This is a genomic window from Janthinobacterium sp. UMAB-56 (assembly GCF_900095265.1).
Lineage (GTDB): Bacteria > Pseudomonadota > Gammaproteobacteria > Burkholderiales > Burkholderiaceae_D > Janthinobacterium.
This window is the reverse complement of sequence record NZ_LT607654.1, coordinates 104,026-156,796: the sequence shown is the minus strand read 5'-3', so window position 1 is coordinate 156,796 and position 52,771 is coordinate 104,026. Positions and strand designations below refer to the sequence as shown.

Genomic DNA, 52,771 nt, shown 5'->3' with positions numbered 1-52,771 from the left:
TCATGTGCCTGTTGATTCCCGTGGGCCAGCAGGGCGGCGCGCCGGACATCGCGCGCGATCTGCAAGGCTTTGCGGAACGTTACGCCATCTACACGCAAGGCGGCGCGTGGGCCGTGGCCAAGCTGCGGGCCAACGATTTCCTCGTCTCCTTGCTGTACGCGGCTGTCATGCTGCCGCATATCATCGTGTTGTTCCTGCTGGGCATCTTGTCCGTGCGTTGTGGCTGGTTGACGCAGCCGCAGCGCCACCAGCACCTGTGGCGCCGCGTGCGTGCCGTGGGACTGGGCGTGGGCTTGCCATTCAACCTGCTGGCGGCGGGCGCCATCGCGTGGCAGGTGGCTGATCCGTATCAAAGCGTGTTCGATACGGCCTTGTTCGAAGTGGCGCTGTTCGCCGGCGGCCCGGTGCTGGCGGCCGGCTATGTGGCCGCGCTGATGCTGGCCTCTCCCTTCATGCTGCGCTGGCTCGGGTCATGGCTGGCGCCCGTGGGACGCATGGCGCTGAGCAACTATTTGCTGCAATCGCTGATCGGCACCTGGCTGCTGCAGGGACCGGGCCTGGGTTGGGGCGCGCGTTTGCGTCCCGCCGAGATGCTGGGGCTGGCCCTATTGTGCATGGCGGGCCAGGTGTTGCTGAGTCGCTACTGGCTGCGCTATTTCCGCCAGGGACCGATGGAGGCCTTATGGCGCCGGCTGGCACGGTTGCCGGCCTGAATCAGTCGCTGCCCCAGTCGAATGTGGCTTGCGCCGGTGCCGCTGCCGGCGGCGCCTTGGCCCTGGCGGAGGGCACGAGGGGATTATCCACGGCATGCCATTCGAAAAGTTCCACGTCGAGCAGGCAGCTGCGCGCCAGGTGCAGCGCATGCTCGGCACTGAGCGTGGGGTCCAGCCAGCGTTGTGCGTCTTCCCGGCTGACGGCCACGGGGCGGCGGTCGTGGATATCGACCATGCCGCCCAGGCTGTCGGCTGTCACCAGCACGAAGCCTGCTTCCTCGCGGCTGTGCTTGTACGGCCCGAACTGGGCCAGCGCCAGCAGGAACAGGGGCGCGCGGTCACGGCGGTGGATGTGCCACGGCCGCTTGCTGCCTGTTTCCCCCGTCCATTCATACCAGCCGGAGACGCAGACGATGCCGCGCCCCGCGCGCAGCAAGGGCTTCCAGTAGGCGCCGGCAAGTTTTTCCAGACGCGCATTGATGGCGATGGGAATTTTTTTCTTGCCGGGCACGGCCACGGCTTGCGCGGCCCAGGCGGGGCGGTAGCCCCAGTAGACATCGTCGACCCTGCGCTGGCCATCCTGAATATGCAGTACGGGCCGGTAAGTACCGGGCGAGACGTTCAGGTGCGGCTCGGCCTCGCTGTCGAACACGGCGTCGGTCCAGCCGAAAGACGACGCCAGCACGCGCGCCGTGTCATTTTGATCGAATCGTCCACACATGGCAAAATCATACCCGATTACCAGGCACGGCGAGGGCCGGCGCGTGTGTATTTCCTGTGTGTGGTCAAACGTACAGACTGCGAGCGGCAGGTGGCGCACAGTGGAACCCAGTCAGTTGGCTGACGTTTCTTGCATTGGAGGAAATATGTCTTTTGAAAACCCCACCATCCACAAAGGTTTTACCATCAGCGCGACGGCCAGCCAGCGCCGCGATGGTCGCTGGGTCGGTTCCTACGTCAGCCAGAACCAGGCATGCGGCGCGTATGCGGACACCTGCGATTACGACGATTGCAGCAATGAACGCGAGGCGCAGCAACTGGCGTTATCCGTGGGCTGGAGCCTTGCCGATGGGCTTCCGTCACGCTGAAACGGTTTTAACGCTTGCTGCGCAGGGCCAGCAGCAGGCCTGCGCACGGGAAGAGCAGGACGGTGCCCAGCCGTACGGACGTCAGCGAGGCGGTCTCCACGCCCAGCACGTGGGGCAAGGCCAGCAGCAGCAAAGGAGCGGGCACGGCCATCGCGAAGAAAAACAAATACCACGAGTAGCCATTTTTCTTGGCCAGCAAGGCGATCAGCGCGCAGCCGACCAGGAAGACCAGCGGCAAATTCACATATTCCATGATTCTGAGTTTTTATCCGGGAAAGCGCGTGATTATACGCGCCACCCGGGTTGGCCGGCTGGGCTTGCGGGCTTCAGTTGTCGACGAAATCCGGTGGCTGCGACGCCGGTTTGCCGGCCAGCGGCCCCTCGACCGGCAGCAGGGCCTTGATGGCGCCGTTATAGATGAGTTCCTGGGCATACGCCGATGCCTCGATCAAGGCCGCATGCACGGACTTGAAACTGCTGGGCGTTTCAATCAGCACGGGTGTGGCATACACCTGCTGCGTATCGCCGCGCTTGCTGACCAAAATCATGCCCCGGTAGCGCCCATCCTTCTCCAGCGCCACCGTGACATGAAATGCATAGCCCCTGATCTGGTGTTTTTGTTGCAGATCCATGTTTCCCGCCTCCAATGCCATTGTCGCGGCTTTAGGCCATCAATTCGATTGGAACAGCAGAGCGTTTGATCTGGATCAATACCTCAATTCCCGACCAGGATTTACCAGCCGTCATCATCCAGCGCGAATGGCGCGGATTTGCTGGGCGGTTTCTTCGATCTCGCGATATGCTTCCTGCACATAGCCATTGATCGGGTGCCCATCCATCCACTCGAAATAGGCGCGCTCATCGTGTTTGATGGCGAAAGGGACGTGATGGTCGCGTATCGATACGGCCGTATCGCGCACCAGCGAGGCGAAGAGCAGCTCCAGAGTTTCCATGATGGTCACCTTGCGAGACAGAAATGCAGAGGTTTGACTGTAGCACAGCACAGCGCCGCCGGCCATGCCAGCGCCTGTACCGTGCGCGCCCGTGCCTCAGGCCGGATGGCCGATATGCTCGTACAGGATCACGCAGCCGATGACGATCAGCACCAGGCCGCCCACCAGTTCAGCGCGGCGGCCCGCCACCGTGCCCAGCACGCGGCCCAGCATCACGCCCAGGGTCACCATGACGAAGGTGGAAAAGCCGATGGCGGCGGCTGTCACGACGATATTGGCACCCAGCAAGGCCAGGCCCGCGCCGACCACCATGGCGTCGATGCTTGTAGCCAGGCCCGTGACGGCCAGCACCCAGAACGAGTGCGACTGGGCCGGCGCTTCGTCCTCGTCGTCAGCGGCAAGGGCGTTGCGTATCATCAGCAGACCGATGATGCCCAGCAGGCTGAAGGCGATCCAGTGGTCCCACGCTTCCACATAGGGCGCCGCCACGCTGCCCAGGGCCCAGCCGATGATGGGCGTGATGGCTTCGATTACGCCGAAAATCAGTCCCGTGCGCAGCGCCTCGCGCCATTGTGGCTTGTGCAGGGCGGCACCCTTGCCCACTGCCGCCGCGAAGGCATCGGTGGACATGGCAAGCGAGAGGGCGGCGGTGGCGGCGAAATTCATCGTTGGCTTTCAATGGAGCTGGCTGGGATGTCTAAGGAGAAACCCGGCGATTTTACCCCAGATACAGCACCACCAAGGAGGCCAGCAGGCAATACGCGCCAAAGAAGTGCCAGCGCCCCTGTTCCAGCCAGCGCGACAGCCAGCGCAGGGCCAGCAAGCCGGCCAGGAACGACAGCAGCATGCCCAGCAGGCTCGGTCCCAGCAGGTGCAGCAGGCTGTTGCCGTGTTCCAGATGGTCCAGGCTGCCATTTGCGATGGCCTGGTAGAAGCGCCAGCCTTCCTTGACCAGCACGGCGGGCGTCAGTACCACGGCCAGGGCGAAGCTGAACTCTTCGGCACGGCGCTGCGGCACGCCCATGGCGATGCCGGCGGAAATGGTGGCGCCCGAGCGGGAAAAACCCCGGAAGGGCAGGCACAGGCCTTGCACGGCGCCGATCAGCATGGCTTTGCCCATGGACAAGTTGCCATGCTGGCGCGTTTGCAGGCGCGAGGAAACGATGATCAGCACGCCTGCGGCGGCCAGCGCGGCGGCCATCAGTTTCGCGTTGCCAAACAGGTGCTCGATTTCAAAGCCGGGCGCATCTTTGCTCATGATGTGCGTAATGCCCTTCAGCAAGCCGAAACCGACGATGCCCGTCAGGGCCGTGGCGACCGCCAGTAACAGGACATTGCTGCGAAAGGCGGTGGCCGAACTGAAATACGTGGCGCGCCAGGATTTCCAGAAATACACGATGACGGCGAACATGGTGCCCGTATGTAACATCACCAGCAGCATGGTCAGTTCCGGTGACGTGGGGTCCAGGCCCATCATTTTTTCCGCCATGATGACGTGGGCGGAGCTGGACACGGGCAGCAGCTCGGCGAAGCCCTGGACGATGGAAAGAATAAATAATTGTAAAAAGCTCATGGAAATCTGGACTCGGGCGGGGGAAGAAGGGCCGCCGATTTTACCCGCCAGTGACGGCGGGCACGTCCCGTAGCAGATTACAGTTTGTCCATGTTTTTCAGGTAGCAGGCACCGGCGGCTTGAACATGGCACGGAACGCCTTCAGGGCGGCCGGGTGATAGATCGTGCCATGGCTCTCTTCCGGCATTTTTTCCACGTGCCATTGCAAGCCGGGCGGCGCCTGTCTATGCAGCACGTCGGACAGGCGTTGCACTTCGACGGCGATGCCCGCTTCGCTGCTGGAGGCCAGGTACAGGCTGTGCTTGCCAGGCTTGCCCTTGGCCAGCAAGGCTGCCGCCTGGCGCGGCAGGGCGCCATGATTCCACCACAGGCTGGGGTCGAACGCCAGGTAATGGTCGAACAACTGCGGTTCCAGCAGATACGTTTCCACCACGAACAGGCCCGCCAGCGATTCGCCGACGATGGCCGTCTCGCCCGTCGTGCGGTAACGGCGCGCAATTTCAGGCTTCAATTCATCGCGGATGAAGGCCCGATAGGCGGATGCGCCGCCCACTACGGGGGTGATCTTGCGGTCTTCGACGCTGTCCGTCGGACCCGTCAGAAAGCGTCGGCGCTGGGTGTTTTGCATGCCGACCAGCATGAAGGGGCGCATCGTGCCATTCGCCACCGACACTTGCAGCAAGCCTGCCACGTGCAGGAAATCTTCCGCCACACCACCGTCCGGCATGTACAGCACAGGCAGCGCTGCGTCGGGCGGCGTATCCCAGGCGCGCGCCATATACACATTGATGTGGCGCTTTTCCTTCAGCGCCTGCGAATCGATGACAAAGCTTTCGCCGATGACCAGCGGCGTGGCCGCACTGGCAGTAGTGGCGGGCGCGGCAGTGGCGAGGTGGAAGGGGCTGGACAGTAGCAGGGCGGCGGCGAGATGTAGTGCAAGGCAAGAGTGGCGCATGTTTTCCCGTGATAATTGCGTTGGATCGATGGCATGTACTCGTATAGACATGCCATCGGGCAATTTTAACTTATCTTTGGCGCATGATTACTTGATCGTCAAGAGTTTCCGTTCGAGCACGACGCCCGCCTCGTCCACCGTATAGGCGACCAGCAGGGCGCCATCCTCGGCGCAGGCATGGCAGCGCTTCAGCGGCGTGGAAAACAGCAGGCGCTGGTCGCCATCGCTGGTGGCCGTGCTGCCGACAAAATCGGCCGGGGCAAACGGCATGGCGTCCGGATGCGCGGCGGCAAACGCGCGCCAGGCGGGTGTGGCGCGGTCTTCCTCGCGCACGGAACCCTCGTCGACGTCGATGGCCGCGCCATCGCTGCCGATCAGCAAGCTGCCTTCATTCGTGTTGGCACGGAAAGGATAAGTGACGCTGGCCAGGGCCGCCTTGCCCAGCGGGCGCCAGGCGGAGATGAAGCCGGCCTTGTTTGCTTTCACCAGCATCCTGGCTGCGGCGATGGCTTGCGGGCGGGCGCCGTAGCGCTGCATGGTGCGCAGCAGGCAGACGTCGGGCGCCGTCGGCGATTGCCCGCTGCGGCAGGCCGACAGCGAGCGTTCCGTCCACACGGCGCGCGCGTCGATGGGGGCGGTCTCCCGGGCATGGGCCGCTTGCGTGGTAGCCAGGGTCGAGAGGGCAAGGACGGCGCAGCCGAACAAGTGGCGCGAGATGGACGTGGGCATGCAGAAACCTTTCAGTACGGGAGACAATGTATCGTGACCGATTATAGAAGGACCGGCGCGCCCGCCTGCGCACCGCAGGCGCCGGTCAGCGCTTCTTCGCCGCCGCCTGGCGCAGTGCCTTGGCTTCCTGCTTGTTGGGGATGTGCGGGCGCGTGGCCAGTTCCGCCTTGACGGCGGCGATGGCGGCGCCGAACTGCTGTTCCGTCTGCTCGACGCTGGCACCCGCATAGTGCTGCTGGTTGGACTGGGCGGCGCGCAGCCGGCGCAACAGCGCCAGCAATTGCTTGCCGTGCAGGCTGGCGAGATCCTGCGCAAGCGCCTGCCTGGCCACCGCGCCTTGCACATGGTCGGGGTCGAGCAGGCGCAGCAGGGCCAGGCCCGCAGGCTGTGCAATCAGGGTATCCATCGGGCTATGCTAAACGACGCCAGGATTACAGGTATTCCCATATTTCATCGAAGGTTTCGCGCGCGAAATCGTTGCGCCATGCTTCCGAGTTCTTTTCTCGGCTGACGGCAAACACGGCGCGCCAGGTTTGCTTCGGTGCACTGGTGTAAGTGGCGGCGATCTTTTGCAGGCCGGCCGTGCATTGCTCGACCTTGCAGCCGCTCTTTGCCAGTTGCTGGGCGGCAGCTGCCCATGCCACGGGCACCTTGACGACCTGACATTCGAAGCTGACGGCGGCTGTCTGCATGCCGTTTTCCACCGTCACCGGGTCCGCCTTGCTGGCCTGGCACGCGGCGCCATTCTTGGCGGCGATGACATTCGCGGCCAGCAGCTCGGCGGCCGGCGTCACGGCCGCGCGCATGTCGGCCGGGAACAGGTCGGCGATCAGCTTGCCGGTTTGCCTTGGAAACTTGGCGTCGGCTTCCTTCAAAGCGCTATACGAGGCGTATTCGGCGCTCTGGTGGCCGGCCAGCCGGGTGGGACGCAGGTAGGCGTTGAGCCTGGCGACGCTGGCTTCATCCTGGTTGATGATGGTCTTGATGTACAGATTGGCCACGTCGATGGGCGCCAGTTCCATGGCGGGTGCCTCGGCGGCGATGGCGGGCTGCATCAGTGCAGCGGCGAAGGTGGCGGCCAGCAGTCTGGCGGCAGGGAATTGCTTGTGCATATATTTTCTCCACGATTCAATGTCAGGCGCCGAAAGATGCTAAGCAGCAACTCTGGCGCGCGCATTATAGATGGTGAAAGTCATAACGTTGCACACCTCAGGCATCTGCCTTGCTCGCCGCTGCCAGCAAGGCCAGCAGCAGCTCCTTGCGTCGGCCTTGCGCCTTGCGCGCCAGGGCCGCCAGTTTTTCCAGCTTGCCCCAGATCGGATACAGCATGTGCTCCACCAGATAGCCATCGAGCCCCTGCAGTTGCTGGCAGAACAACTCCAGCGTCTCCACCTCTTCCAGTTGCGCCTGAATCCTGACTTTTGCGTTATCCGTGCATGCGCGCAGACACGCCACCAGCGCGGGAATGGTGTCCTGCGTCACGCCATGTTTTTCGGCAAAAGCGGCCGTGAATTGATCCTGCACGGATTGATGCTCTTCATCGACTTGCGCCATGTAGTGCTGCACCAGGGGGAAATAGCGCGCGTCGAGTAATCCCAGGCCAAACGTGGCATAGCTGCCGGGCATGCAATTCTTTTCGCCTTCCGTGTCCGCATAGAACTCGAATGTTTCAACGGCCGCGCGCGCATACGCTTGCAGTTGCGGCTGCAGGGATGCATAGCCAAGGGCGTTGGCGAAGAAGCGGTGCGTATCGGATCTGGCCAGTCCTTTCAAGGGCAGATATTGCTTGACCTTCGATTTGAGCTTGATCTGGTAGCTCTTCGGGAAACCGTTTTGCAGCAAATGCGTGATGAAGGCCAGCGCCTGCGCATACGCGTCTTCCTCTTCGCTGGCTATCGTGATGCTGATGGTGGCAAACACATCGTTGGCGCGGCATTCCAGCAGCGCATTTTTCAGGTGGATGGCGTCATCGGGGAAGCTGCCACTGCCTTCCTTGAGCATGCGCACGGCCCGTTCGCTGCCCAGTTCGCGCGCGATTTCCAGGAATTTGAGGCCCTTTGATTTGGCGTAGCTCGGTTCGTGGCGCAAGATCATCACGGCGCCATACAGCAGCAGATCGATCGGCTGCAGGGCCTGCGCATCGGGCGCCGCGCCCGCTTTCAGCGTGTATGCGGTGGCACGGTAGGCAGACAGCGCACGGTCATAAAATTGCGGCAGGAAAACGTTCTCCGCCCATTGCGTGATGGCGTGGATGATGTCGGCGCGGTGCTTGGCCAAGGCGTCCGGCTGGGTCTTGTTCAAGGCCTGGATGCGTTCGTATTGGGCGATGCTCCAGGCCACGTCGAGCTGCGGGAACAGCTGCGGGTCGAGCAGGTGGCGGGCCAGGAAGAACGTTTCCAGCGGTTTCGTCGGATGCTTGCCCTGCGTGAGCGTTTGCCCTATGTAGGTGTGTATGCGTTCCAGCAAGGCCTGGCGTTTGCCGTCGTTGACGTATTCGAGCAACGTCAGGTGCAGCTTGCCCTGCGCCGTCTGGAACTTGCCGCGGAAGGTGAAGCGGTAGTCGATCATCGGCGTGTCCACCAGCGGCGCCAGGCGGGCTTGCACCAGCGCCGTCAGTTGCGGCGCGATCAGCTCGCGCACTTGCGCATCGTCCAGGCGCGCCGGCGCCCTGGGGCGCGCGTCGTCGTCCTCGAAACCCAGGTCGAGATCGTCGGCGGTGGTGCGGCCCGGCTTGTAGTCGAGCAAGAAATCATTGAAGATACCCATCTGCAAGGTGGTCCGGTTGACGGCGTCTTCCAGGTCGGTGCGCCGCAAACGGTCATCGAACCAGGCGTGAATGGCCGCCGTCATTTCCTGTGTTGCCAGTTCTATAAGTGTACTCATGTATGTCGTCGTCTTTTCCTGCATTGCGCGTGGCAACGCCACCGGCTGCCGTCACGGTCATGTTTAATATAAAGCACTATTTTAGGTGTTCAGGCCTGGGCGTAACAAGGGCCGCACGGGGCGTCAGGAAGGGGGCGTGAGGAAGCGCACGTCGATCTCATCGGACAGTGGTCCCACGGTGACCGTGGTGTGCCAGGCGGAAGGCTTGTCGTTGCCATCAAACAAGGCGATGCGCGTGTGGATAAACAGCACCGAGTACACGCCCGATTTCATGTCGCGGTTCAAGTCCCAGTGCATGAGTTCAATCGCCTCGCCCATGCGCGGCAGATGGGCGCCCGGTGGCAGCAGGATGTTCTGATTGATGAATTCCCTGCTTGGGCCCGGTTCCTTTTGGCGCGGATCGATGTAGCGGAACGAGACGCTGGTAACAATGTTTTGCATGCTTGGCACCTGCTTGGTTGGGTATCTGCTGACAATACCACAGGGGGTGAGTCCAGGCGTGCGCCGCACGGCGCCAGCCAGACATGCGCATCGCTATGTTCGGTAACAGACGGTTGTTTGCGTACGCTACCTGTAGTCTCAATGGCTTACCACTCAAATAGATTGCCGAAAACGTCATGATGCACATATTCCTAGCGGAAAATCGCGCCGAGCTTGAGCGCCGTTGCCGTGACAAAGTCGCCAAGCGGCCCATGCGTTTTTCGACTGAAATGCAGTTAAGAGAAGGTATTCCCATCTTCCTGGACCAGCTGATACGCACCCTGAAGGCGGAAGAGGCGGGCAAGGTGGCGCAAAGCCTGGCCATTTCCGGTTCCTCCGACGGCATTGCGCCCGGGACATCGGAATTGGCCTGCAGTGCCACCACGCATGGCGGGCAGTTGCTGACGCTCGGTTATTCCGTCAGCCAGGTCGTGCATGATTATGGCGACCTGTGCCAGGCAGTCAGCGATCTTGCCGTGGCGTTGGACGAGCAGTTTGCCGTTGAGGAATTCAGGACGCTGAATCGCTGCCTCGACAACGGCATTGCCGAAGCTGTTTCCGAATTTACCCAGCGGCGCGACATGCTCATCGCTGACGAACAGGCATTGGCCTTGAGCCAGCGCATCGGCTACTTTGCCCACGAACTGCGCAATCACCTCAGCACCGCCGGCCTGGCCGTCGCCGCCCTCAAGCAGAGCGGCATGGGCGTGGCGGGCGCCACAGGCGCCGTGCTCGACCGCAGCCTGGTGGGCTTGCGCACCCTGATCGACCGCTCGCTGGCGGAAGTGCGCGTGGAGGCAGGCCTGAATTTGCAGCGCTCGGTTTTCTTCCTGAACAACTTCATCGCTGAATTGCACTATTCGGCCAGCCTGGAAGCGGACTTGCTGCGCTGCACGCTGATCGTCGAAGAAGTCGACCCCTTGCTGCAGCTCGATGTGGACCAGGATTTGCTGCTTTCTGCCGTCGGCAACCTGTTGCAGAATGCCTTCAAGTTCAGCGCGCCGAATGGGACGGTGGTACTGCGCGCCTATGCCAGAGGCGGACGGATCAGGATCGAAGTGGAGGATAATGGCGCCGGCCTGACGCCGGAGGCAGCCGATGGCATGTTTCTGCCTTTCACGCAAGGTGGCGCTAACAAGACTGGCCTGGGCCTGGGTCTGTCGATTGCCCGCCGCAGCGTGGAATCGAATGCCGGCACCTTGAGCGTGGAAAGCGTGCCTGGCCATGGCTGCGTCTTCATCATCGACCTGCCGCGGTATGCCGCTGCCGGCTTCGCCAGCTAAACGGGCGCCCCGACCATGCCCTATGAAATCTTGCGCGACAGCGTCGCTATCGACCAGTCGGGCGACGCCTTATGCTTCCAGTTGACCGTTTTGGGCGTGGAAAAGACCTGTCGCATCAGCGTGACGGCCTTGCACAGCCTGGATCAGGGGCAGGGAGGCGAGTTGCTGGCCGTCTTCGAGATGCACCGCCTGCGCATTGGCCAGCGCGCTTTCGCTTGCCTGAGCCGCGATCTGCGGGTCAGTGGCGTGGTCTTGCGCGCACTTGATTTTTAGTCACTTTTTCTTGCGCTGGCCGCAGTGTCCTTGCCAGATATGGTATTTCCGCACAGATCGTCAAGTAAATGCAGGTATGGCTGGACGGAAATGTTACATCTCGGTATTCTGCGCATCTGATACTTATTTCTATACAGAAAAAGGTAAGAGGGCGGTGAGCGCCGGCGGCAAGGCGGCGCGCGGTCAAGCAAGGTCAGGCATGCAAAGGTGAAGTCGTCCGCTTGCCGAGCGAAACGGTCGCGTTTTGGCTCGCGACGGGCAGGGAACAGTGCTGTCATCTTTAAAATAGTAGGAGAGGTTGCTCATGGATGCAGAAAAGGATGTTGTGTACGGTACAGAAGATTTGTTGATGAGTTTGTGCAACTCGGTGGTTCGGGTGCTCAACGTTGCAACGCAAAGTAAAGTCAATTATTCAGGCATGGTGCAGCGCATCACCAAGACGGGCCTGAAGCCGGACATTGGCTGTTTCGTGATGTTCGATGGCGGTTTCACGGGCCTGGTGGTGCTCAATTTTGCCGCCGATACGGCGATGGAAATCTATGAGCGCTACATGTTGCACATGGGTATGCCGAAGTCGGAGCTGGCCAGCTTTTATACGTCAGACGAAGTGTCGAACATCATGGGCGAGCTGATGAACCAGATCGTGGGCGACTTCACGGGCAAGGTGCGGCGCGAACTGCAAACGAATATCACCCAGAGCCAGCCGAAGATGCTGGTGCTGAACAAGCAGGTGATGCTCAGCGTCGACACGCCGCTGGATCGCCCTGAAATGCGCCGCGTCACCTTCTACACGGAAAAGAACAATATTTTCTACCTGGAACTGGCGATCGACCGTACCGAGTTCATCAAGTTGCACGATTTCGATTCGCGCGAAGTCGATGCCGACTCGCTGATGGATAGCGAATACGCGAACCGCGAACGCGACGCCGCCCCGGCGCCTGCAGCGGCGCCGGAAGACGACGACAACGCCGACTTGCTCAAGTCGCTGGGCATGTAAGCCGTGCCTGCCACTAGCGGCGGCATGCTTGCCGCCGCTAGTCGATGATGACACGCCCGCCGTTCCCAGCGCTACGCTAGTGATGGCAACGGCATTGCTTGCCGTCCGGACGATCTTGTTGCAATTCATTGCTGATCTCCTTCCCGGCCATGCCCACGCATCTCTGGCACCGCCGTGAGGGCGGGCGCAGGCAACGACGATACTTTCTCCAGCCGCCGCTCTCCGACGATGCCATGTTGCTGGCCATCATCGAGCGACCAGTACTCGAGCGCATACACATAACTGCCGTCGACGATGGTCAGCGATTCCTTCTGGCGTCCGTTGGGAGCCTTGTAATACAGGCGCCGCGCTGGTTTGCCATCCACGGTCTGCTTGAATGACCGCGGCGAAATCGTCACGCGCTTGCCTGTCTTGCCCGCCATCGACACCACCGTGATCGACACGTAGGCCTGCTGCGGGCAGCGCGCCAGCAGGTGCGCGCCGCTCAGCACGGCAGGATGCGCCCGATCCAGCGGCAATCCATACGGTTGCACGCCGACGATATCCATGCATTCCATCTGCTGCGCCAGGGCCGTCAGCGCGGCCGGGTCAAGCGCGCTGCGGAAGTGCTTTTTTGCGGCCTGCGCCTGCGCCAGCGCCAGGCGGCGCTCCAGTTCGGCCAGCGAAATGTCGCTGGGTACGGGCAGCAGCGCGGGAGCGTCGGGATCGGCGGCGCTGGACATTTCCGCCTGCATGCGCGAGGCCACAGAGTGGCTGCGCTCGGCTTCAGCAATCCCATCGGTCGTATGGCCGGCGTGCGCGGCGCTGGCAAGGGCCAGCGCCAGCGATAAGGCCGTGTGTTTCAGCATGAACTCTCCAGCAATCTGATACGAAATGACCGGCATTGTGTCCCAGAATGCTTGCGCATGCGCGTTCCTTGCTAAGGTGCGGCCATCGCCGTGGCAATCTCGATCGAACTCAGTTTCCAGCTCCACACGCCATGGCGCAGCAGGACCAGCGCGCCTTCCTGCGCATGGCCATCCTTGGCGCGCACGACGAAGGTGTTGACGCCGGTATAGCCTGCGGCATAGTTGGCCTTCGCTTGCGCGCCATCGGCGGGCGCATCCGGATTCGCATCTGCTGGCGGGCTGACTGCGCTCTTGTTGACCAGCGCCACCACGCCGGCTGGCGAGACCATGGTATCGACCATCTTTCCCAGCATGGCGCCGGCAACCCTCTGCCCCAGGGCGGCCAGCGGGTTGTCGCTGCCGGCGGTCGCTTCGATGCTGCGGGCCATGCCAGCCTCCAGTTGCGCCTTGACGCTGCTGCGCAGGGCAGGGAAGTCCACCTGTGCGGCCAGGGCTTCGGCGTTGCGCTCGGCCAGGGCAGTCTTGATCTGATGCAAGGCATAGTAGGGCGACGCATAGGCTGTGGCGGCGATGGCAATGGCGGCCATGGCGGCGGCGATGGAGGTTTTTTTCAAGTGATGCCTGTCAGGTAAGGGTAGATAAGGGTGGAAAACGGACACCGCAGCAGCCTATCCGCTAAATGGCAAAGTGGCAATGCTATTTTCTTGCCACTATTCGCATCCGGGTTTTGCCGGTTGCCACTCCCCCCCTGCCGCTATAGAGGGATGGGGGTGGGTGCTGTATAATGGGAGAAAAGTACCTAACTACCTGTTTTCACTGGATAAAGACCTCACTAATGCTTTCTACAGCTAACATTACGATGCAGTTTGGCGCCAAGCCATTGTTTGAGAATATCTCCGTCAAGTTCGGCGACGGCAACCGCTATGGCTTGATCGGCGCCAATGGCTGCGGCAAGTCGACGTTCATGAAGATCCTGGGCGGCGACCTGGACCCGTCGGGCGGCAACGTCATGCTCGATACCAACGAGCGCCTGGGCAAGCTGCGCCAGGATCAATTTGCCTTTGAAGACATGCGCGTGCTCGACGTCGTCATGATGGGCCACACGGAAATGTGGGCCGCCATCCAGCAGCGCGACGCGATCTACGCGAACCCGGAAGCGACGGACGACGACTACATGCAGGCGGCCGAACTGGAAGGCAAAGTGTCCGAATACGACGGCTACACGGCCGAATCGCGCGCGGGCGAACTGTTGCTGGGCGCCGGCGTCGCCATCGAGCTGCATCAAGGCCCGATGAGCAATGTCTCGCCAGGCTGGAAGCTGCGCGTGTTGCTGGCGCAGGCGCTGTTCTCGAACCCGGACATTCTGCTGCTCGACGAGCCGACGAATAACCTGGATATCAACACCATACGCTGGCTGGAAGACGTGCTCAACGAGCGCAATTCCACCATGATCATCATTTCCCATGATCGCCATTTCCTGAACCAGGTGTGCACCCACGTGGCCGACATGGATTACGGCACCCTGAAGATTTACCCGGGTAACTACGACGAATACATGTTCGCCTCGACCCAGGCGCGCAACCAGCAGCTGGCCAACAACGCGAAAGCGAAAGACAAGGTTGCCGAGCTGCAGGAATTCGTCCGCCGCTTCGCCGCGAACAAATCCAAGGCCCGCCAGGCCACGTCGCGTGCCAAGCAGATCGAAAAGATCAAGGTCGACGACATCAAACCATCGTCGCGCGCCTATCCTTTCGTGCGTTTCGATGGCGAGAAGAAATTGCACCGCCTGGCCGTGGAAGTCGAGAACATCTCGAAAGGCTTTGACCGTCAGTTGTTCAAGAATTTCAGCATCATGGTCGAGGCTGGCGAGCGCATCGCCATCATCGGCGCCAACGGCGCCGGCAAGACCACCATGCTGCGTTGCATCGCGGGCGACATCGCCGGCCTGCAGCCGGACCAGGGCCGCGTGAAGTGGGCGGAAAACGCGAATGTGGGCTACATGCCGCAAGACCCGACGGAAGATTTCGCCAAGGACACGAACCTGACTGACTGGATCGGCCAGTGGACGAAAGAGGGCGACGACGACCAGGCCGTGCGCTCCATCCTGGGTCGTTTGCTGTTCGGCGGCGACGACGTGAAGAAGGCCGTCAAGGTCTTGTCCGGTGGAGAAAAGGGCCGCATGATGTACGGCAAGCTGATGCTGGGCCGCCACAACGTGCTGATGCTCGATGAACCGACCAACCACATGGACATGGAATCGATCGAGTCCCTGAACATCGCGCTGGAAAAATACGCGGGCACGCTGATCTTCGTGTCGCATGACCGTGAATTCGTATCCTCGCTGGCCAACCGCATCATCGAGATCAAGGAAGATGAAGTGGTCGATTACCGTGGCAACTACGAAGACTATCTGAAGAGCCAGGGTATCGATTAATATCTGAGGCAATAGGCCGGATGCGGCGCCAGTCGCCCATCCGGCAGCACCACACCGACGCGCTGCGGTCCTTTCGTTCCGGCGCACCTGCTTCAGTGCAATCGTGCCGGTCTATCCCGTTTATGTTTGACACAGCCATGCAAACTTTAGCCATCAAATCCGTCGAGTATGAACACCCGCAAGACGGAGCCAGCTGCACTGCCCATGCCTGGGCACGCACGCCAGCGACGCCGTCCCCGGCTGAAAAAGCCGAACTGATCACGCGCATCAAGCGCCTGTTGATCGAGCGCGAAGCCGTGCTCGTTGCCCACTACTACGTTGATGCCGACCTGCAAGACCTGGCCGAAGCCACGGGCGGCTGCGTCTCCGATTCCCTGGAAATGGCCCGCTTCGGGCGCGACCATCCGGCCAAGACCCTGGTCGTGGCCGGCGTGCGTTTCATGGGCGAAACGGCCAAGATCCTCAGTCCCGAAAAAACGGTATTAATGCCGGACCTCGACGCAACCTGTTCGCTCGATCTCGGTTGCCCGGTGGACGAATTCACGGCCTTCTGCGATGCCCACCCGGACCGTACTGTCGTCGTCTACGCCAACACCAGCGCGGCCGTCAAGGCGCGCGCCGACTGGATGGTGACCTCATCCATCGGTCTCGACATCGTTGCCCACCTGCATGCGCAGGGCAAGAAAATCCTCTGGGCGCCGGATAAACACCTGGGTTCGTACATCCAGAAGCAGACGGGCGCCGACATGCTGCTGTGGCAGGGTTCTTGCCTCGTGCACGACGAATTCAAGGGCATCGAACTCGATTTGCTCAAGGAAGAGTATCCGCAGGCGAAGGTGCTCGTGCATCCGGAGTCGCCCGCCAACGTGGTGGCGCTGGCCGACATGGTCGGTTCCACGTCGCAAATGATTGCGGCGGCACAAAGCATGGATACGGACACCTTCATCGTCGCCACCGACAACGGCATCCTGCACAAGATGCGCGCGGCCGCGCCGGGCAAGCGCTTCATCGAAGCGCCCACGGCCGGCAACAGCGCTACTTGCAAGAGCTGCGCGCACTGCCCGTGGATGGCCATGAACGGCTTGCTGAACCTGGCGCAAACGCTGGAAAACATGCACAACGAAATCCATGTCGATCCCGCCGTCGGCCAGCTGGCCGTGCGTTCGATCAATCGCATGCTCGACTTTGCCGCCGCCAAGAAGGCGGGCCTCAAGCCGGGCGCGGACCTGGCAAAAGAAACCACATTGTTCCAAGGAATCGGTCCAGCATGACTACCCTCGTTAATTCTTTCGCCCCTTTTGATGCGGCCCTGGCGCGTGCGTTCGAAGGCAATTTGCTGGCTGCCTTGCTGGAAGACGTGGGCCAGTGCGACTTGACGGGCGAGCTGGTGCCGCCCGACCACATCGTCACGGCGCGTGTCATCGTGCGCGAAGCGGCCGTGCTGTGCGGCGCGCCATGGTTTGAAGGCATCATGAAAAGCCTGGACCGCAGCATCGATATTGCCTGGCATTACGCCGAAGGCGACATGATGACGGCCGACAGCGTCGTGTGCACGATACAGGCACCGGCGCGCGCCTTGCTCACGGCCGAGCGCAGCGCCCTCAATTTCCTGCAATTACTGTCGGCGGTCGCCACGGCCACGCGCCAGTATGTCGATGTGATCGCCGGCACCCGGGCGTCCATCCTCGACACGCGCAAGACCTTGCCGGGCTTGCGCCTGGCCCAGAAATATGCAGTACGGGTCGGTGGCGGCAAGAACCAGCGCCTGGCCCTGTACGACGGCATCCTGATCAAGGAAAACCATATCGCGGCGGCTGGCGGCGTCAGCCAGGCCCTGGAAAACGCGCGCAACCTCGACGCGGGTGTGCCCGTGCAGATCGAGGTGGAAACCCTGGCGCAATTGCAGGAAGCGCTGGACGCGGGCGCCGTGTCCGTGCTGCTCGATAACTTCAGCAACGACATGATGCGCGATGCCGTGGCCTTGACGAATGGCCGCGCCTTGCTGGAAGCGTCGGGCGGCATCAATGTCGATACCGTGCGCGCCATTGCCGAAACGGGCGTGGACCGCATCTCGATCGGCAGCCTGACCAAGGATGTGCGGGCCACCGATTACTCCTTGCGCATCGTCGGCTGATGAGAAAGGCAGGGCGGCGCCTGCTGGCCGCAGCCTTGTTGTGGCCCGCATTTGCCATACCGTTACCGGCGCAGGCGCGCGAACTGCTGGCCGTGGGGGCGCAGTTCGAGCGCGTGTTCGAATATCAGGAGAGCGGCGAATATGGCGGACTGGGCGCGGAATTGCTGCGCCTGATGGCCGCGCGCACGGGTAATACCGTGCGCTTTCGCATGGTGCCGTGGGCCCGCGCGCAAGCCATGCTGGTGCAGGGCCAGGCCGATATCTTGATCGGCCCCTACAAAACGCCCGAGCGCATCGCCAGCATGGGTTTTTCCGAAAAGCCGTTTTACCAGGACCAGATGGTGTTTTATACGCGCCAGGACGCCAGCTTCGGCTGGGATGGCGACTATGCGGTGCTGAAGAACCGCAGGGTGGTGCTGCTCAATGGTTGGGCGTATGGCGCGGAGTGGGAGCGCGTGCGACCCGGCTTGCAGGTCAGCGTGGCCAACAACGTGGAAAATGGCTTGAAGATGCTGGTGCACAACCACGTGGACGTGTTCGTCAGCAACCGCCGCAATACCGACCCCGTCATCGCCCGCCTGGGCTATGCTCGCCAGGTGAAACCCCTTCCCAGAGTCATCGACATACAAAACGGCTATTTCGCCTTCCCCCGTTCACCTGCTTTTGACAGGCTGCGCCTGCAGTTCGACCAGGAATTGAATGGCATGATCGACACAGGCGAGCTGAAAAGACTGGGCAAGCGCTACGACGTCAGCTTGCCTTGAACGCATGCCGCCTGGTCTGGCGGCATGCTTGCCTTGCCTGTCTTATAACTGGCGCGCCTCAAACGTGTTGCACTGGGAAATCTGGCCGCTCTCGATGCCCTTGCTGAACCAGCGCACGCGCTGCTCCGAGGTGCCGTGCGTGAACGAGTCCGGCACGACATGGCCTTGCGACTGGCGCTGCAGCGCATCGTCGCCAATGGCCGTGGCCGCTTTCAGGGCCGTTTCCACGTCGCCCTGTTCCAGGATCTTGCGGTCGGCGTTCGCGTGATATGCCCATACGCCGGCAAAGCAGTCGGCCTGCAATTCCAGGCGCACGGACATGGCGTTGGCCTGGCGCTCCGACTGCGTGCGGCGAGCCTTGTCGACCTTCTCGGACAAGCCCAGCAGGTTCTGCACGTGGTGGCCCACTTCGTGCGCGATCACATAGGCTTCGGCAAATTCGCCCGAGACCTTGAAGCGCTGCTGCATCAGATTGAAGAAATCGAGGTCCAGGTAGACTTTCTGGTCGCCGGGGCAATAGAAGGGGCCGCTGGCGCTCTGGCCGGTGCCACAGGCCGTTGGCGTGCTGCCCGAGTACAAGACCAGCTTGGGTTTCACGTAGCTGCCACCTTCGGCCTTGAACAAAGCGCCCCAGGTGTCTTCCGTATCGGCCAGCACGGTTTTCACGAAGCGGGCCATCTCGTCCGATTCGGGCGGCTGGCGCGCGGGCGCCTGGCTTTGCTGGGTGCTGACCTGGCCGCCGCCGCCGCTGAGCATATTCAGCAAGGTCAGGGGATTGACGCCCAGCACATACGAGCCGACGAGGGCGATGACGATGGTGCCGATGCCGATCGAGCGTCCGCCAAAGCCGAAGCCGCCACCGCCACCTCCACCGCTATCCTCTCCGCGACGGTCTTCCACATTGTCGCTTTCGCGATTGCCTTCCCACTTCATGAGTTACTCCTGCAACGATTGATATTAGTCAGGTATCAAGGCGATTCCTGTGACGATTCTTGTGATTATCGCACCAAACTGTGCTGCGGCAGGAAGGACAGTGTTACCCTTTGAAACTTTTCCACCTTCATCACAACAGGTGAAACATGACGCTCGCCCCCGCTACCTATGTTACTCCCGCCGAGGTCGTTCAGGCCCAGTTGGACGCCTACAATGCCCATGACGTGCCCGCCTTGCTGGCTATCTACGCCGACGATGCGCAGCAATTCCAGCATCCTGATACCTTGCTGGCCACGGGCAGTGCGCAGATCGGCCGCCGTTTCACGGCCCGTTTCGCCGCCAGCCGGCCGCAGGCGCAGTTGCTCAACCGTATCGCCTGCGGCCAGCTCGTGATCGACCATGAAGTCGTCCACAGCGACATGCCGGACGGCGTCTCCGCGCAGGAATTGGTGGCGACGTACGAGGTGGTGCAGGGCCGCATTGCGCGTGCCTGGTTCAGCTTTGGCGCCTTGACCTGCTTGCGCGTGGCGTTGCCTGCCGACGTGCCGCAAATGAATGCGCTGATCGCCCGTTCCGGCGTGGCGCTGAGCGCGGGATTTTATAGTGAAGAGCAGGCCGAGGCTGTGACGCGCCACGTCTTCGGCGTCGATACGCAGCTGGTGGCCGACCGCACGTATTTCGTGATCGAACGCGATGCTGCCATGCTGGCCTGCGGTGGCTGGAGCCAGCGCGCCACCCTGTACGGTGCCGACCACGCCAAGAGCGGGCCGGACCCGCTGCTCGATCCGGCCAGCCAGCCGGCCCGCATCCGCGCATTTTTTGTCGAACCAGCCGCCGCCCGCCAGGGTCTGGGCAGCATGCTGATGCGCCATTGCGAACGGCAGGCGCTGGCCGCCGGTTTCAGCGCGCTGGAGCTGGCCGCTACCTTGCCCGGCGTGCCGCTCTACCTGGCCAGCGGCTTTGGCATCACGGAAGAGTTTCATCTGGACTTGCCCGATGACATCAAACTGCCGCTGGCGCGCATGCACAAGCGCCTGTGATGCCCGGTATTACCAGGGCAGCGGCGCCATTTCTCCATTGGCATGTTCGCCGTAGTACAGCGAGGGCAGGAAGCGCGACAGATAGGTAAATTCGCTATAGCAATGGCGCAGCAAGTTCAGGCCCAGCACGTCGGGCACGTCGCGTACGGGATCGAGGCTGTTGCGGCCCAGCAGGAAGCGGCTGCGCAGCACGCAGCCCGTGGGCGTGTCGCGCGTCAGGTGTAGCATTTCGCCGTCGAGCGGGTCGCCCTGCGGGTCTAGCTGCACGTGCTCGCCAAAGCCGATGCGCGCGCAAACGGCGGCCGACAGGGCGCCGCTGTCCTTGGCCAGTTGCAGTTGCAGCGGATCAAACACTTCCTTCGGATCATGGAACTTCAGCTTGGCTTTCACGGGCGGTATATCACCCAAGGATTCCACCGCCTCGATCGAGGCGCCATGGTAACGCTCTCCCTTTTTCCACACGCTGTTCCAGCCATGATGGGCCACATGGTCGTGCGGATGCCACCACTTGATGTGCTGCGTCGTTTCGAAAAACATAAACCACCAGTCCAGCATGGGCCCGCTGCAGCCGTGCAGGTCCGTGCGCGCCGCCACCAGCAAGCAGCCGTCGGGCAGGCGCGTGATGCCCGTTTCCAGGTGCAGGGGAAATGGGTCGAGCAAGTCGCCCGTGCCGGTGATGCTCCATGGGAATTCAATATGCGAGTCATGCGTCATGTCGTTCTCCTTTGTTAGGGTAAGACAATTATATATTAAAGAAACAATCAACGTTTCCTAAATATCTTTCAGTGTAAAATTGGCCATCGATCAAGCTTGGAGTGGGCATGCAGGAAGAAGACAGCAAGGCTTTGCGTGGGCGGGGCCGTCCGGCGCGCCCGCCCGAGGAGGCGCGCGAGGCGGCCGTGCAGGCGGCCACCTGGCTGCTGCTACACGAAGGTTATGCGGCCACGACCATGGAAGCGGTGGCGCGTCACGCGGGCATGGCGAAGAAGTCGCTGTACCAGTATGCGGCCAACCGCGAGGAGCTCGTGGCCCTGGTGGTGCGCGGGTGGACGGACGCCTTTTTGCCGGCGATGGCGCATGATGCGGCCGCGCCTGAGGAGGTGCTGCCATTATTAAAGGAGATTTTGCAGGCGATGGCGGCGCGGGTGCTGACGGCGGACGCCGTAGGCCTGTTCCGCCTGCTGTGCACGGAGTTTCCCGCCCGCGCGCAGTTACTTGCTGTCTATCAGCGCAACGGCATCGAGCGGGGCACGTCCCTGCTGGCCGGGTGGCTGGCTCGCCAGGCGGCGCGCGGCCATCTGCGGTTGCCGGATGGGCAGGATGGGCAGGATGGGTATGAAATGGCCGGCTTGTTGCTGGCCATGGTGATCGCGGAGCCGTTGCGGCAGATGGCGCTGGGTGTGCTGGCGCCCGTGCCGGCCTGGGATGCCACGCCGCGCATCGACGCGGCGCTGCGTTTGCTCGCCGGCCAGGCGTTCAGCGTGGCTGGTGCTTCAACGCTTCGCGGTAGCTGAGGGGAGAGAGCAACTGGCGGTGTGCATTGGCAAAGGCCGTCACGGCTTCGGGCGCGTGGCGCGCGTAATCGCGCAAGGCCCAGCCGATGGCCTTGCGGATGAAAAACTCGTCCTCGTGGGCCAGCGCCAGTGCCGCGTCGAACAGCCAGGCGCTATCCGTATCGCCGCGCCAGCCCAGCTGGTGCAACATGGCGATGCGGCGCAGCCAGAAGTCTTCGTGGCGCAAGGCGCCATCCATGTGCGCGTGGCCATCGCCGCCGCGCCGCAGCGCTGCCTGCAGCACCTCGCCCACGATGCCAGCCATGCCGTCGACGCTGTCCCACCAGGCGCGCTGGCGCGCCAGTGCCAGCAGGGCGGGCAGATGATCGATGCTCAGCTGGCGCACGTGCAGGGCCAGCATATCGAGCGCCACGTGCTGGTATTCGCGCTGCGGCTGCTGCCACAGCAGTTGCGCGTGTTCCAGTAGCGTCGCGGCATCAATGTCCTTCAGGCTCGCCAGCAAGGCCCTGGCGGCCAGCCGCCGTTGCGGCGCTGCCACGCCCAGGAAGACGAACTGGTCGCGCATATAGGCTTGCATGGGCGCTGCGCGGCCCGGTTCGGCAGCCGCTTCCAGCGCGGCCTTCAGTTCTGCATGTAGATCCATCGCATCTCGCTTTTTTCAGGCGTAAAAAAAGCGCTCCATGGAGCGCTTTATACCTGGGCAGAATGCCCGATAAAACCGTAGCGAGCGGAAGTGAATTGTGGCCGGGAAGCGCAACCGTACGAAGGTACGGTGAGCATCGCAGGCCGCAAGTCACGACGCGCAGTAGGTTTGATCGGGTATTCTTATTGGATTTTGGCTTTCTTCATCAGTTCGTCGCGGTAAGCGGCGAGTTTCTTCTGTTGCAGCGACTCGGCCACTTGACCCTTGACTTCTTCCAGTGCCGGCAGCTTCGTCGGACGGGTTTCTTCCAGTTTGATCACGTGGAAACCGAATTGCGATTGCACGGGCGTTTGCGTGACTTGGCCAGGTTTCAGGGCGACCATGGCGTCGGAGAATGGCTTGACGTACGAAGCAGGGCTAGCCCAGTCCAGGTCGCCGCCATTGTTTGCGGAACCGTCTTTCGACACTTTCGCCAGTTCTTCGAACTTGGCGCCGCCTTTCAGCTTGGCGATGATGTCTTTCGCTTCCGCTTCGGTGGCTACCAGGATGTGGCGTGCATGGTATTCCTTGTCGCCCGCTTGTGCCTTGAACTTGTCGTACTCGGCCTTGATTTCAGCATCCTTGACGGGGTTTTTCTTGACGTAGTCGGCCAGCAGGGCATTGATGATGATGCTTTGACGGGCATTGTCGATCTGCGACTTGACTTCCGGACGCGTGCCGTAGCCTTGCTTGTCGGCTTCCTGGATCAGCACTTCACGGCCGATCAAGTCTTTCTTGATGGCTTCGCGCAATTGCGGCGAATCGGCTTGCTTGCCTTGGGCGACGACTTGCTTGACGACCTGGTCAACGCGCGACGATGGGATGGCTTTGCCATTCACGGTGGCGACGTTTTGCGCGAACGCAGGGATCGCTACAACGGCGACCAAGGCTAAGATCAGGCGGGCTGGCTTCAAAATCATGTTCATTCCTAATAAGTATACAAAAACCGATACAAAAACCGATACAGGAGATCGCGACTGCCGTGCAGTTCGCGTTCAGGCGCAGAATACACGACCGGCGCCGAAAAGGGCGCCGGGGAGGTCAGTGTTTACTGAACTTTCGCTTTTTTGATCATTTCTTCCTGATACGCTTGCAATTTCTTTTGCTGCAGCGCTTCGGCGATCTGTGGCTTGGTTTCTTCCAGGGTCGGCAGTTTTGCCGCGCGGGTGTCGTCCAGCTTGATCACGTGGAAACCGTTAGGCGTTTGCACGGGAGTTTCCGTGACCTGGCCTTTTTGCAGTTTCACGAAGGCGTCGGAGAACACCTTCGGGAACGACGATGGGGCTGCCCAGTCCAGGTCGCCGCCGTTGTCGGCCGAGCCGGCATCTTTCGATTGCTTGGCCAGGTCTTCGAACTTGGCGCCGCCTTTCAGCTTGGCGATGATGTCTTTCGCTTCCGCTTCAGTGCCCACCAGGATGTGGCGTACATGGTATTCCTTGTCGCCCGTCTGCGCCACGAAGCGGTCGTACTCGGCCTTGATTTCAGCGTCGGTGACGGGGTTCTTTTTCAGGTAGTCGCCGACCAGGGCGTTGATGACGATGGCCTGGCGCGCGTTCTCGATTTGCTGCTTGACGGCTGCATCTTTACCGAAACCTTTGTTTTCCGCTTCTTGCATCAGCACTTCACGGCCGATCAAGTCTTTCTTGATCATTTCGCGCAGTTGCGGCGAATCCGGTTGCTGGCCTTGGGCGACGACTTGCTTGACGACTGCATCAACGCGCGACGATGGGATAGGCTTGCCATTAACAACGGCAACATTTTGCGCAAAAACAGGTACCGCGACAACGGCGAGTAGTGCGATCAGCAAGCGGGCTGGCTTAAAAGTCATTATTAAATCCTGTTAGGGAAAGTTTCGTAAAAAACGCATGGGAAGAAATCTATAACACGGCTAGCGTACGCCAAAAACGCCATCCTTATACTAGCTCGGATGGCGCCAATGCCACAATCGCCAATGCATGTATCTCATTATGCATCATATCGTGCACGGAATCATACACCAGTCGATGGCGCATGACGAGCCTGAGCCCCTCAAATTGACTAGAAATAATGCGTAGATTGTAATGGCCTCCGCCCGAGGCGGCACCCGCGTGCCCACGGTGGCGTGCCGAGTCGTCTTCCAGTACGCATTCCAGAGGGGAAAGTGCCGTTTCCAATCGATTTTGGATGCGCTGCATGCGCGTTTCCGGCGCGGTGTTTTCGGTGGTGGTATTCATCATGCGTCTTCCTTGATATGTTTGGCCAGGAACAGGGTTTGCGCCACGATGAAGGCAAAGAAAATGCCCGTCGCGCCAAAGGCTTTGAAGCTGACCCAGGCGGCCATGTCACCCTTGTACAGCACGAAGGCGACGAACAGGTTCAGTGCACCGATGGCGCCAAAGAAAATGATCCACGCCGCCAGCAACTGGTTCCAGACGGCTTCAGGCAATTGCACCTGCGCTTCCATGGTCTTGCGGATCAGGTTTTTCTTGAAGCCCACATGGGCGATCAAGAGGGCCAGGCCGGACAACCAGTAAATCAGGGTCGGTTTCCATTTCAGGAAGAAATCGTCGTGCAGGTAAATGCTGGCGCCGCCGAACACGACAAAGATGAACAGCGACAGCCACAGCATGCCGTCGACCTTGCGCCCGCGCAGCAGCAGATAGCTGACCTGGCAGGCGGTGGCGACGATGCCGACCAGGGTGGCGAGTATCCAAGGCGCCTGGTCAGCCTTGATCAGGCCACCAGACACGAAGCCGGATAAATATTGCTGCACGAAGTCATGCGTGGCCACCTCATACATGCCGCCCAGCTTGAAGGCGGCGAAGAAGGCGATCAGGGGGAATAGGTCGAATAGAAATTTCATGGCGAGACTTTACACTGGTCTTATGAGAATCATCTTAGGAATGGCTTAGGGGTAACACCCAAGCCATTACCGGCATCAAGGTTGTGGATCGAAGCGCAAGGAAGCCGAATTGATGCAATAGCGCAAGCCGGTCGGCGGCGGGCCATCCGGGAAGACGTGGCCCAGGTGGGCGTCACAGACGGCGCAGACGATTTCCGTACGCACCATGCCGTGGCTGCGGTCGATGATTTCCGTCACGTTGGCCGGGTCGAGGGCCTGGAAATAGCTGGGCCAGCCGCAGCCCGAGTCGAATTTGGTGTCCGAGGCAAATAGTGGCGTGTTGCAGCAGACGCAGGTATAGATGCCGTGTGCATGGTGGTCCCAGAACTTGCCCGTGAAGGCGCGTTCCGTGGCCGCATGGCGCGTGACTTCGTATTCCATGGAATCGAGCATGGCGCGCCATTCGGCGTCGGTTTTCTTGACTTTATTGGTGGTCATAATGACTCCTTAGGATGAGCAGCTGACTTCAAGGTGGCTGGCCCAGTCGGGTGGCAGGGCCGCATAGTGCTGGTGTTCGGGCTGTTCGTCAAATGGCTTTTGCAAAATTGCCAGCAATTTCGCCACTTCCGTGTAGTCCTGCTGCTGGGCTTTCTCGATGGCCACTTGCGCCAGGTAGTTGCGCAGCACGTATTTCGGGTTGACGCCGTTCATGGCGGATTGCCGGTCGGCATCGACGCTGTGCTCTCGCAACAGGCGCGCGCGGTATGTTGCTGCCCATGTATCGAACGTAGAGCGGTCGATGAACATGTCGCGCAGTAGGGTGTCATGCTCGGGGGCGGCCACTTGCAGTGTCGCCAGGGCGCGGAAGAAGTTGGTGAAATCCACGTGATTGGCTTGCATCAGTGCAAACATGCTGTCGAACAGTGCCGTATCGTCCTCGTGTTGCTTGCGCAAGCCCAGCTTGGCGCGCAGCAAGGCATTCATCTTGTCCGCAAAGGCGCTCTGGTAGCTGTCCAGCGCCGCCTGCGCCTCGGCCACTTCGCCGATCAGCGGCAGCAAGGCCTGGCCCAGGGCATAGCAATTCCAGTGGCCCACCTGCGGCTGGTTGGCGTAGGAATAGCGACCCTGCTGGTCCGTATGGTTGCAGATATGTTTCGCGTCGAACGCTTCCATGAAGCCGAAGGGGCCGTAATCGAGCGTCAGCCCCAGGATCGACATATTGTCCGTGTTCATCACGCCATGCATGAAGCCTACGGCTTGCCACTGCGCAATCATGTGCGCCGTGCGCACGCACACTTCGGCCAGCAAGGCTTGATACGGATTTGATGCGGCGCGCAAATGGGGATAAAAGCCATCGATGACGTGATCGGCAAGGATTTTCAGCTGGTCCGGCTGCTTGCGGTAAAACCAGTGTTCGAACGAGCCAAAGCGGACAAAACTGGGTGCCATGCGGGTGACGACGGCCGCCGTCTCCACCGTTTCGCGCACGATGCCTTGTTGCGAACCCATGATGGAGAGCGCGCGCGACGTGGGTATGCCCAGCGCCGCCATCGCTTCCGAGCAGAGGAATTCGCGGATGGACGAGCGCAGCACGGCGCGGCCATCGCCCATGCGCGAATACGGCGTGGCGCCGGCGCCCTTCAGTTGCAGCTCCATCGGACCGCTTGCTGTGGCGATATCGCCCAGCAAAATGGCACGGCCATCGCCCAGCTGGCCGGCCCAGACGCCGAACTGGTGGCCCGAATATACGGCCGACAGGGGCATGGAACGCTCGGCCACGGCATTGCCGCTCAGCAGCGCCACGTAATCAGGTTCGGCCAGGCAAGCCGCATCGAGACCGATGAGGTTTGCCGCCGCTGCGCTGGCGGCCACGAAATACGGGGAGGACAGTGGCGTGGGCATCAAGCGCGTATAAAACGCAGGAGGCAAAGCCGCAAAGGCGTTATCCAGTGGTAAGGTATGAGCGCTGATGGCAATTCCATTCAAATAAAAAGTGGCGATGTGGCGGCAAGCAGCGCCAGTCTGAGCTGCGATTTTACCGCACAGCGACTAGGCGTGCGGCGGGCGCAGCGGCGGGTCGCTGCACGGCACAAAACGGAATCAAAAATTCCATGCTGCATTGCAATATCGAAATGCGTTGACGGTTTCCGCACGACCGTACGAAACTAAGGAAAGTCTGTAGATTTCAACAATAACCAAGTATCCACGCCAGGAGACACGATGTCGGCATTTCCCTTGAGTCCAGTGATGGGCCAGATGATGAATCAGCCCCTGCTGATTTCCAGCATTATCGAGTTTGCAGCGCGTCATTACGGAAGTAGCGAAATCATTTCGCGGCGGGTGGAAGGCGATATGCACCGCTACACTTATCGCGATTGCCACCAGCGCGCGCGCCGGCTGGCGAATGCCTTGCATGGGCTCGGCGTCGGCATGGGCGATCGCGTCGCCACGCTGGCCTGGAATGGCTATCGCCACCTGGAAGCGTACTATGCCGTGTCCGGCTCGGGCGCCGTGTTGCACACCATCAATCCGCGCCTGTTTCCCGACCAGATCGCCTACATCTCCAATCACGCGCAAGACCAGGTTTTATTGTTTGATTCAAGCTTCCTGCCCGTGGTGGAAAAAATCGCCGCCGACTGCACCTTTGTGCGCCACTTCGTGCTGATGTGCGACCGCGAGCGCATGCCCGCCAACAGCGCCATCCCCGACCTGCTGTGCTATGAAGACTTGATCGCCACGCATTCCGACGATTACGCATGGCCCATGTTCGATGAAAACGCGGCCGCCACCCTGTGCTACACGTCGGGCACGACGGGCAACCCCAAGGGCGCCCTGTATTCGCACCGCTCGACCGTGCTGCATGCGTATGCCTCAGCCATGCCCAGCGCCCTGAATGTGCGCGCTTCCGATACCGTGCTGCCCGTCGTGCCCATGTTCCACGTGAATGCCTGGGGCTTGCCGTATTCCGTGCCCCTGTCCGGCGCGCGCATGGTATTTCCCGGCGCGGCGCTGGACGGCAAGTCACTGTACGAACTGTTCGAGGCGGAAAAAGTGACATTCTCGGCCGGCGTGCCGACCGTCTGGCTGGGCCTGCTGAACCACGCCTTGCAGAATAACTTGACCTTTTCCACTTTCCGTCGCACGGTGATCGGCGGCGCAGCTTGCCCGCCGGCCATGATGGATACCCTGATCGACAAGTTCGACATCGAGGTCATCCATGCGTGGGGCATGACGGAAATGTCGCCGCTGGGCACGGCCGGCGGCTTGCAGACCAAGCACCTGGACTTGCCGAAGGCTGAGCAGCGCAAGATACTGCAAAAGCAGGGCCATGCGATTTACGGCGTGGACATGAAGATCGTCGACGACGATGGCAAGGAATTGCCGTGGGATGGCGTGGCCTACGGCCATTTGCTGGTAAAAGGGCCGTGGATTATCGCGTCGTACTACAAGAACGAGGGCGGTGATGTGTTGCAGGATGGCTGGTTCCCCACGGGCGACGTGGCCACCATCGATGCGGATGGCTATATGCAGATCACGGACCGCAGCAAGGACGTGATCAAGTCGGGCGGCGAGTGGATCGGCACCATCGACCTGGAAAACCTGGCCATGGCCCATCCGGCCGTGCTGCAGGCAGCTTGCATTGGCGTGTTCCACCCGAAATGGGATGAGCGGCCCGTGCTGGTGGTGGTCCTGCGCCCGGGCATGACGGTCACGCGCGACGCCTTGCTGCAATTTTTTGAAGGCAAGATCGCCAAGTGGTGGACGCCCGACGACGTGCTGTTCGTCGACGCCTTGCCCATGGGCGCGACGGGCAAGATTCAGAAGAACAAGCTGCGCGAGCAGTTCAAGGGGCACCAGCTGCCCGGCATGTAGCGCAGCGCCGCGCTCATGCGGCCTGCGGCAGCGCCGAGCCCAGTTTTTCCAGCAGATGATCGCACTGGAAGACGGACAGGGTCTGGCGCTGCGCCTCGGTGCCGATATCGATCATCTCATCCATTTCGCTGCGCAAGTCCGCATGTTCGCCCGTGCGGATGATTTGCGGCGCCGCAAAGCGCTGGCTGTCGGAAATGGTCATGATGTTGTCGACGTGGTCGACGAGGAAACCATAGCGTTCCGCTCCCCGTTCCACGATCAGAATCTTGCCTGCTCCGGCATCCTGCAGGGCCGGCATCGCATACAACTGGCGCAAGTCGATGATGCTGATCATTTGCTGGCGCAGGTTGAGCATGCCGCGCATGCAGGCCGGCATGCCAGGCGGCGTCGTGATGGCGCCGCTGAAATCGATGATTTCGCGCACTTGTCCGATTTCCACGGCGAAGCGGGTTTCTACCGTGAACGTGATGTAGACGCGGCGCCGCGCCTTGTGCGTGGCGGCGCTGGCCGTTGTCGTTACGGCTGGGTACAGGCGCGCGTGGCCATCGCGCATCTCGACGATCTCGGCCTGCGACAGGATACCCTTGTGGTCCAGAAAAATGATATCGCCCAGGCCTGCTTGCGTGATGCAGCCGGCAAACATGGCCGCGCGCGCCTTGTTCAGCAAGGGAATCGGCAGCACTTCATCGCCAAAGAAATGCACGATGCTGTCGACGGAATCGACGAGAAAGCCCACGCTCGTGTCATCGAGGCGCACGACGATGATGCGCTGGTCCAGCGTGGCAGCCTTGGCCGCGTTGCCGGATCCGGCCGCCTGCAGCAGGGTGCCGAAGTCGACGACGGCCACCTGGCTGCCGCGAAAATGCATGCGTCCCAGGCACAGTTCGCTATTCAGCAGGGAGCTGTGCATTTCCGGCACCTTGATGATTTCCTGGATGGCCAGCATTTCGAAGGCAAATGTGGCGCCGGCCGCATGGAAGCTGACGCACTGGCGGCGTTCGCTTTGCGCATGGTAGCGCGCCGTACTGAGCCTGGCGCCCGTCGCCTGCAGGGCCAGCACATGGGGCACGTTTTCGATGCGCAGCAGGACGTGCGGGTCGAGGATTTGCAGCAGGCGCGCGCCGCCATCGAGCAAGATCGTGCCGGCGATGACGGCTTGCGCGTCGCCGGCCGCATACTGCAAGGCGCTGCGCGCGCTGGCCGGCACGCGCAGGATGTCGCCCGTCTCCTGGAAGACGATGCCGATCAGCACTTGCTGAAAATCGAGGATGGCGATCTTGTCCGTGGCCACGGCGCGCGGCGCATCGGCGCGGAACAGTCGCCCCAGGTTGACCACCGGAATGACACTGCCGCGCAAGGTGAACATGCCTTCCAGATACGCGGGCGACAGGGGCAGGGCAGTGACTTTCGCCGGGTAGTTCACTACTTCGCGGATGCAACTGGCGGGCAGGGCGAATTCATCCTCGCCCAGGTGGAATGAACCGAACAGTTCGGTGGCGCCGTCGCGCTCACCCTCGCGCCCTTCATGCATATCCATATGCGCCTTCCTTGCGTGGTATCAAGCCGGGTTGCGCCACCACATCGGTGACGGCGTAGCTATGCTGGGCGCAGTCGATCAGCAACTGGCGCCCGTGGTGTCCGCCCAGCGCGCAAAAACTGACGTGCAAGCCGCACTGGTTCAGGTATTTCTGCGCCGCCTGCGCGTTTTGCCGGCCCACCTGCAGGCGGCCCTGGCCATTCGCGGGGCCGAACATGCTGGCGCCGCCCGCCAGCACCACGTCGATATCGGGGTAATCGGCCTCGCGCACGCCCATCAGGCGCAGCAGCGAGGGCACGGCCTGGCTCACGTAACGTGCATTCGGGGCCCCAAGGGCTTGCACGGCGCCTGGCGCTTCCGGCAGCAAACAATGTGCCAGGCCGCAGCAAGGACCATTCTTCCAGAGGAAACCGATGCCGATGCAGGAACCGAGCAAGGCTTGCAGCTGCTCACCATGCGTGCCCACGCTCAATTGGCCCATGCCAACCTGCAGCAGGGGCGCGGCGTGTTCGTTGGGTAGGCTGATGCTCATGCCGTGCCTGCCTTATAAATCATGGGAAGCTCGAATTGATAGCCGGTACCGAGGCGGGCGATGGTTTCCGATTCGCCCAGGATCAGGCGGCCCTCGTCCTTGAGGCTCAGCCTTGCCTGGCGCAGCACGGTTTCCTGGTGCTCGGCATCGAAATAAATGAGCACATTGCGCAGGAAGACCAGGTCGAACTGCCGTGCAGGGCGCAGCGCTTCGAGCAAATTATGCTGCGCAAAGCTGACGTGCTGCCGCAGTTCCTCGTTGACCTTGACGCCATACGGCGAAGGCGTGAAATATTTGCGCAACAAGTCAGGGTGCGACAAGCGGATGCGCTCGACGGAGCGCCCGCTATACTGGCCGGCCCGCGCCGCACCCAGTATCTGCAGCGAAATATCGCTGGCCAGGATCTGGTAGCGGAAAGCGGGCGTTTGCAGCTTGAATTGCTCGCACAGCATGGCGATCGAGTACAGCTCCTCGCCGCTGGCGGCGGCCGCCGACCAGATGGCCAGGCAGCCGTCCGGGTGGGCGCGTGCCCAGGCGGGCAGATAGCGCTCGCTGAAGTAATCCCAGATCGATGGTGTGCGGAAGAACAGGGTGTCGTTGGTGGTCACCAGATCGATGAAATGGGCTACCTCGTCGCGGTCGCTGGCCACGCGGTCCAGGTAAGCCTGGTAGCTGTGCAGGGACAGTGCCTGCAGCCGGGGCTGCAAGCGCCGTTCCAGCAAGACGCTCTTGCGCGCGGTCATGGCGATGCCCGTATGCTGGCGCACCAGTGCGATCAGGCTGGTCAACACCTCGGGCGTCAAGCTGGCCGCGTGGCGCATGGCTTACACCACGAAGCCGGAGACAGTCTGGTTCAGGCTGCCCGCGCGCTCGTTCAAGCCATCCGTGGAGCGGGCGATGCTGTCGCAGTTGGCGGCTGACTTTTCCGTTTCCTCGGCGATATACTGGATCGCCGTCGATACTTCGCGCGCTGTCAGCAACTGTTCGTTGGCTGCCTTCGAGATATCCGAGATGGCCAGGGTGGTCTTCGCCACGCCCGAGACGATCTTGTCGAAGGCGTCGCTGGCCTGGCGTGAAATTTCGCTGCCCGTCGAGACGCGCTTGACGGACTCGTTGATCAGCTTGGAAATTTCCTTGGTGGCTTGCGAGGAGCGCTCGGCCAGCTTGCGCACCTCGTCGGCGACGACGGAAAAGCCCAGGCCGTGCTCGCCCGCGCGGGCCGCCTCGATGGCGGCATTGAAGGCCAGCATATTCGTCTGGTTGGCGATTTCGCTGATGACCTTGACGATTTCGCCGATGTCTTCCGACGAGCGGTTGATCAGGTCCATCGCCTCGATCGACTTGGCGACGGCGCGCGCCCCCGCTTCCGCTTCCAGCTGCGTGGCCTTGGCCAGGAAGTCGGCATTCGAGGTGTTTTCCGCGATGGAATTGATGGAAAACGTCAGGCCGTCGATCGAGGCGTTCATTTCTTCCACCGTCGCGCCCAGTGCCTGCGTGCCCACGGCCACGCCCGTGGCCCGCTCGGCAATCGCGTGCGAGGCGTCGGCAAAGCCGTTGGCGGCCGACACCACGTTGCCGATCACGCCGCGCAAGTCGACGATCATCTTGCTGATGCCGCCCGCCAGCAAGTCGATCGGCTCCTTGCCCTCGGGCACAATATTGCAGGTCAGGTCGCCTTGCGCGGCGCGCGCCACCGAGTCGAGCAGGGCATTGACCTTGCGGCTGTCGTTGGCGGCCTTGGCCTGGATGCTGTTTTCCAGGTTCACCTGTTCGCTGATGTCGATGGCGAACTTGACCACCTTATATGGCTTGCCATTCAGGTCGAGGATGGGGTTGTAGGTTGCCTGTATCCACACCACCTTGCCATGGTTGCCCTGGCGCTTGTAGCGGCCCGCGTCGAATTCACCGCGGTTCAGTTTTTGCCAGAATTTCTTGTATTCGGCGCTGCCCGCATACTCGGCTTCGCAGAACATGCGATGGTGCTCGCCCTTGATATCGCTCAAGTCGTAGTCCATGACGGCGAGGAAATTGTCGTTCGCGTCCAGCACATTGCCATGCATGTCGAATTCGATCACGGCCTGCGCCTTGCCGATGGCGCTGACCTTGCCTTCATATTCGGCATTGCGTATTTTCAGGGCCGTGATGTCGGTGGCAAACTTGATGACTTTATAGGGCTTGCCATCGGCGTCGAGGATGGGGTTGTAGGAAGCATTGATCCACACTTCGCGCCCATCCTTGGCGCGGCGCTTGTATTCGCCCTGGTCGAACTCGCCCCGTCCCAGGCTGGCCCAGAAGTCGCTGTATTCAGCCGTTTTTACATAGTCGGGATCGCAGAAGATGGCATGGTGCTTGCCTTGCACCTCGGCCAGCGTATACCCGACGACGCGCAGAAAATTGTCATTTGCATGCAGGATGGTGCCATCGAGTTCGAATTCGATCACGGCCTGGACACGGTTCAATGCAGTATTTATCGCTTGTAAGTCCAAATCCTGGGAATGGCTGACATGGCTGGCTGCGTCCATAGTATTTCCTTCGGTGTGAGAAGAGCAATAAGTGGCACTAAGGCTGACAGAGAATGACAATATAAAACGGTTGCTGAAGCACACGGCCATGACGCAGCGTGATAATCGGAGAGAATCTGCGCGAAATAAACAAGTCGATATCCGGCGGTGCTGATGCTCAATATTAAATCAATTGCAGAGTATTGATTTGAATCAATAATTTTATTATTCCCCAGCGCCTGGAGAAAAACAAGTGGGGTCAAACAATAATGCTGGAAGTGGCGTTATTGGCACGCGCAAGGATAAGGAAGCGCATTTTGCATATAATAAAACGATGTTTTTCTTGTTATGTTTTAATTATCAAATTGAATATGGAATTGATAGCTGCTGGTGCACGGCGCCGCCTGTGCCGCGCTAAAGGATGGACCATTGTTGTACCATGGGGCCCGGCACCGGCGCCGCGCGCGCCGCGACAAAAATAATACGAGCGTTCTTTTATGCGGTATAGTGAAGCTTCATCCCTTGCAACAACCTCATCGCCAAGTAAAAACCAATAAGGAAGAGACATGAGTGCTGAATATCAAGTGAACGGCGCCGTTGCCGTCATTACCCTGAGTAACCCGCCCGTGAATGGCCTGGGCCTGGCAACGCGCACGGCCGCCGTCGCCGGCATCCGCCAGGCGCTAGCGGACGAGGCCGTCAAAGCCATCGTCATCACCGGCGCCGGCAAGGCGTTTTCGGGCGGCGCCGATATCAAGGAATTCAATTCGCCCAAGGCGCTCACGGAACCGACCCTGCACACCCTGATCAACGTGGTCGAACAATCGACCAAACCGGTGGTGGCGGCCATCCACAGCGTTTGCATGGGCGGCGGCCTTGAGCTGGCGCTGGGCTGCAACTACCGCGTGGCCGCGCCTGGCGCGCAAATGGCCTTGCCTGAAGTTAAGCTCGGCATCTTGCCGGGCGCGGGCGGCACGCAGCGACTGCCGCGCGTGCTGGGCCTGGAGATGGCCCTCAATATGATCGTCTCGGGCACGCCCGTGGCGTCGGAAAAACTGGCTGGCACGGCCCTGTTCGATGAAGTCATCGCGCCCGGCGCCGATTTGCTGGCCGCCGCCCTGGCCTTCGCCACGAAAGTGGCCGATGTGCGCCCGCTGCCGAAAGTGCGCGAGCGCAAGGTCGACTACCCGAACCACGCAGCCTTTTTGCAGTTTTCGCGCAATACCGTGAAAGCCATGTCCGGCCCGTTCCCCGCACCGCTGAAATGCGTCGATGCCGTGGCGGCCGCCGTGACGATGAAATTCGATGATGGCTTGAAGTACGAGCGCGAACTGTTCATGCAACTGGTGCAGTCGCCCGAGTCGAAAGCCCTGCGCCATGCCTTCTTTGCCGAGCGGGTCGCCAGCAAGGTGCCCGACGTGCCCGCCGACACGCCCGTGCGCAGCATCGCTAGCGCCGCGATTGTGGGCGCTGGCACCATGGGCGGCGGCATCGCCATGAATTTCGCCAACGCGGGCATCCCCGTGACCCTGCTGGAAACGAAGCAGGAGGCGCTGGACAAGGGCTTGGCCACCATCCGCAAGAATTACGAGAACACGGTGAAGAAGGGCAAGTTGACGCAGGAGAAGGCCGAACAGCGCATCGCCCTGGTCAGCGGCACCTTGGCGTATGCGGACATTGGCCAGGCTGACATCGTCATCGAAGCCGTCTTCGAAGAGTTGGGCGTGAAGGAAAGCGTCTTCAAGCAGCTCGATGCCGTCATGAAGCCGGGCGCCATCCTTGCTTCAAACACATCCACGCTGGACCTGGACAAGATTGCCGCGTTCACCCAACGCCCGCAAGACGTGATCGGCACGCATTTCTTCAGCCCCGCGAACGTCATGAAGCTGCTGGAAATCGTCCGTGGCAAGGCTACGGGCAAAGAGGTGCTGGCCACGGCGCTGGCGCTGTCGAAAAAGCTGAAAAAGACGGGCGTCGTCTCGGGCGTGTGCGACGGTTTTATCGGCAATCGCATGATCGAACAATACAGCCGCCAGGCCGGTTTCCTGCTGGAAGAAGGCTGTCTGCCGGAGCAAGTCGACAAGGCGGTCGAGAAATTCGGCTTCGCCATGGGCCCCTTCCGCATGGGCGACCTGGCTGGCAACGATATCGGCTGGGCCATCCGCAAGCGCCGCTATGTGGAAAAACCGGACGTCACGTATTCGAAGACGGCCGACCTGCTGTGCGAGTTGAAGCGCTATGGACAGAAGACGGGCGCCGGCTGGTATGACTACAAGGCGGGCGACCGCAAGGCCTATCCTTCGGAACAGGTTAACGAAATGATCGTGCAGCATTCGCAGGACATAGGCGTTGCGCGGCGCAAGATCGGCGACCAGGAAATCGTCGAACGCCTCGTGTATGCGCTGGTCAATGAAGGCGCGCGCATCCTGGAAGAGGGGATCGCCTTGCGCGCGTCGGACATCGACATGGTGTATTTGACGGGCTATGGTTTCCCCTTGTTCCGCGGCGGCCCGATGTTCTACGCCGATACGGTTGGTTTGCCGAACGTGCTGGACACGATAGCCGGTTATGCCAAAGGCCGCCACGGCGAAGCGTGGACGCCGGCGCCGCTGCTGGTAAAACTGGCGGCCGAAGGCAAGGGCTTCAATAGCTGATGCTGGGCTGTTGAAAAGCAAAGGGCAGATTTCTCTGCCCTTTTTTTATTTTTTCTTGGCCACCATCTTGATCGCCTCGTTGACGATGACGGGGTTGTCTTTCTGGATGTAATAGCCTGCACCCGTGATGCGCTCGATGGCCGGCGCGCCGGACAGGCGTTGCCAATCCTTTTCCTGGGTCCGCACCACGTTTTCAAACGAGCCCATTTCCTCGATGCCGAACTTGTCGCGCACCAGCAGCATGGCGGGCACGCGCAGCGGGCTGCTCATGTCGACATGCTGCAGGCACTGCGTCTGGGCATCGAATTCGGCCGATTCCGTACTGTTGAACATGAGCTTGCGCCGGGTTTTCACCAGCATGGCGTAGGTGGACGCGTCCGTCTGCGTCCGGCTCCATTGCTGCGGGTGCGTGGGATCAAGCAGGACCAGGCCGGCCACGTCCTGCGGGTACAGCCTGGCATATACGTATTGGTACAGCCCGCCCAAGCCATGGCCGACCAGCACATACGGCGGCTTCAGGCCCGCTTGCGTCAACAGGGCACGTTGCTGGGCAGCGATGGTGCAGGGATCACGCGGCGTGGTGGTTTTGCGGCTATCGCCGTAGCCGGGGCGGTCGTACACGAGCACGCGGTGCTGCTTTGCCACCTCGGGCACCACCTTGGCCCACACATCCTTGCCGTCGCCCATGGCCGACTGGAACACCACGGGCAAGCCGCCCTGGCCGCTCAGGGTGTAGGCGATGCTGGCGTCGGGCAGTGCGGCCGTGGCGGGGATGCCGGGCGTGGCAGGGGTAGATGGCAGCAGGGAGCAGCCGGAAAAACAGCCTGCCAGCAGCAAGCCGGCGCTGGTGAGGAGCATGGTGCGCGCGGGGCGGCCGACGAATAGATGATGCATGAATCTCCTTCTTGGTGCAGGGACCGGGGACAGGTATGGCGTGCCAGCCATTATAGGCAAATCGTCACGCACTGGAAATGCCGAACAGAGGCCGATTTCCTGTCCTGTCAGCCGGCTTCGGCGTGGTGGCAGACGGCTTCGATGCGGTTGCCGTCCGGATCGAACAAAAAGGCCGCGTAATAGTTGGCGTGATAGTGGCGCAGGCCGGGCGCCCCCAGGTCGATGCCGCCGTGCGCCAGGCCGGCCTGCCAGAACGCTTGCACGGCCGCGCGCGTAGGAGCCTTGAAGCAGCAATGGCGTCGCGGCGCATCCTCAGGTGTGGGGCCCAGGCGCACGGAAAAATAGCTGCGCCCGGGGTATTGCGCATCGCTGCGCTCGCCGTAGCCTATCCACGCGCTGGCATGCTCGCTGCCCACCTTGGGCACGTCCAGCGCGGCGAAGATGGCGTCGTAGAAGCGCTCGGCGCGTTCCAGGTCGCTGACGGTAAGGGAAACGTGATCAAGCATGGGCACTCCACTGTAAAAGCAAGGATGGCCCATAGCATAGCCCGGATCAGGTCGGCCGTGGGCGGGAGTGACCGAGTGATACTGGCAGTGCTTGACTGCCGGTTAAGGGCGTCGGGCCAGTCGGCTCACGATGCTGCGGCTCATCAGCTGCACCCGTGGCGCGAATAGCATGACGGCGCAGAATGCGACGGGCCAGGCGGCAAAAAACGCATGGCGCCAGCGCGGCAGGAAGTCTGCATGCAGGCCGATATTGAGCCAGGTGACCCAGGCGCTCATCAGTAGGGTCATCAGCAGCGACATCAGGAAGGCAAACAGGCAGCGCAAGCGCAGGGTATCGGACATGGTGCACTTTCAAATGGTGAAGATAGGGCAGCGTAACGACTTGCAGCAATCTATACTAGAGGCATATTTTTAATTTCAAATTCCGAAAATGCAATCATGCTAGATGACCTCGCCCTGTTTGTCGCCATCGTGGAGGCGGGTAGCCTGCATGCGGCGGCCGTCAAGGAGGAATTGCCCGCCGCTACCGTCACGCGCCGGCTGCAAAGGCTGGAAAGCCAGCTCGGCTACCGCTTGCTCAACCGCAGCGCGCGCCGCCTGCAGCCGACGGCGGAAGGCTGGCAATACTATGAGCAGTGCCGGCCTCTCGTGCATGCACTGCGGCAGGCGACGCAGCAGCTCGACGCCAGCCTGTCGGCCGTTTCGGGCAGCATCCGCGTGCTGGCGCCCGTCAACTTCGCCAGCGGCTTGCTGACGCCGGCCTGGGTCAGCTTCATGCAGCAGTATCCGGACATCCGCCTGGAGCTGGAACTGTCGAACCTGCTGCAAGACCTGGTGGGCAGCGGCGCCGACCTGGCTATCCGCGTGGGCGCGCTTGACGATTCCTCGCTGATGCAGCGCCGCCTTGGCAGTGCCGCGCTGGTGATGGTGGCCTCGCCCGCCTACCTGGCGCGTGCCGGCGTGCCGCGCGACTTGCAGGAACTGGCACGGCATGAACTGATCGTGGCCGAGCCGCTGCGCAGCTGGCGCTTGCGGCGGCCTGGCGACGGCGCCGAAATGGTGATCGAGCCGCAGGCGCGCCTGCGCGTCAATGAAATGCGCCTGGCCGTGGAAATGGCCGACGCGGGCATCGGCATCCTGCTGTGTCCGCTTTTGCAATGCCGCGACGAAGTGGCCAGTGGCAGCCTGGTGCGCGTCTTGCCCGACTGGATGCCGCAGCCGCGCCACGTGTATGCCGTGTGGACGCAGCGGCGCTACCTGCCGGCCCGCGTGCGCGTGCTGCTCGAACACCTGGCGGCGTTTGCGGCGGGCAATCCGCTGTTGAATGACGCGCTGGACGGCCAGGACGCCGAGTTGTCCCCGATCCTGTCCATCTCGTAATACCGAGCGCTTGTACTTTCCGTCAGGATCGCGTTAAGATAAAGCTTGCCCGCTTATCCAGAGGGCAGTCTGGTGTTTTTTCGCGCAATCCGTCCCTATCCATGAGAGTAGCAATGAAATATCTGATCGTTCCCTTCTTGCTGGCCATGACCGGCTGTGAAGTACTGTATGACGCAAACCGGGACAAGATCGGCGAGTATTGCAACAGCCTCAATAATTTTGACGACCGCAATGCCTGCCGCAAGCGCAACCAGACCAGTTACCAGGAATACGTGCAGCAGCGCGACCAGTTGAAAAAGAGCAAGAGCGACAAGTAAGCTCGCCTCGCCGTCGCCTACAAAAACGCCGCTGACCAGTCAGCGGCGTTTTTGTATTGCGAGCCCCGGCATTGCGGCCGGGGCTGGCGTCGGATCAGTCGTCGGCGTAGATATTGTTGTCCTTGGTTTCCTTGACGAACAGGGTGCCGATCACGACAGTCGCCAGGGCGACGACGATCGGATACCACAGGCCGTAATAGATATCGCCCTTGAAGGCCACCAGCGCGAAGGCCGTGGTCGGCAGCAAGCCGCCGAACCAGCCGTTACCGATATGGTAGGGCAGGGACATCGAGGTGTAACGGATACGCGTCGGGAACATTTCCACCAGCATGGCGGCGATCGGGCCATACACCATGGTGACATACAGCACCAATATGAACAGCAGCAAGACAACCATCGGCTTGTTGATCTGGTCCGGATCGGCTTTCGCAGGGTAGCCCGCTTCCTTGATGCCAGTGCCCAGTTCTTTCTTGAGCGCCGCTTCGTGGGCCTTGCTTTCGGCATCGAAGTTCAGGCCATCGGCTGTCATGACAGCGTTAAACGAGGAAAATTCCTTCGTGCCGATGCGTACCTTGGCGATGCTGCCGGCCGGCGCATCTTCCTTCGTGTAGTTCACCGAGCTGTTCGACAGGAAGCCGGTGGCGATGTCGCATGACGATGGGAACTTCTTGGTACCTGTCATGTTGAACTGGAAGTGGCAGGAAGCAGGATCGGCGACCACCACCACTGGCGAGTTCTTCAGCGCCGCTTCCAGCTGCGGATTGGCAAAGTGGGTCAGGCCGTTGAAGATCGGGAAGTAGGTCAGGGCGGCGATCAGGCAGCCGCCAAGGATGATGTATTTGCGGCCGATGCGGTCGGACAGGCTGCCGAAGAACAGGAAGAACGGCGTGGCCAGCAGCAGGGCGACGGCGATGAGCACGTTGGCCGTTGCCAGGTCGACCTTCAGGGTCTGGATCATGAAGAACAGGGCGTAGAACTGGCCCGTGTACCAGACGACGGCCTGGCCGGCGGTCAGGCCGATCAGCGCCAGGATGACGATCTTCAGGTTTTTCCACTGGCCGAACGCTTCCGTCAGCGGTGCTTTCGAGGTCTTGCCCTCGGCTTTCATCTTGGAAAACGCCGGCGATTCATTCATGGCCAGACGGATCCACACGGAAATACCCAGCAGGATGACGGAGACCAGGAAGGGAATGCGCCAGCCCCAGGCTTCGAAATCCTTCTCGCCGGTCGCCAGGCGTGTGCCCAGGATGACCATCAGCGACAGGAAAAAGCCCAGGGTTGCCGTCGTTTGTATCCACGCCGTGAAAGCGCCGCGCTTGCCTTCAGGCGCGTGCTCGGCCACATACGTGGCTGCGCCGCCATATTCGCCGCCCAGCGCCAGGCCCTGCAGGATGCGCAGGAAGACGAGGATGATGGGCGCGGCGATGCCAATGGAGGCATGACCGGGCAGCAAGCCGACGATGAAGGTGGAGCCGCCCATGATCAGGATGGTGATCAGGAAGGTGTACTTGCGCCCGATCATGTCGCCCAGGCGGCCGAAGACCAGCGCGCCGAACGGACGCACGATGAAGCCGGCGGCAAAGGCCAGCAGCGCGAAGATGAAGGTGGTGGTGGCGTCGCCGATGAAGAATTGCTTGGCGATGATGGAAGCGAGCGAACCGTACAGATAAAAATCGTACCATTCAAAGACGGTGCCCAAAGATGACGCAAAGATGACCTTGCGTTCCTCTGGCGTGATCGGAGTGCCCTTGGTGGAGGTTTTTCGTACGTCGGCCGAGCCGGATGGTGATGCCATGGTTTGTCTCCCTATGTTTTATAGTGAACTGGTGCCGAGGTCTTTTTGACCATTCTTGCAACAGCTGGAGCCGAGTGTGTTCTCGAAACCTTACGTCATGCTTGCTTGAAACTTACACCAAGCTTACAAAATGATGTCGATCCGAACTTTGCGAACGACCGTACTTAAATGTGCTATTCTGCTTTAGCAGAAATCCCCAATGACCAAATAACATTCCCACAAGGAGACACAGCATGAATGAAGCCGTCATCGTATCGACCGCCCGCACGGGCCTGGCCAAGTCCTGGAAGGGCGCGTTCAACATGACGCATGGCGCCACCCTGGGCGGCCATGTGCTGGCGGCCGCCGTCGAGCGCGCGCGCATCGAGGCTGAAGAAGTGGAAGACGTGCTGGTGGGCTGCGCCTTTCCGGAAGGCGCCACGGGCGGCAATATCGCGCGCCAGGTGGCCTTGCGCGGCGGCTGCCCCGTGACGACGGCAGGCATGACCGTCAACCGTTTCTGTTCTTCCGGCCTGCAAGCCATTGCCCTGGCGGCGCAGCGCATCATTGCCGGCGAAGGCGATATCTATGCGGCGGGCGGCGTGGAATCGATTTCCTGCGTGCAAAATGAAATGAATACGCATATGTATCGCGATGTCTGGCTGCAGCAGCACAAGCCGGAAGTGTACTGGCCCATGTTGCAGACGGCCGAAACCGTGGCCAAGCGCTACCAGATTTCGCGCGAGCGCCAGGATGCGTATGGCGCGCAAAGCCAGCAGCGTGCCGCCGCCGCCCTGGCTGCCGGCCTGTTCGACGCGGAAATCGTGCCGATGACCACCATCATGGGCGTGGCCGACAAGGCCAGCGGCATGCTGCTGTCGCGCGAAGTGACGATCTCAAGCGACGAAGGCATCCGCTCTGATACCACCTACGATGGCGTGGCGAAGATCCGCCCGGCCATTCCGGGCGGCGTCATCAGCGCCGGCAATGCCAGCCAGTTTTCCGATGGCGCCTCGATGGCCATCGTCATGAATGCGAAAGTGGCCGAAGCGAAAGGTTTGCAGCCGCTGGGCGTCTTCCGTGGCTTTGCCGTGGCCGGCTGCGAACCCGATGAAATGGGCATCGGCCCCGTGTTTGCCATCCCGAAACTGCTGAAAAAGGCGGGCTTGACGGTGGCCGACATCGGCCTGTGGGAACTCAATGAAGCATTCGCCGTACAAGTGCTGTATTGCGCCGATACGCTGGGCATCCCCATGGACCGCCTGAACGTGAATGGCGGCGCGATTGCCGTCGGTCACCCATACGGCGTGTCGGGCGCGCGCCTGACGGGCCACGCCTTGATCGAAGGCAAGCGCCGTGGCGTCAAATACGTGGTGGTGACCATGTGCATCGGCGGCGGGCAGGGCGCGGCAGGCCTGTTCGAAGTGCTGTGATGTAGATTCTGGCCAGACTGCGGGCGGCTTCCAGGGCCGCTCGTTTGCATTCCGTGCCCGGTTCCTGCAAGGCGCGCCGATAGCGGTTACAGTCATGCTTCACTTATCAACACGCACTCTGCCACCATGATCAAGCACATCGTTTTCTGGAAACTCAAAGACCACGCCGAAGGCGCCGACCGCGCCACGAACGCCTTGAAACTCAAGACACTGCTCGATGCCTGCTCGGATGTGGTCCCGGGCATCCTGAAATTCGAAGTGGCCGTGGCCCAGCCTGGCCTGGAAGCGACCTATGACATCGTCCTCTACAGCGAGTTCGCCAGCCGCGCAGCGCTCGATGCCTATCAGAACCACCCCGAGCACGTGAAAATCAAGCCGTTTTTTGGGGCGGTGCGGGAAGCGCGACAGTGCATGGATTATGAAGTGCAGTGACACCACATCAGCATTGTTCATCAGCAAGTAATTCTCTCACTATATTGACAGGAGCATCATGAGCACCTACCAACGCATCGTCCTCGCCTCGCGCCCCACGGCCGAGGTGCAAGCAGATAACTTCCGACTGGAAACGGCGGACATTCCCGCCATCACGGATGGTCATTTGCTGGTACGCAACCAGTTCCTGTCGCTCGACCCTTATATGCGGGGGCGCATGAGCGTCAATAAAAGCTATGCGGCGCCGCAGGCTTTGAATGAAACCATGATAGGCGGCACGGTGGGCGTGGTGCTGGAATCGAAGCATCCGAAGTTTACCGCAGGCGACACGGTGGTGGGCACCCTGGGCTGGGCGGAAGTGGCGGTATCGGACGGCACGATGCTGCGCAAGGTCGATACGACGCACATCCCTGCCTCGGCCTACCTGGGGGCCGTCGGCATGCCCGGCATGACGGCATGGTATGGCTTGAACCAGATCATGGCGCCGAAAGCGGGCGAAACCGTGGTCGTCTCGGCGGCCAGCGGCGCCGTGGGCAGCGTCGTGGGCCAACTGGCGAAATTGAAAGGCTGCCGCGTGGTCGGCATCGCTGGCGGAGCCGAGAAATGCGCGTATGTCGTCGATGAGCTGGGTTTCGACGCCTGTGTCGACTACAAGGCGGGCAATCTGCAGGCCGACCTGGCAGAGGCCACGCCGGACGGCATCGACGCCATCTATGAAAACGTGGGCGGCGCCATCTTCGATGCGGCCCTGGCGCGCACCAATGCGTTTGGCCGCGTGGCCGTGTGCGGCTGGATCGCCGGCTACAATGGCGAACCGACGCCGCTCGACAATGCGCGCTTCATCCTCACGAACCGACTGAGCGTGCGCGGTTTCATTGTTTCCGAGCATCCGGAATTGTGGCCGCAAGGCCTGGCGGAGCTGGGCGGCCTGGTGGCGACGGGCAAGCTGAAGTTCCGTGAATCCGTGGCCGACGGCCTGGCCAGCGCGCCTGACGCCTTCATCGGCCTGTTGAAAGGCCATAACTTCGGCAAGCAATTGGTGAAGCTGGGCTGAGCTTCCTTCCTCAAGGCGGGCCGTGCGACAATGGCGGCCCGTTTCTTATGACCGCCGACCATGACCAAGCATACTATCCGCCTCGGCGACTGGGCCACCCTGGGCCTTGACGCCACCGCCATCCGTTTTGAAGTTTTCGTTGATGAACAGAAAGTGCCGGCCGAGATCGAACTCGACGACATGGACGCCGTCTGCCTGCACGCCGTTGCCTATAACGACTTTGGTGCCGCCATCGGCACGGGCCGGCTATTGCCGGACGGCCACATCGGCCGCATGGCCGTGCGCCAGCCGGGCCGTGGCACGGGCGTGGGCGGCGCCATTTTGCACTTGCTGATGGAAAAGGCGCGTGCACGGGGCGATGCAGCGGTGGTGCTCAATGCGCAAACCGTGGCCGCGCCATTTTATGCGCGCCACGGTTTCGTGCAGCAGGGGGAGCAATTTGAAGAGGCGGGGATTGCGCATGTGGAAATGCGCTTGCAGTTTTAAGCCTTGCTCGGGATGTTGTCGGGTTAGCGCACAACGCGCAACCCGACACACCACGTCACCTTAATTCTGCGCGTGCGACTGGCGCCATTTGTCCAGAATCACGGCCAGCACGATCACGACACCTTTCGCCACATACTGCCAGAACGACGACAGCCCCAGAATCGTCAAGCCATTGTTCATCACGCCGATGATCAGTGCGCCGATGACGGTGCCCCAGACGGAACCCACGCCACCCATCAGGCTGGTGCCACCGAGCACGACGGCCGCGATGGCGTCCAGCTCATAGCCCGTGCCCCAGTTGCCGTTGGCCGCATACAAACGGCTGGCCGACATGGCGCCGCCCAGGCCGGCGAACAGGCCGCTGATGGTGTAGACAAACATCAACACGAGGCCAACCTTGATGCCCGTCAAGCGGGCCGCCTGGATATTGCCGCCAACCGCATAAATATGCAGGCCCAGCGTGGTCTTGCGCAAGATGAACCAGGTCAGCACCACGACGGCCGCCGCCAGCCAGATCAGCCAGGGAATGGCGAGGAAGCTGCCGTTGCCCATCCACTCGAAGCTGGGGATTTCCGTGTTCAGCACGCTGGTGCCGTCGGCCAGCAAATAGGCGGCGCCGCGCAGCGCCGTCATGGTGCCCAGAGTCACGACAAACGGGTTCAGGCCGACGAGGGCCACCAGCGCGCCGTTCAGCGCACCCAGCAACAGGCCGACGATCAAGAAGGCGGGAATCGAAAAGCCGGCGAATTGCGCCGACAGCGACATCAGCATGCCGGCAACGGCCGAGACAGCCAGCACGGAGCCGACAGACAGGTCAATGCCACTGGTCAAGATGACGAAAGTCATGCCGGAAGCGAGCACGATGTTGATCGATACCTGGCGGAAGATGTTCATGGTGTTATTGCTGGTCATGAACGTGGACGTGCCGTCTGCCGAGAAGTACACGGTCAGGCCGTACATGGCCAGGTAGAGCACCACCAGCACGGGCAACATGCCCAGGCGGCGCATCAGGTTCGAGGCATTGAAGGGTTCGCCGGCGCGTACGGCGCCGCTGGTGGTACTCGTTGTCATGGTCTATCTCCTGAGTAATTATTCTAATGCGTATTCTTACGCCGCTTCCAGCTGGGTGGCATAGGCAAGGATGTTTTCCTGCGTGATATGGTCGCCTGTCACTTCACCCGTCAGCCGTCCTTCGCACATCACCATCACGCGGTCGCAGATGCCGACCAGCTCGGCCAGTTCGCTGGAAATGCACAGCACGGCCGTGCCCGCGTCCGCCAACTGGTGGATGATCTTGTAGATTTCGCTCTTCGCGCCCACGTCCACGCCCCGCGTCGGTTCGTCGAGGATCAGCACTTTCGGCGCGATGGCCAGCCAGCGCGCCAGCAAGACTTTCTGCTGGTTGCCACCGGACAGTCCGCCCACGATGCCTTCCGGCCCCGACACTTTTACGTTGAGGTTGGCAATCGCCTCGCGCGTGAGCTGGGTCAGGGCGCCACGGTTGACGATACCCGCCGTCGCATGCTTGGACAGTATATTCATCGACATGTTTTCCATGGCCGACAATTGCATGAACAAGCCCAGGCTCTTGCGGTCTTCCGGCAGATAGCCGATGCCGTGGCGGATGGCCGCCAGCGGGCGCTGGATATGCACTTCCTGGCCGTCGAGCCATACTTGCCCCGTTTGTTTCTTGTCGGCGCCAAAGATCAAACGCGCCAGTTCCGTGCGGCCTGCGCCGACGAGTCCGGCCAGACCCGTGACTTCGCCCGCATGCAGGGCGAACGAGGCAGGCTTGACCTTGCCACCGCTTACGTTTTCCACGCGCAAGCGCTCGGCGCCCCGCGTGCTGCGCCGCTGGTGTGAATAAAAGTCGTCGGCAGGGCGGCCCACCATCATTTGCACGACTTTCTTTTGATCCAGTTCATCCTTGCCCAGTTCGCCAACATAAGCGCCATCGCGCAGCACCGTGATGCGGCGCGCCAGGCGTTCCACCTCGGCCATGCGGTGGCTGATGTACAGCACGGCCAGGCCCTTGTCGCGCTGCTCTTCGATAATGCGGAACAATTGCTCTGTTTCCCGGTCGGACAGGGCGGCAGTGGGCTCGTCCATGATCAGGATGCGGCTTTCGTGCACGAGGGCGCGGGCGATTTCCACCTGCTGCTGCTCGGCGATCGACAGGCTCGACACCATGGTGTCGGCGTCGAAACGGGAACCGAGGTCGGCCAGGATGGCGTTGGTGCGCGCACGCATTTCGCCGCCCTTGACGGTCCAGAACGGTCCTTGCGGTTCGCTGCCCATGAAGACGTTCTGCGCCACCGTCATGTTCTTGGCCACGCTCAATTCCTGGTAAATCAGGTTGATGCCCAGCGCGCGTGCCTCGCCCGGGTTGCGGATACGAATCGGTTTACCGTCCAGTATGATTTCACCGGCGTCCGGCGTGTACACGCCCGACAGGATCTTCATCAGGGTGCTCTTGCCGGCGCCGTTTTCGCCCATCACGGCATGGATTTCGCCGCTGCGCACCGTCAGGTGCACGCCGCGCAGCGCGCGCGTGGCGCCAAAGCGCTTCTCGATGCCGCGCATTTCAAAAATAATCTCGTCGCTCATGACTGTCCTTCCTTGCTGGTGAAACTGGCGCCGCCTGCCCGTAAGCTGGCGGCGCCACGTGGTTCAGGTCAGGCAGATCAGTTCTTTACCCAGCCTGTGTAGGTGGCGACGTTTTCCTTGGTGATGGCCGGTGTCGGCAACAGCACCATGGTCTGTTTCGGCGTGCGGCCATTCATGATGTCGTAACCCATCTGTACGGCGTCGGTGGCCATGCGGTAAGGGTTTTGCGCGGCCGTGGCGGCAAACAGGCCGGCCTTGTTTTTCAGCGCATTCTGGCCATCGGGCGCGCCATCGACGGCCGTGATCAGTTTCACGTCCGTGCGTTTCGATTGCTTGATCGCCAGTTCGGCGCCGATGCCCGTAGGATCATTGATGGCGAACACGCCGTCGATCTTCGGATGGGCCGTCAGCAGGTTCGACATCACGGTCATGCCGCCGTCGCGGCTGCCGCCCGCGTTCTGGTTGTCGGACAGGATCTTGATATCCTTGAACGCCGCCAGGGTTTTCTTGCAGCCGTTGACGCGGTCGATGACGGAGGTGACCGGTGGGCCGTTCAGTATCACCACATTGCCCTTGCCGCCGATCTGCTTGGCCAGGTAAGCGCACGACACGTCGCCAGCCATGGTGTTGTCGGACATCACCGTGGCCGAGGCGCCCACGGCACCCACGTCAACGGCGATCACGACCACGCCAGCATTGCGCGCTTTCTTGATGGCCGGGGCGATGCCCTTGGAATCGACGGCGTTCAGGATGATGATGTCGGTCTTGTTGGCAATAAAGTTTTCAATCTGATCCACCTGGGTGTTCAAGTCGTATTTGCTCGACACGGTGGTGACTTTCACGCCGGGGCCGCCAATTTTCTTCGCGCTTTCTTCCGCGCCGCGGCCTATCGCCACGAAGAAGGGGTTGGCCAGGTCGCCCACGCTTACGCCGATCGATTTCAGCGGTTTGTCGGCAGCGAAGGCGCCGCAGGCGGCGGACAGCAGCAGGGTGGCGGTAATGACTTTTTTCATGAGGATCTCCTAGGGTTTTTATTGTGCAAGACAAAGGTGCTACGGTGAAAACTCGGTGCAAACCTAGCGGCTGCGTAATTTCTCGATCATGGCGTCCAGCTTGCCCGCATCGACGGCAAAGCCGCGTATGCCTTCGGCCAGCTTTTCGGTCGCCATCGCATCGTCGTTCAAGGCGTAGCGGAAAGCCGCCTCGTCATACGTGATGGCTGGCTGCGGCGCGCCCAGGTCGACGCCCAGGGCGCGCTCGAACGGCGCGCTTGACGCTTCCAGCTTGGCCAGCAAGTCGGGGCTGATGGTCAGCAAATCGCAGCCGGACAGGGCCGAAATCTGTCCCACGTTGCGGAAGCTGGCGCCCATCACTTGCGTGGCGATGCCATGTTGTTTGTAGTAATTGAAAATGCGCGTGACAGACTGTACACCTGGATCGTTGGACAGGCTGCGCGCCGTTTCATCCCATGCGGCGCCCGCGGACTTCTTGTGCCAGTCGTAGATGCGGCCCACGAACGGCGAAATCAGGCGTACTTTCGCGTCGGCGCAGGCGACGGCCTGGCAAAACGCGAACAGCAGGGTCAGGTTGCAAAAGATGCCATCGGCTTCCAGTTCGCGCGCCGCCTGTATGCCTTCCCAGGTGGCGGCAATCTTGATCAGCACGCGTTCGCGCTCGATGCCCGCTTGTTCGTACAGGGCGATCAAACGGCGCGCCCTGGCCACGGTGGCGACACGGTCAAAGCTCAAACGGGCATCGACTTCGGTCGACACGCGGCCCGGCACGACCTTTAAAATTTCCAGGCCGAAGCGCACCAGCACCTGGTCGACAATATCGTCCAGCGACGCGGCTTGATGCTCGGCGACTGTGCTTTCCAGCAAGGGTGCGTAATCGGGCTGCAGCACGGCCTTCAAGATCAGCGACGGGTTGGTGGTGGCGTCTTGCGGGGCGAAACGCGCCAGTTGCAAGAAGTCGCCCGTGTCGGCGACGACGGTGCTGGTCTGTTTTAATTGTTGCAGCTGATTCATTACTATTCCTTATCACTGAGTTGGTGCAAGGCTTGCACGGCGGGGAAAAGGCTACGGTAGCGACCGTAACGGATGCTCAAGGCTGCGCTGTGCGCGGCATCGGGCAGGAAAGTGTTTTTGATGGGCAAACTGGTGGCCAGCAACTGGCGCTGACCGATGGCGGCAAAGCCCAGCTTGGCCGCGCCCAGGCTGGCCGACAGTTCGCTATTGTGCAGGGTGCGCATTTCGCGTCCCAGCACATTGGCCAGCAACTGCGCCCAGTACTGGCTGCGCGCGCCGCCGCCCACCAGCATGCAGTGGGGCACCACGGCACCCGTCGAGGTGACGGCCGCCATGGCGTCGCGCAAGGCAAAGGCGACGCCCTCGAGCACGGCGTAACCGAGCTGGGCCGGCGTGCTGTCGTGGCCCAGTTGCAAGAAGGCGCCGCGCACTTGCGGGTCGTTATGCGGCGTGCGCTCGCCCGACAGATACGGCAGGAACAGGGGCGCCGAGGGGGAAACGGTCGCATCGAGCGGCAAGCCCGCTTCCACCAGCGCCAGCAGGGCAGCCTCGTCGGGCTGGCCCAGTACGCCAGTCGCCCAGCGCAAACAGCTGGCGCCGGACAGAATCGCGCCCATCGCATACCAGCGGCCGGGCAGGGCGTGGCAAAAGCTGTGCACGCCGCCGGCCGGATTGCCCAAAGGCATTTCGGTGACGGAGACGATGGCAGCGCTGGTGCCCAGCGAGATAAAGCTGTCACCGCCGTTGACGGCGCCTATGCCCACGGCCGAGACAGGATTGTCGCCGCCGCCGCCCGCCAGCACCACGTCCGGTGGCAGGCCCAACTGGTCGGCGATGGTGGTCAGCACGATGCCGGTGGCGGCATCGCCTTCGGCCAGCGCCGGCATCTGTTCTGGCGCCAGGCCGCAGGCGGCCAGCATGGGCGCGAACCAGGCACGCCTGGCCTCGTCCAGCCACAGGGTGCCGGCCGCGTCCGACATGTCCGTCAATTTTTTTCCCGTCAAGCGCAGGCGCAGGTAATCCTTGGGAGAGAGCAGGCAGGCGATGGCGGCGAAAGCGTCAGGCTCGTGTGTTTGCAGCCACAGCAGTTTCGGCGCCGTCAGGCCCGCCATGGGCAGGCTGCCCGTTACATCCGCGTAGGCCGGATAGTCGCGCGCCAGTGCGGCCGCTTCGGCCTCGGCGCGCGCGTCGTTCCACAGGATGGCGGGACGGATCACGGCATCGTCAAGGTCGAGGAGCACGGCGCCATGCATCTGGCCCGACAGGCCGATGCAGGCGATGCGGGCATATTCCTGCGGCCAGCCGGCGCGCAGCTGCGCTAAGGCGTTGACGCAGGCGGCCCACCAGTCCTGTGGCGCTTGTTCGGACCAGCCCGGATGCGGGCGGCTCACGTCCAGGCGCACGGAGGCCTGGCCGCACACGGTACCCGCGCTGTCCATCAGCACGGTTTTCAGTTCGGAGGTACCGAGGTCGATACCGAGGGAAATTGCTGGATGCATATTGTTTACTGTAAAGGTCAGGGGCAGCCGCATGAATTGCGCACGCGCAAGGTCGGCGACAAGCGCTGCACATGCTGGGCGCGGCCCGGGTTGGCGATGCGCTCGATCAGGAGGTCGACAGCCATGGCGCCCAGCTCTTCGAGCGGCTGCGCCATCACCGTCAGGCGGGGGCTGAAGTAATCGGCCCAGTCGAAATCATCGAAGCCTGCCAGCGACACATCTTGCGGCACCGCAATGTGCGCGTCGCGCAAGGCATGCATGGTGCCGATGGTCATCAGGTTATTGCCGGCGACGATGGCTGTCGGGCGCTGCCCGTCGGGCAGGGCCAGCAATTCGCGCGTGGCCGCGCCGCTGCGCTCCAGGTTGGAGTCGCCCGAGCGCAGCAGGTCCGCATCGAAGGCGATATTGGCGCGCTGCAAGGCCAGGCGGTAGCCTGCCGTGCGCTCGTGCGTCGTGGACAGGCCCGGCGCGCCCGCGATGAAGCCGATGCGGCGATGGCCGTGAACCGTGATCAGATGACCGACCAGTTCGGCCGTCGCCTCGATGTTTTCCACGCCCACCTGGTCGAAGGACTGTGGCGACATGCGGTCGACCAGCACGGAGGCGATCTTGTTGCTGCTCAAATAGTCGAGGGCGCGGTTGTGCGGATCGCCGGACGGCGCCAGCACGATGCCATCGACACGGCGCTGGTGCAAGTTCTGCACCACTTTCAACTCTTGCGCCGGGTCATCATGCGTATCGGAAAACAGCATCATCAAGCCATGGCGCGTGCAGGCAGCCTCGATGGCGCGCACGGTTTCACTGAAGTAATGATTGGTGAAGGCGGAAATGGCCACGCCGATGGTGCCCGACGAGGAGCCGGCCAGCGCGCGTGCCAGCATGTTCGGTACGTAGCCGATCTGCTGCATGGCTGCGTTGACGGCGGCAACGGTTTTCGGGCTGACCTTGCGGGTGCCGTTGAGTACGTGCGAGACGGTCGACAACGATACGTCCGCCGCCCGCGCTACATCTTCCATGGTGGCCATGGTGTCTCCTGATGGTTTTTTATTATTGTGTGCTGCGATAGTGTGCGGCTGTGTCGCCGCGTTTGAATCTATCGTAAACAAAAGAAAGCGCTTGCGCAAGCGCTTTCTTTTTTTGTGCGAGCAGCGTTTGCAGAAGAAAGGGGAGGGGAAACGGGACGGTAACAGGGCGGAGCCGGACGCTGCCGGCCCCGCAAAATTTACTGAATCACCAGCTCATGCAGTTCGCCGGGCGAGTCCGGGAACAGTTTCACGACAGTGGAGGTGCGCGTGCCGTAACCGGGCGTCTCGATGCAGACGGCGGACAGCACGCGTTCGAGGTCGAGCGGCACGCCCGTGTCCGGCAAGCGGAAATCGGGCGCGCGCGTGGTGTCGGCCAGCATGTCGAAATAGGCGTCGTCGGGCGCGCCCTGGCACAGCAGGCTGGCGAACTGGGCCTTGGTCTTCAAGACTTTCGGCCACGGCGCGTCCAGCAGGGCGTTCGACAGGCCGTAGATGCCCGGCTCCAGGGGTTGGCCATTGCGCACATCGTCATCGCCACGGTTGGAAAACCAGATCAGCGTGTCCGCGTCGCCCAGCACCAGGTTGAAACCGTTGTAGGCGGCGCTGCCGGGGCGGATTTGCGCGATGTAGTCTTGTGGCGACATGTTGCCGGCCAGGAAGTCGGCCACCAGGGTGCCGCGCGAGGGGGCGTCCGGATTGCGGTCTTGCGGGCTGCGGATGTTGGTGATGGCGGCGAAGCGCGAGCTGCCGCTGCCAGCCTGGGTGATGCCCATCCAGCTGCCGCCCGCCTGCAGGTCGCGCCCGGCATACACTTGCGGGTGCTCGGGCCAGGCGCCGGCGGGGGCGCTGGCGCGTTCATAGAATTCGTCGCGGTTGGCGGCGGCAATCAGTGGGATGTGCGGATTGACTTTCCATGCAAAAACGATCAGGCACATGGAGGCAAATCCATGAATACTTCCGTATGGCGCGCGCCAGCCGTCAGCGACAGCAAGCCCGCTTCGTCGGATGCGCTGGCCAGCAGCTCGGCAAAACCTTCGCCGACGACGGGATAGATTTCCATCCACGTCTGCAAGCCATCCGTCACGTCCGGGCGTCGCTTGAGTTGCGGCGCCACGCCGGAGACGGCCGCCAGCTTCGCTTGCA

The 52,771-nt window shown here is 61.7% G+C and carries 58 protein-coding genes; 19 read left to right on the top strand and 39 right to left on the bottom strand.

All coding sequences use genetic code 11. From position 1 onward, the window contains the following. On the top strand, positions 1-713 hold a 713-nt coding region (locus tag K0F85_RS09330; protein ID WP_219115765.1), incomplete at its 5' end, for a DUF418 domain-containing protein. Position 714: 1 nt separating this feature from the next. Here K0F85_RS09330 and K0F85_RS09325 read toward each other — a convergent pair. Beyond that, entirely contained in the window at positions 715-1,434 is a 720-nt protein-coding gene (locus K0F85_RS09325) for an SOS response-associated peptidase (RefSeq protein ID WP_219115764.1), read from the bottom strand. Positions 1,435-1,579: 145 nt separating this feature from the next. On the opposite strand from K0F85_RS09325, the gene K0F85_RS09320 reads away from it, so the two are divergent. Further along, on the top strand, positions 1,580-1,801 hold the full coding sequence (locus tag K0F85_RS09320; RefSeq protein WP_219115763.1) for a hypothetical protein: 222 nt from the start codon (positions 1,580-1,582) through the stop codon (positions 1,799-1,801). A 7-nt stretch (positions 1,802-1,808) separates the two neighbouring features. On the opposite strand, the gene K0F85_RS09315 is transcribed toward K0F85_RS09320, so the two are convergent. The 11 genes from K0F85_RS09315 to K0F85_RS09265 form a co-directional block, all read right to left on the bottom strand. Beyond that, entirely contained in the window at positions 1,809-2,054 is a 246-nt protein-coding gene (locus tag K0F85_RS09315) for a hypothetical protein (RefSeq protein WP_219115762.1), read from the bottom strand. 73 nt (positions 2,055-2,127) lie between these two features. Next, positions 2,128-2,433: a hypothetical protein gene (locus tag K0F85_RS09310; RefSeq protein WP_219115761.1), complete on the bottom strand. Its 306-nt coding sequence runs from the start codon at positions 2,431-2,433 to the stop codon at positions 2,128-2,130. A gap of 114 nt (positions 2,434-2,547) precedes the next feature. Continuing rightward, on the bottom strand, positions 2,548-2,754 hold the full coding sequence (locus K0F85_RS09305) for a hypothetical protein (protein WP_146009850.1): 207 nt from the start codon (positions 2,752-2,754) through the stop codon (positions 2,548-2,550). A 96-nt stretch (positions 2,755-2,850) separates the two neighbouring features. Next, on the bottom strand, positions 2,851-3,420 hold the full coding sequence (mntP, locus tag K0F85_RS09300; protein WP_219115760.1) for a manganese efflux pump MntP: 570 nt from the start codon (positions 3,418-3,420) through the stop codon (positions 2,851-2,853). A 52-nt stretch (positions 3,421-3,472) separates the two neighbouring features. Further along, positions 3,473-4,327 (bottom strand): undecaprenyl-diphosphate phosphatase, encoded by an 855-nt coding sequence (locus K0F85_RS09295; protein ID WP_219115759.1) that lies wholly within the window; start codon positions 4,325-4,327, stop codon positions 3,473-3,475. A 97-nt stretch (positions 4,328-4,424) separates the two neighbouring features. After that, a complete protein-coding gene (locus K0F85_RS09290; RefSeq protein WP_219115758.1) occupies positions 4,425-5,282 on the bottom strand; it encodes an alpha/beta hydrolase in 858 nt (285 codons plus the stop codon). An 87-nt stretch (positions 5,283-5,369) separates the two neighbouring features. Continuing rightward, a complete protein-coding gene (locus K0F85_RS09285; protein WP_219115757.1) occupies positions 5,370-6,011 on the bottom strand; it encodes a hypothetical protein in 642 nt (213 codons plus the stop codon). Positions 6,012-6,096: 85 nt separating this feature from the next. Then, positions 6,097-6,417 (bottom strand): hypothetical protein, encoded by a 321-nt coding sequence (locus K0F85_RS09280; protein ID WP_219115756.1) that lies wholly within the window; start codon positions 6,415-6,417, stop codon positions 6,097-6,099. Between the two features lie 25 nt (positions 6,418-6,442). Continuing rightward, the gene (locus K0F85_RS09275; protein ID WP_219115755.1) at positions 6,443-7,123 is read right to left on the bottom strand and encodes a hypothetical protein; all 681 of its coding nucleotides are present in this window, start codon (positions 7,121-7,123) and stop codon (positions 6,443-6,445) included. 97 nt (positions 7,124-7,220) lie between these two features. After that, the gene (locus K0F85_RS09270) at positions 7,221-8,894 is read right to left on the bottom strand and encodes a DUF6138 family protein (RefSeq protein ID WP_219115754.1); all 1,674 of its coding nucleotides are present in this window, start codon (positions 8,892-8,894) and stop codon (positions 7,221-7,223) included. 123 nt (positions 8,895-9,017) lie between these two features. After that, positions 9,018-9,335 carry a hypothetical protein gene (locus K0F85_RS09265; protein WP_219115753.1) on the bottom strand — a complete coding sequence of 106 codons (318 nt, stop codon included), beginning with the start codon at positions 9,333-9,335 and terminating at the stop codon, positions 9,018-9,020. A gap of 251 nt (positions 9,336-9,586) precedes the next feature. Between K0F85_RS09265 and K0F85_RS09260 the strand changes: the two genes are divergently transcribed. The 3 genes from K0F85_RS09260 (at position 9,587) to K0F85_RS09250 (ending at position 11,927) form a co-directional block, all read left to right on the top strand. Beyond that, entirely contained in the window at positions 9,587-10,657 is a 1,071-nt protein-coding gene (locus K0F85_RS09260) for a sensor histidine kinase KdpD (RefSeq protein ID WP_257572644.1), read from the top strand. A gap of 15 nt (positions 10,658-10,672) precedes the next feature. Then, positions 10,673-10,930: a DUF1488 family protein gene (locus K0F85_RS09255; RefSeq protein WP_219115751.1), complete on the top strand. Its 258-nt coding sequence runs from the start codon at positions 10,673-10,675 to the stop codon at positions 10,928-10,930. Positions 10,931-11,234: 304 nt separating this feature from the next. Further along, on the top strand, positions 11,235-11,927 hold the full coding sequence (locus K0F85_RS09250) for a DUF3334 family protein (protein ID WP_219115750.1): 693 nt from the start codon (positions 11,235-11,237) through the stop codon (positions 11,925-11,927). 125 nt (positions 11,928-12,052) lie between these two features. Here K0F85_RS09250 and K0F85_RS09245 read toward each other — a convergent pair whose 3' ends face one another. Both K0F85_RS09245 and K0F85_RS09240 read right to left on the bottom strand, forming a co-directional pair. Further along, positions 12,053-12,775 carry a hypothetical protein gene (locus K0F85_RS09245; protein WP_219115749.1) on the bottom strand — a complete coding sequence of 241 codons (723 nt, stop codon included), beginning with the start codon at positions 12,773-12,775 and terminating at the stop codon, positions 12,053-12,055. A gap of 71 nt (positions 12,776-12,846) precedes the next feature. Next, on the bottom strand, positions 12,847-13,389 hold the full coding sequence (locus tag K0F85_RS09240; RefSeq protein ID WP_219115748.1) for a DUF2939 domain-containing protein: 543 nt from the start codon (positions 13,387-13,389) through the stop codon (positions 12,847-12,849). A gap of 221 nt (positions 13,390-13,610) precedes the next feature. Between K0F85_RS09240 and K0F85_RS09235 the strand changes: the two genes are divergently transcribed. From K0F85_RS09235 to K0F85_RS09220, 4 genes are all read left to right on the top strand, one after another. Continuing rightward, a complete protein-coding gene (locus tag K0F85_RS09235) occupies positions 13,611-15,209 on the top strand; it encodes an ABC-F family ATPase (RefSeq protein WP_131686473.1) in 1,599 nt (532 codons plus the stop codon). Between the two features lie 137 nt (positions 15,210-15,346). Further along, the gene (gene nadA / locus K0F85_RS09230; protein WP_219115747.1) at positions 15,347-16,480 is read left to right on the top strand and encodes a quinolinate synthase NadA; all 1,134 of its coding nucleotides are present in this window, start codon (positions 15,347-15,349) and stop codon (positions 16,478-16,480) included. Then, positions 16,477-17,343, top strand: a complete 867-nt coding sequence (gene nadC, locus K0F85_RS09225) for a carboxylating nicotinate-nucleotide diphosphorylase (RefSeq protein WP_219115746.1) — start codon at positions 16,477-16,479, stop codon at positions 17,341-17,343. Before nadA ends, nadC begins: the two co-directional genes overlap by 4 nt. Further along, positions 17,343-18,107 carry an ABC transporter substrate-binding protein gene (locus tag K0F85_RS09220; protein WP_219115745.1) on the top strand — a complete coding sequence of 255 codons (765 nt, stop codon included), beginning with the start codon at positions 17,343-17,345 and terminating at the stop codon, positions 18,105-18,107. The genes nadC and K0F85_RS09220 overlap by 1 nt, the downstream gene beginning before the upstream one ends. A 42-nt stretch (positions 18,108-18,149) precedes the next feature. Here the strand turns inward: K0F85_RS09220 and K0F85_RS09215 are convergent, their stop codons facing one another. Beyond that, positions 18,150-19,040, bottom strand: a complete 891-nt coding sequence (locus tag K0F85_RS09215; RefSeq protein WP_219115744.1) for a neutral zinc metallopeptidase — start codon at positions 19,038-19,040, stop codon at positions 18,150-18,152. A gap of 146 nt (positions 19,041-19,186) precedes the next feature. Between K0F85_RS09215 and K0F85_RS09210 the strand changes: the two genes are divergently transcribed. Continuing rightward, positions 19,187-20,080: a GNAT family N-acetyltransferase gene (locus K0F85_RS09210; RefSeq protein WP_257572643.1), complete on the top strand. Its 894-nt coding sequence runs from the start codon at positions 19,187-19,189 to the stop codon at positions 20,078-20,080. 9 nt (positions 20,081-20,089) lie between these two features. On the opposite strand, the gene K0F85_RS09205 is transcribed toward K0F85_RS09210, so the two are convergent. Continuing rightward, positions 20,090-20,794, bottom strand: a complete 705-nt coding sequence (locus K0F85_RS09205; RefSeq protein WP_219115743.1) for a DAPG hydrolase family protein — start codon at positions 20,792-20,794, stop codon at positions 20,090-20,092. Between the two features lie 107 nt (positions 20,795-20,901). On the opposite strand from K0F85_RS09205, the gene K0F85_RS09200 reads away from it, so the two are divergent. After that, positions 20,902-21,594, top strand: coding sequence for a TetR/AcrR family transcriptional regulator (locus K0F85_RS09200; RefSeq protein WP_219115742.1), 693 nt, complete (start codon positions 20,902-20,904; stop codon positions 21,592-21,594). Here the strand turns inward: K0F85_RS09200 and K0F85_RS09195 are convergent. The 7 genes from K0F85_RS09195 to K0F85_RS09165 all read right to left on the bottom strand — a co-directional run bounded on the left by K0F85_RS09195 (position 21,557) and on the right by K0F85_RS09165 (position 27,047). Further along, positions 21,557-22,237, bottom strand: coding sequence for a DNA alkylation repair protein (locus K0F85_RS09195; protein ID WP_219115741.1), 681 nt, complete (start codon positions 22,235-22,237; stop codon positions 21,557-21,559). The genes K0F85_RS09200 and K0F85_RS09195 overlap by 38 nt on opposite strands. A gap of 182 nt (positions 22,238-22,419) precedes the next feature. Further along, on the bottom strand, positions 22,420-23,196 hold the full coding sequence (locus K0F85_RS09190; protein WP_219115740.1) for a peptidylprolyl isomerase: 777 nt from the start codon (positions 23,194-23,196) through the stop codon (positions 22,420-22,422). 128 nt (positions 23,197-23,324) lie between these two features. Next, entirely contained in the window at positions 23,325-24,104 is a 780-nt protein-coding gene (locus K0F85_RS09185; protein WP_219115739.1) for a peptidyl-prolyl cis-trans isomerase, read from the bottom strand. 85 nt (positions 24,105-24,189) lie between these two features. Beyond that, positions 24,190-24,492 (bottom strand): BolA family transcriptional regulator, encoded by a 303-nt coding sequence (locus tag K0F85_RS09180; protein ID WP_257572642.1) that lies wholly within the window; start codon positions 24,490-24,492, stop codon positions 24,190-24,192. Beyond that, a complete protein-coding gene (locus K0F85_RS09175; RefSeq protein ID WP_219115738.1) occupies positions 24,489-25,118 on the bottom strand; it encodes a septation protein A in 630 nt (209 codons plus the stop codon). The genes K0F85_RS09180 and K0F85_RS09175 overlap by 4 nt, the downstream gene beginning before the upstream one ends. Before the next feature lie 75 nt (positions 25,119-25,193). Next, positions 25,194-25,595: a peptide-methionine (R)-S-oxide reductase MsrB gene (gene msrB / locus K0F85_RS09170; RefSeq protein WP_219115737.1), complete on the bottom strand. Its 402-nt coding sequence runs from the start codon at positions 25,593-25,595 to the stop codon at positions 25,194-25,196. A 9-nt stretch (positions 25,596-25,604) separates the two neighbouring features. Then, positions 25,605-27,047 (bottom strand): YdiU family protein, encoded by a 1,443-nt coding sequence (locus tag K0F85_RS09165; protein ID WP_257572684.1) that lies wholly within the window; start codon positions 27,045-27,047, stop codon positions 25,605-25,607. Between the two features lie 270 nt (positions 27,048-27,317). On the opposite strand from K0F85_RS09165, the gene K0F85_RS09160 reads away from it, so the two are divergent. After that, positions 27,318-28,970 carry a 3-(methylthio)propionyl-CoA ligase gene (locus K0F85_RS09160; protein ID WP_306983874.1) on the top strand — a complete coding sequence of 551 codons (1,653 nt, stop codon included), beginning with the start codon at positions 27,318-27,320 and terminating at the stop codon, positions 28,968-28,970. A gap of 13 nt (positions 28,971-28,983) precedes the next feature. On the opposite strand, the gene K0F85_RS09155 is transcribed toward K0F85_RS09160, so the two are convergent. The 4 genes from K0F85_RS09155 to K0F85_RS09140 are packed head-to-tail and all read right to left on the bottom strand — an operon-like array spanning position 28,984 to position 33,498. Next, positions 28,984-30,507 carry a chemotaxis protein CheW gene (locus K0F85_RS09155; RefSeq protein ID WP_257572641.1) on the bottom strand — a complete coding sequence of 508 codons (1,524 nt, stop codon included), beginning with the start codon at positions 30,505-30,507 and terminating at the stop codon, positions 28,984-28,986. Continuing rightward, positions 30,494-31,039: a chemotaxis protein CheD gene (locus K0F85_RS09150; protein WP_219115735.1), complete on the bottom strand. Its 546-nt coding sequence runs from the start codon at positions 31,037-31,039 to the stop codon at positions 30,494-30,496. The genes K0F85_RS09155 and K0F85_RS09150 overlap by 14 nt, the downstream gene beginning before the upstream one ends. Continuing rightward, entirely contained in the window at positions 31,036-31,860 is an 825-nt protein-coding gene (locus K0F85_RS09145; protein WP_219115734.1) for a protein-glutamate O-methyltransferase CheR, read from the bottom strand. The genes K0F85_RS09150 and K0F85_RS09145 overlap by 4 nt, the downstream gene beginning before the upstream one ends. A 3-nt stretch (positions 31,861-31,863) precedes the next feature. Beyond that, complete coding sequence (locus K0F85_RS09140; protein WP_257572640.1) at positions 31,864-33,498, bottom strand: PAS domain-containing methyl-accepting chemotaxis protein; 1,635 nt, start codon at positions 33,496-33,498, stop codon at positions 31,864-31,866. A 608-nt stretch (positions 33,499-34,106) separates the two neighbouring features. On the opposite strand from K0F85_RS09140, the gene K0F85_RS09135 reads away from it, so the two are divergent. Continuing rightward, complete coding sequence (locus tag K0F85_RS09135; protein ID WP_219115732.1) at positions 34,107-36,194, top strand: 3-hydroxyacyl-CoA dehydrogenase NAD-binding domain-containing protein; 2,088 nt, start codon at positions 34,107-34,109, stop codon at positions 36,192-36,194. Positions 36,195-36,239: 45 nt separating this feature from the next. Here the strand turns inward: K0F85_RS09135 and K0F85_RS09130 are convergent, their stop codons facing one another. From K0F85_RS09130 to K0F85_RS09120, 3 genes are all read right to left on the bottom strand, one after another. Continuing rightward, positions 36,240-37,088 carry an alpha/beta fold hydrolase gene (locus tag K0F85_RS09130; RefSeq protein WP_219115731.1) on the bottom strand — a complete coding sequence of 283 codons (849 nt, stop codon included), beginning with the start codon at positions 37,086-37,088 and terminating at the stop codon, positions 36,240-36,242. A 107-nt stretch (positions 37,089-37,195) separates the two neighbouring features. Further along, on the bottom strand, positions 37,196-37,594 hold the full coding sequence (locus tag K0F85_RS09125; protein WP_219115730.1) for a VOC family protein: 399 nt from the start codon (positions 37,592-37,594) through the stop codon (positions 37,196-37,198). Positions 37,595-37,696: 102 nt separating this feature from the next. Then, positions 37,697-37,936 carry a DUF2798 domain-containing protein gene (locus tag K0F85_RS09120; RefSeq protein ID WP_219115729.1) on the bottom strand — a complete coding sequence of 80 codons (240 nt, stop codon included), beginning with the start codon at positions 37,934-37,936 and terminating at the stop codon, positions 37,697-37,699. Positions 37,937-38,032: 96 nt separating this feature from the next. Here K0F85_RS09120 and K0F85_RS09115 point away from each other — a divergent pair, with 96 nt between their 5' ends. Together K0F85_RS09115 and K0F85_RS09110 are read left to right on the top strand one after the other, a co-directional pair. Continuing rightward, complete coding sequence (locus K0F85_RS09115; RefSeq protein ID WP_219115728.1) at positions 38,033-38,974, top strand: LysR family transcriptional regulator; 942 nt, start codon at positions 38,033-38,035, stop codon at positions 38,972-38,974. 113 nt (positions 38,975-39,087) lie between these two features. After that, positions 39,088-39,291: a hypothetical protein gene (locus K0F85_RS09110; RefSeq protein WP_046682764.1), complete on the top strand. Its 204-nt coding sequence runs from the start codon at positions 39,088-39,090 to the stop codon at positions 39,289-39,291. Between the two features lie 94 nt (positions 39,292-39,385). Here K0F85_RS09110 and K0F85_RS09105 read toward each other — a convergent pair whose 3' ends face one another. Then, complete coding sequence (locus tag K0F85_RS09105; RefSeq protein WP_219115727.1) at positions 39,386-41,086, bottom strand: MFS transporter; 1,701 nt, start codon at positions 41,084-41,086, stop codon at positions 39,386-39,388. Positions 41,087-41,319: 233 nt separating this feature from the next. On the opposite strand from K0F85_RS09105, the gene K0F85_RS09100 reads away from it, so the two are divergent. From K0F85_RS09100 to K0F85_RS09085, 4 genes are all read left to right on the top strand, one after another. Continuing rightward, entirely contained in the window at positions 41,320-42,498 is a 1,179-nt protein-coding gene (locus K0F85_RS09100) for an acetyl-CoA C-acyltransferase (protein ID WP_219115726.1), read from the top strand. A gap of 126 nt (positions 42,499-42,624) precedes the next feature. Next, a complete protein-coding gene (locus K0F85_RS09095; RefSeq protein WP_219115725.1) occupies positions 42,625-42,930 on the top strand; it encodes a Dabb family protein in 306 nt (101 codons plus the stop codon). Between the two features lie 58 nt (positions 42,931-42,988). After that, entirely contained in the window at positions 42,989-43,984 is a 996-nt protein-coding gene (locus K0F85_RS09090; RefSeq protein WP_374198663.1) for an NADP-dependent oxidoreductase, read from the top strand. A gap of 60 nt (positions 43,985-44,044) precedes the next feature. Then, positions 44,045-44,470, top strand: coding sequence for a GNAT family N-acetyltransferase (locus K0F85_RS09085; protein WP_219115724.1), 426 nt, complete (start codon positions 44,045-44,047; stop codon positions 44,468-44,470). 60 nt (positions 44,471-44,530) lie between these two features. Here the strand turns inward: K0F85_RS09085 and K0F85_RS09080 are convergent, their stop codons facing one another. From K0F85_RS09080 to K0F85_RS09045, 8 genes are all read right to left on the bottom strand, one after another. Beyond that, complete coding sequence (locus tag K0F85_RS09080; RefSeq protein ID WP_219115723.1) at positions 44,531-45,541, bottom strand: ribose ABC transporter permease; 1,011 nt, start codon at positions 45,539-45,541, stop codon at positions 44,531-44,533. Positions 45,542-45,577: 36 nt separating this feature from the next. After that, complete coding sequence (locus tag K0F85_RS09075) at positions 45,578-47,077, bottom strand: sugar ABC transporter ATP-binding protein (RefSeq protein WP_219115722.1); 1,500 nt, start codon at positions 47,075-47,077, stop codon at positions 45,578-45,580. Positions 47,078-47,154: 77 nt separating this feature from the next. After that, positions 47,155-48,090: an ABC transporter substrate-binding protein gene (locus tag K0F85_RS09070; protein WP_219115721.1), complete on the bottom strand. Its 936-nt coding sequence runs from the start codon at positions 48,088-48,090 to the stop codon at positions 47,155-47,157. Between the two features lie 63 nt (positions 48,091-48,153). After that, on the bottom strand, positions 48,154-49,104 hold the full coding sequence (gene tal, locus K0F85_RS09065) for a transaldolase (protein ID WP_219115720.1): 951 nt from the start codon (positions 49,102-49,104) through the stop codon (positions 48,154-48,156). Positions 49,105-49,106: 2 nt separating this feature from the next. Further along, the gene (xylB, locus tag K0F85_RS09060) at positions 49,107-50,591 is read right to left on the bottom strand and encodes a xylulokinase (protein ID WP_219116044.1); all 1,485 of its coding nucleotides are present in this window, start codon (positions 50,589-50,591) and stop codon (positions 49,107-49,109) included. A 29-nt stretch (positions 50,592-50,620) separates the two neighbouring features. Continuing rightward, on the bottom strand, positions 50,621-51,628 hold the full coding sequence (locus K0F85_RS09055) for a LacI family DNA-binding transcriptional regulator (protein ID WP_219115719.1): 1,008 nt from the start codon (positions 51,626-51,628) through the stop codon (positions 50,621-50,623). Between the two features lie 197 nt (positions 51,629-51,825). Then, positions 51,826-52,563 (bottom strand): NRDE family protein, encoded by a 738-nt coding sequence (locus tag K0F85_RS09050; protein WP_219115718.1) that lies wholly within the window; start codon positions 52,561-52,563, stop codon positions 51,826-51,828. Next, positions 52,554-52,771: DUF4936 family protein (locus tag K0F85_RS09045; RefSeq protein WP_219115717.1), on the bottom strand; the 218-nt coding region annotated here is incomplete at its 5' end. The genes K0F85_RS09045 and K0F85_RS09050, both read right to left, overlap by 10 nt.

Excerpts from the sequence above, each read along its gene's own strand:
- K0F85_RS09325 (WP_219115764.1), bottom strand. The coding sequence starts at position 1,434 with ATGTGTGGACGATTCGATCAAAATGACACGGCGCGCGTGCTGGCGTCG.
- K0F85_RS09320 (WP_219115763.1), top strand. The coding sequence starts at position 1,580 with ATGTCTTTTGAAAACCCCACCATCCACAAAGGTTTTACCATCAGCGCG.
- K0F85_RS09315 (WP_219115762.1), bottom strand. The coding sequence starts at position 2,054 with ATGGAATATGTGAATTTGCCGCTGGTCTTCCTGGTCGGCTGCGCGCTG.
- K0F85_RS09310 (WP_219115761.1), bottom strand. The coding sequence starts at position 2,433 with ATGGATCTGCAACAAAAACACCAGATCAGGGGCTATGCATTTCATGTC.
- K0F85_RS09305 (WP_146009850.1), bottom strand. The coding sequence starts at position 2,754 with ATGGAAACTCTGGAGCTGCTCTTCGCCTCGCTGGTGCGCGATACGGCC.
- mntP (WP_219115760.1), bottom strand. The coding sequence starts at position 3,420 with ATGAATTTCGCCGCCACCGCCGCCCTCTCGCTTGCCATGTCCACCGAT.
- K0F85_RS09295 (WP_219115759.1), bottom strand. The coding sequence starts at position 4,327 with ATGAGCTTTTTACAATTATTTATTCTTTCCATCGTCCAGGGCTTCGCC.
- K0F85_RS09290 (WP_219115758.1), bottom strand. The coding sequence starts at position 5,282 with ATGCGCCACTCTTGCCTTGCACTACATCTCGCCGCCGCCCTGCTACTG.
- K0F85_RS09285 (WP_219115757.1), bottom strand. The coding sequence starts at position 6,011 with ATGCCCACGTCCATCTCGCGCCACTTGTTCGGCTGCGCCGTCCTTGCC.
- K0F85_RS09280 (WP_219115756.1), bottom strand. The coding sequence starts at position 6,417 with ATGGATACCCTGATTGCACAGCCTGCGGGCCTGGCCCTGCTGCGCCTG.
- K0F85_RS09275 (WP_219115755.1), bottom strand. The coding sequence starts at position 7,123 with ATGCACAAGCAATTCCCTGCCGCCAGACTGCTGGCCGCCACCTTCGCC.
- K0F85_RS09270 (WP_219115754.1), bottom strand. The coding sequence starts at position 8,894 with ATGAGTACACTTATAGAACTGGCAACACAGGAAATGACGGCGGCCATT.
- K0F85_RS09265 (WP_219115753.1), bottom strand. The coding sequence starts at position 9,335 with ATGCAAAACATTGTTACCAGCGTCTCGTTCCGCTACATCGATCCGCGC.
- K0F85_RS09260 (WP_257572644.1), top strand. The coding sequence starts at position 9,587 with ATGCGTTTTTCGACTGAAATGCAGTTAAGAGAAGGTATTCCCATCTTC.
- K0F85_RS09255 (WP_219115751.1), top strand. The coding sequence starts at position 10,673 with ATGCCCTATGAAATCTTGCGCGACAGCGTCGCTATCGACCAGTCGGGC.
- K0F85_RS09250 (WP_219115750.1), top strand. The coding sequence starts at position 11,235 with ATGGATGCAGAAAAGGATGTTGTGTACGGTACAGAAGATTTGTTGATG.
- K0F85_RS09245 (WP_219115749.1), bottom strand. The coding sequence starts at position 12,775 with ATGCTGAAACACACGGCCTTATCGCTGGCGCTGGCCCTTGCCAGCGCC.
- K0F85_RS09235 (WP_131686473.1), top strand. The coding sequence starts at position 13,611 with ATGCTTTCTACAGCTAACATTACGATGCAGTTTGGCGCCAAGCCATTG.
- nadA (WP_219115747.1), top strand. The coding sequence starts at position 15,347 with ATGCAAACTTTAGCCATCAAATCCGTCGAGTATGAACACCCGCAAGAC.
- nadC (WP_219115746.1), top strand. The coding sequence starts at position 16,477 with ATGACTACCCTCGTTAATTCTTTCGCCCCTTTTGATGCGGCCCTGGCG.
- K0F85_RS09220 (WP_219115745.1), top strand. The coding sequence starts at position 17,343 with ATGAGAAAGGCAGGGCGGCGCCTGCTGGCCGCAGCCTTGTTGTGGCCC.
- K0F85_RS09215 (WP_219115744.1), bottom strand. The coding sequence starts at position 19,040 with ATGAAGTGGGAAGGCAATCGCGAAAGCGACAATGTGGAAGACCGTCGC.
- K0F85_RS09210 (WP_257572643.1), top strand. The coding sequence starts at position 19,187 with ATGACGCTCGCCCCCGCTACCTATGTTACTCCCGCCGAGGTCGTTCAG.
- K0F85_RS09205 (WP_219115743.1), bottom strand. The coding sequence starts at position 20,794 with ATGACGCATGACTCGCATATTGAATTCCCATGGAGCATCACCGGCACG.
- K0F85_RS09200 (WP_219115742.1), top strand. The coding sequence starts at position 20,902 with ATGCAGGAAGAAGACAGCAAGGCTTTGCGTGGGCGGGGCCGTCCGGCG.
- K0F85_RS09195 (WP_219115741.1), bottom strand. The coding sequence starts at position 22,237 with ATGGATCTACATGCAGAACTGAAGGCCGCGCTGGAAGCGGCTGCCGAA.
- K0F85_RS09190 (WP_219115740.1), bottom strand. The coding sequence starts at position 23,196 with ATGATTTTGAAGCCAGCCCGCCTGATCTTAGCCTTGGTCGCCGTTGTA.
- K0F85_RS09185 (WP_219115739.1), bottom strand. The coding sequence starts at position 24,104 with ATGACTTTTAAGCCAGCCCGCTTGCTGATCGCACTACTCGCCGTTGTC.
- K0F85_RS09180 (WP_257572642.1), bottom strand. The coding sequence starts at position 24,492 with ATGATGAATACCACCACCGAAAACACCGCGCCGGAAACGCGCATGCAG.
- K0F85_RS09175 (WP_219115738.1), bottom strand. The coding sequence starts at position 25,118 with ATGAAATTTCTATTCGACCTATTCCCCCTGATCGCCTTCTTCGCCGCC.
- msrB (WP_219115737.1), bottom strand. The coding sequence starts at position 25,595 with ATGACCACCAATAAAGTCAAGAAAACCGACGCCGAATGGCGCGCCATG.
- K0F85_RS09160 (WP_306983874.1), top strand. The coding sequence starts at position 27,318 with ATGTCGGCATTTCCCTTGAGTCCAGTGATGGGCCAGATGATGAATCAG.
- K0F85_RS09155 (WP_257572641.1), bottom strand. The coding sequence starts at position 30,507 with ATGGATATGCATGAAGGGCGCGAGGGTGAGCGCGACGGCGCCACCGAA.
- K0F85_RS09150 (WP_219115735.1), bottom strand. The coding sequence starts at position 31,039 with ATGAGCATCAGCCTACCCAACGAACACGCCGCGCCCCTGCTGCAGGTT.
- K0F85_RS09145 (WP_219115734.1), bottom strand. The coding sequence starts at position 31,860 with ATGCGCCACGCGGCCAGCTTGACGCCCGAGGTGTTGACCAGCCTGATC.
- K0F85_RS09135 (WP_219115732.1), top strand. The coding sequence starts at position 34,107 with ATGAGTGCTGAATATCAAGTGAACGGCGCCGTTGCCGTCATTACCCTG.
- K0F85_RS09130 (WP_219115731.1), bottom strand. The coding sequence starts at position 37,088 with ATGCATCATCTATTCGTCGGCCGCCCCGCGCGCACCATGCTCCTCACC.
- K0F85_RS09125 (WP_219115730.1), bottom strand. The coding sequence starts at position 37,594 with ATGCTTGATCACGTTTCCCTTACCGTCAGCGACCTGGAACGCGCCGAG.
- K0F85_RS09120 (WP_219115729.1), bottom strand. The coding sequence starts at position 37,936 with ATGTCCGATACCCTGCGCTTGCGCTGCCTGTTTGCCTTCCTGATGTCG.
- K0F85_RS09115 (WP_219115728.1), top strand. The coding sequence starts at position 38,033 with ATGCTAGATGACCTCGCCCTGTTTGTCGCCATCGTGGAGGCGGGTAGC.
- K0F85_RS09110 (WP_046682764.1), top strand. The coding sequence starts at position 39,088 with ATGAAATATCTGATCGTTCCCTTCTTGCTGGCCATGACCGGCTGTGAA.
- K0F85_RS09105 (WP_219115727.1), bottom strand. The coding sequence starts at position 41,086 with ATGGCATCACCATCCGGCTCGGCCGACGTACGAAAAACCTCCACCAAG.
- K0F85_RS09100 (WP_219115726.1), top strand. The coding sequence starts at position 41,320 with ATGAATGAAGCCGTCATCGTATCGACCGCCCGCACGGGCCTGGCCAAG.
- K0F85_RS09095 (WP_219115725.1), top strand. The coding sequence starts at position 42,625 with ATGATCAAGCACATCGTTTTCTGGAAACTCAAAGACCACGCCGAAGGC.
- K0F85_RS09090 (WP_374198663.1), top strand. The coding sequence starts at position 42,989 with ATGAGCACCTACCAACGCATCGTCCTCGCCTCGCGCCCCACGGCCGAG.
- K0F85_RS09085 (WP_219115724.1), top strand. The coding sequence starts at position 44,045 with ATGACCAAGCATACTATCCGCCTCGGCGACTGGGCCACCCTGGGCCTT.
- K0F85_RS09080 (WP_219115723.1), bottom strand. The coding sequence starts at position 45,541 with ATGACAACGAGTACCACCAGCGGCGCCGTACGCGCCGGCGAACCCTTC.
- K0F85_RS09075 (WP_219115722.1), bottom strand. The coding sequence starts at position 47,077 with ATGAGCGACGAGATTATTTTTGAAATGCGCGGCATCGAGAAGCGCTTT.
- K0F85_RS09070 (WP_219115721.1), bottom strand. The coding sequence starts at position 48,090 with ATGAAAAAAGTCATTACCGCCACCCTGCTGCTGTCCGCCGCCTGCGGC.
- tal (WP_219115720.1), bottom strand. The coding sequence starts at position 49,104 with ATGAATCAGCTGCAACAATTAAAACAGACCAGCACCGTCGTCGCCGAC.
- K0F85_RS09055 (WP_219115719.1), bottom strand. The coding sequence starts at position 51,628 with ATGGCCACCATGGAAGATGTAGCGCGGGCGGCGGACGTATCGTTGTCG.
- K0F85_RS09050 (WP_219115718.1), bottom strand. The coding sequence starts at position 52,563 with ATGTGCCTGATCGTTTTTGCATGGAAAGTCAATCCGCACATCCCACTG.